Annotated in this window: 54 protein-coding genes and 1 pseudogene; 48 read left to right on the top strand and 7 right to left on the bottom strand. The window is 68.8% G+C overall.

What is annotated here, in order from left to right; genetic code table 11:
- The 22 genes from EUC46_RS12560 to rpsQ form a co-directional block, all read left to right on the top strand.
- A partial coding sequence (locus EUC46_RS12560; protein ID WP_164918805.1) for a hypothetical protein occupies positions 1–223 on the top strand: 223 nt, incomplete at its 5' end.
- A 294-nt stretch (positions 224–517) separates the two neighbouring features.
- The gene (locus EUC46_RS09815) at positions 518–1,234 is read left to right on the top strand and encodes a response regulator transcription factor (RefSeq protein WP_128773985.1); all 717 of its coding nucleotides are present in this window, start codon (positions 518–520) and stop codon (positions 1,232–1,234) included.
- Positions 1,231–3,675: a sensor histidine kinase gene (locus tag EUC46_RS09820; protein ID WP_128773986.1), complete on the top strand. Its 2,445-nt coding sequence runs from the start codon at positions 1,231–1,233 to the stop codon at positions 3,673–3,675. The genes EUC46_RS09815 and EUC46_RS09820 overlap by 4 nt, the downstream gene beginning before the upstream one ends.
- Complete coding sequence (locus tag EUC46_RS09825; protein WP_128773987.1) at positions 3,665–6,328, top strand: sensor histidine kinase; 2,664 nt, start codon at positions 3,665–3,667, stop codon at positions 6,326–6,328. The genes EUC46_RS09820 and EUC46_RS09825 overlap by 11 nt, the downstream gene beginning before the upstream one ends.
- A 256-nt stretch (positions 6,329–6,584) precedes the next feature.
- Positions 6,585–6,959, top strand: coding sequence for a 30S ribosomal protein S12 (gene rpsL, locus EUC46_RS09830; protein WP_128773988.1), 375 nt, complete (start codon positions 6,585–6,587; stop codon positions 6,957–6,959).
- Positions 6,959–7,429 carry a 30S ribosomal protein S7 gene (gene rpsG, locus EUC46_RS09835; RefSeq protein WP_128773989.1) on the top strand — a complete coding sequence of 157 codons (471 nt, stop codon included), beginning with the start codon at positions 6,959–6,961 and terminating at the stop codon, positions 7,427–7,429. Before rpsL ends, rpsG begins: the two co-directional genes overlap by 1 nt.
- Before the next feature lie 83 nt (positions 7,430–7,512).
- Entirely contained in the window at positions 7,513–9,651 is a 2,139-nt protein-coding gene (fusA, locus tag EUC46_RS09840) for an elongation factor G (protein WP_128773990.1), read from the top strand.
- Positions 9,652–9,844: 193 nt separating this feature from the next.
- Positions 9,845–11,035: an elongation factor Tu gene (gene tuf / locus EUC46_RS09845; RefSeq protein WP_128773991.1), complete on the top strand. Its 1,191-nt coding sequence runs from the start codon at positions 9,845–9,847 to the stop codon at positions 11,033–11,035.
- A gap of 537 nt (positions 11,036–11,572) precedes the next feature.
- Positions 11,573–14,542: a CshA/CshB family fibrillar adhesin-related protein gene (locus EUC46_RS09850; RefSeq protein ID WP_128773992.1), complete on the top strand. Its 2,970-nt coding sequence runs from the start codon at positions 11,573–11,575 to the stop codon at positions 14,540–14,542.
- Between the two features lie 84 nt (positions 14,543–14,626).
- Entirely contained in the window at positions 14,627–16,246 is a 1,620-nt protein-coding gene (locus EUC46_RS09855) for a SpaH/EbpB family LPXTG-anchored major pilin (RefSeq protein ID WP_128773993.1), read from the top strand.
- 188 nt (positions 16,247–16,434) lie between these two features.
- Positions 16,435–17,436 (top strand): class C sortase, encoded by a 1,002-nt coding sequence (locus EUC46_RS09860; RefSeq protein ID WP_128773994.1) that lies wholly within the window; start codon positions 16,435–16,437, stop codon positions 17,434–17,436.
- A 307-nt stretch (positions 17,437–17,743) separates the two neighbouring features.
- Positions 17,744–18,052, top strand: a complete 309-nt coding sequence (rpsJ, locus tag EUC46_RS09865) for a 30S ribosomal protein S10 (RefSeq protein WP_005987219.1) — start codon at positions 17,744–17,746, stop codon at positions 18,050–18,052.
- Positions 18,053–18,062: 10 nt separating this feature from the next.
- Positions 18,063–18,731 carry a 50S ribosomal protein L3 gene (rplC, locus tag EUC46_RS09870; RefSeq protein WP_128773995.1) on the top strand — a complete coding sequence of 223 codons (669 nt, stop codon included), beginning with the start codon at positions 18,063–18,065 and terminating at the stop codon, positions 18,729–18,731.
- A gap of 4 nt (positions 18,732–18,735) precedes the next feature.
- Entirely contained in the window at positions 18,736–19,380 is a 645-nt protein-coding gene (rplD, locus tag EUC46_RS09875) for a 50S ribosomal protein L4 (protein WP_128773996.1), read from the top strand.
- Entirely contained in the window at positions 19,377–19,682 is a 306-nt protein-coding gene (gene rplW / locus EUC46_RS09880; protein WP_128773997.1) for a 50S ribosomal protein L23, read from the top strand. Before rplD ends, rplW begins: the two co-directional genes overlap by 4 nt.
- A 21-nt stretch (positions 19,683–19,703) precedes the next feature.
- Entirely contained in the window at positions 19,704–20,540 is an 837-nt protein-coding gene (gene rplB / locus EUC46_RS09885; protein WP_128773998.1) for a 50S ribosomal protein L2, read from the top strand.
- Between the two features lie 12 nt (positions 20,541–20,552).
- Positions 20,553–20,831: a 30S ribosomal protein S19 gene (rpsS, locus tag EUC46_RS09890; protein WP_006548387.1), complete on the top strand. Its 279-nt coding sequence runs from the start codon at positions 20,553–20,555 to the stop codon at positions 20,829–20,831.
- Positions 20,832–20,861: 30 nt separating this feature from the next.
- Positions 20,862–21,239, top strand: coding sequence for a 50S ribosomal protein L22 (gene rplV / locus EUC46_RS09895; RefSeq protein WP_128773999.1), 378 nt, complete (start codon positions 20,862–20,864; stop codon positions 21,237–21,239).
- A complete protein-coding gene (gene rpsC, locus EUC46_RS09900; protein WP_128774000.1) occupies positions 21,239–22,060 on the top strand; it encodes a 30S ribosomal protein S3 in 822 nt (273 codons plus the stop codon). The genes rplV and rpsC overlap by 1 nt, the downstream gene beginning before the upstream one ends.
- 3 nt (positions 22,061–22,063) lie before the next feature.
- Positions 22,064–22,483 carry a 50S ribosomal protein L16 gene (gene rplP / locus EUC46_RS09905; RefSeq protein WP_128774001.1) on the top strand — a complete coding sequence of 140 codons (420 nt, stop codon included), beginning with the start codon at positions 22,064–22,066 and terminating at the stop codon, positions 22,481–22,483.
- On the top strand, positions 22,483–22,728 hold the full coding sequence (gene rpmC, locus EUC46_RS09910; RefSeq protein ID WP_128774002.1) for a 50S ribosomal protein L29: 246 nt from the start codon (positions 22,483–22,485) through the stop codon (positions 22,726–22,728). Before rplP ends, rpmC begins: the two co-directional genes overlap by 1 nt.
- Positions 22,725–23,018, top strand: coding sequence for a 30S ribosomal protein S17 (rpsQ, locus tag EUC46_RS09915; protein ID WP_206645961.1), 294 nt, complete (start codon positions 22,725–22,727; stop codon positions 23,016–23,018). Before rpmC ends, rpsQ begins: the two co-directional genes overlap by 4 nt.
- 130 nt (positions 23,019–23,148) lie before the next feature.
- Here the strand turns inward: rpsQ and EUC46_RS09920 are convergent, their stop codons facing one another.
- On the bottom strand, positions 23,149–23,466 hold the full coding sequence (locus tag EUC46_RS09920) for a DMT family transporter (RefSeq protein WP_128774003.1): 318 nt from the start codon (positions 23,464–23,466) through the stop codon (positions 23,149–23,151).
- A gap of 403 nt (positions 23,467–23,869) precedes the next feature.
- Between EUC46_RS09920 and rplN the strand changes: the two genes are divergently transcribed.
- The 20 genes and pseudogenes from rplN (at position 23,870) to EUC46_RS10020 (ending at position 36,555) form a co-directional block, all read left to right on the top strand.
- On the top strand, positions 23,870–24,238 hold the full coding sequence (gene rplN, locus EUC46_RS09925) for a 50S ribosomal protein L14 (protein ID WP_006548393.1): 369 nt from the start codon (positions 23,870–23,872) through the stop codon (positions 24,236–24,238).
- Position 24,239: 1 nt separating this feature from the next.
- Positions 24,240–24,650 carry a 50S ribosomal protein L24 gene (rplX, locus tag EUC46_RS09930; protein ID WP_128774004.1) on the top strand — a complete coding sequence of 137 codons (411 nt, stop codon included), beginning with the start codon at positions 24,240–24,242 and terminating at the stop codon, positions 24,648–24,650.
- Positions 24,651–24,664: 14 nt separating this feature from the next.
- The gene (gene rplE / locus EUC46_RS09935; RefSeq protein ID WP_448760150.1) at positions 24,665–25,210 is read left to right on the top strand and encodes a 50S ribosomal protein L5; all 546 of its coding nucleotides are present in this window, start codon (positions 24,665–24,667) and stop codon (positions 25,208–25,210) included.
- Between the two features lies 1 nt (position 25,211).
- Positions 25,212–25,397: a type Z 30S ribosomal protein S14 gene (locus tag EUC46_RS09940; RefSeq protein ID WP_128774006.1), complete on the top strand. Its 186-nt coding sequence runs from the start codon at positions 25,212–25,214 to the stop codon at positions 25,395–25,397.
- Positions 25,398–25,455: 58 nt separating this feature from the next.
- On the top strand, positions 25,456–25,854 hold the full coding sequence (rpsH, locus tag EUC46_RS09945; protein ID WP_128774007.1) for a 30S ribosomal protein S8: 399 nt from the start codon (positions 25,456–25,458) through the stop codon (positions 25,852–25,854).
- A gap of 22 nt (positions 25,855–25,876) precedes the next feature.
- Complete coding sequence (gene rplF, locus EUC46_RS09950) at positions 25,877–26,416, top strand: 50S ribosomal protein L6 (RefSeq protein ID WP_128774008.1); 540 nt, start codon at positions 25,877–25,879, stop codon at positions 26,414–26,416.
- Between the two features lie 2 nt (positions 26,417–26,418).
- Entirely contained in the window at positions 26,419–26,802 is a 384-nt protein-coding gene (gene rplR, locus EUC46_RS09955; RefSeq protein WP_128774009.1) for a 50S ribosomal protein L18, read from the top strand.
- A 34-nt stretch (positions 26,803–26,836) separates the two neighbouring features.
- Entirely contained in the window at positions 26,837–27,547 is a 711-nt protein-coding gene (rpsE, locus tag EUC46_RS09960) for a 30S ribosomal protein S5 (protein WP_128774010.1), read from the top strand.
- On the top strand, positions 27,547–27,741 hold the full coding sequence (rpmD, locus tag EUC46_RS09965; RefSeq protein ID WP_128774011.1) for a 50S ribosomal protein L30: 195 nt from the start codon (positions 27,547–27,549) through the stop codon (positions 27,739–27,741). The genes rpsE and rpmD overlap by 1 nt, the downstream gene beginning before the upstream one ends.
- A 1-nt stretch (position 27,742) precedes the next feature.
- Complete coding sequence (gene rplO / locus EUC46_RS09970) at positions 27,743–28,216, top strand: 50S ribosomal protein L15 (protein WP_128774012.1); 474 nt, start codon at positions 27,743–27,745, stop codon at positions 28,214–28,216.
- A 346-nt stretch (positions 28,217–28,562) separates the two neighbouring features.
- Positions 28,563–29,855: a preprotein translocase subunit SecY gene (gene secY, locus EUC46_RS09975; RefSeq protein WP_128774013.1), complete on the top strand. Its 1,293-nt coding sequence runs from the start codon at positions 28,563–28,565 to the stop codon at positions 29,853–29,855.
- Positions 29,852–30,436, top strand: a complete 585-nt coding sequence (locus EUC46_RS09980) for an adenylate kinase (protein WP_241655521.1) — start codon at positions 29,852–29,854, stop codon at positions 30,434–30,436. The genes secY and EUC46_RS09980 overlap by 4 nt, the downstream gene beginning before the upstream one ends.
- An 89-nt stretch (positions 30,437–30,525) precedes the next feature.
- Complete coding sequence (map, locus tag EUC46_RS09985; RefSeq protein WP_128774014.1) at positions 30,526–31,407, top strand: type I methionyl aminopeptidase; 882 nt, start codon at positions 30,526–30,528, stop codon at positions 31,405–31,407.
- A gap of 332 nt (positions 31,408–31,739) precedes the next feature.
- On the top strand, positions 31,740–31,961 hold the full coding sequence (gene infA, locus EUC46_RS09990; RefSeq protein ID WP_128774015.1) for a translation initiation factor IF-1: 222 nt from the start codon (positions 31,740–31,742) through the stop codon (positions 31,959–31,961).
- 34 nt (positions 31,962–31,995) lie between these two features.
- Positions 31,996–32,109 (top strand): 50S ribosomal protein L36, encoded by a 114-nt coding sequence (gene rpmJ, locus EUC46_RS09995; RefSeq protein WP_128774016.1) that lies wholly within the window; start codon positions 31,996–31,998, stop codon positions 32,107–32,109.
- 156 nt (positions 32,110–32,265) lie between these two features.
- Positions 32,266–32,640: a 30S ribosomal protein S13 gene (gene rpsM / locus EUC46_RS10000; protein ID WP_128774017.1), complete on the top strand. Its 375-nt coding sequence runs from the start codon at positions 32,266–32,268 to the stop codon at positions 32,638–32,640.
- Positions 32,641–32,708: 68 nt separating this feature from the next.
- Complete coding sequence (gene rpsK, locus EUC46_RS10005; protein WP_128774018.1) at positions 32,709–33,110, top strand: 30S ribosomal protein S11; 402 nt, start codon at positions 32,709–32,711, stop codon at positions 33,108–33,110.
- A 152-nt stretch (positions 33,111–33,262) separates the two neighbouring features.
- On the top strand, positions 33,263–34,267 hold the full coding sequence (locus EUC46_RS10010; protein ID WP_128774019.1) for a DNA-directed RNA polymerase subunit alpha: 1,005 nt from the start codon (positions 33,263–33,265) through the stop codon (positions 34,265–34,267).
- 33 nt (positions 34,268–34,300) lie between these two features.
- A pseudogene (rplQ, locus tag EUC46_RS10015) lies at positions 34,301–34,750 on the top strand (50S ribosomal protein L17); the annotation flags it as partial.
- Between the two features lie 413 nt (positions 34,751–35,163).
- A complete protein-coding gene (locus EUC46_RS10020; protein ID WP_128774021.1) occupies positions 35,164–36,555 on the top strand; it encodes an Ig-like domain-containing protein in 1,392 nt (463 codons plus the stop codon).
- A 153-nt stretch (positions 36,556–36,708) separates the two neighbouring features.
- Here the strand turns inward: EUC46_RS10020 and EUC46_RS10025 are convergent, their stop codons facing one another.
- The gene (locus tag EUC46_RS10025; RefSeq protein WP_128774022.1) at positions 36,709–37,500 is read right to left on the bottom strand and encodes an ROK family protein; all 792 of its coding nucleotides are present in this window, start codon (positions 37,498–37,500) and stop codon (positions 36,709–36,711) included.
- 14 nt (positions 37,501–37,514) lie between these two features.
- On the opposite strand from EUC46_RS10025, the gene EUC46_RS10030 reads away from it, so the two are divergent.
- The 6 genes from EUC46_RS10030 (at position 37,515) to EUC46_RS10055 (ending at position 46,098) form a co-directional block, all read left to right on the top strand.
- Positions 37,515–38,525: a tRNA pseudouridine synthase A gene (locus EUC46_RS10030; RefSeq protein WP_128774023.1), complete on the top strand. Its 1,011-nt coding sequence runs from the start codon at positions 37,515–37,517 to the stop codon at positions 38,523–38,525.
- Between the two features lie 302 nt (positions 38,526–38,827).
- Entirely contained in the window at positions 38,828–39,271 is a 444-nt protein-coding gene (gene rplM, locus EUC46_RS10035; protein WP_128774024.1) for a 50S ribosomal protein L13, read from the top strand.
- 43 nt (positions 39,272–39,314) lie between these two features.
- A complete protein-coding gene (gene rpsI, locus EUC46_RS10040) occupies positions 39,315–39,809 on the top strand; it encodes a 30S ribosomal protein S9 (protein WP_128774025.1) in 495 nt (164 codons plus the stop codon).
- Between the two features lie 163 nt (positions 39,810–39,972).
- Positions 39,973–41,334 carry a phosphoglucosamine mutase gene (gene glmM / locus EUC46_RS10045; RefSeq protein ID WP_128774026.1) on the top strand — a complete coding sequence of 454 codons (1,362 nt, stop codon included), beginning with the start codon at positions 39,973–39,975 and terminating at the stop codon, positions 41,332–41,334.
- 131 nt (positions 41,335–41,465) lie between these two features.
- Entirely contained in the window at positions 41,466–42,770 is a 1,305-nt protein-coding gene (locus EUC46_RS10050) for an ATP-grasp domain-containing protein (protein ID WP_164918806.1), read from the top strand.
- A gap of 139 nt (positions 42,771–42,909) precedes the next feature.
- Positions 42,910–46,098 carry an ATP-binding protein gene (locus EUC46_RS10055; RefSeq protein WP_128774028.1) on the top strand — a complete coding sequence of 1,063 codons (3,189 nt, stop codon included), beginning with the start codon at positions 42,910–42,912 and terminating at the stop codon, positions 46,096–46,098.
- A gap of 65 nt (positions 46,099–46,163) precedes the next feature.
- Here the strand turns inward: EUC46_RS10055 and EUC46_RS10060 are convergent, their stop codons facing one another.
- The 5 genes from EUC46_RS10060 to EUC46_RS10080 all read right to left on the bottom strand — a co-directional run bounded on the left by EUC46_RS10060 (position 46,164) and on the right by EUC46_RS10080 (position 50,360).
- Positions 46,164–47,012, bottom strand: coding sequence for an ABC transporter permease (locus EUC46_RS10060; RefSeq protein ID WP_421701690.1), 849 nt, complete (start codon positions 47,010–47,012; stop codon positions 46,164–46,166).
- Positions 47,013–47,017: 5 nt separating this feature from the next.
- Positions 47,018–48,040 carry an ATP-binding cassette domain-containing protein gene (locus tag EUC46_RS10065; protein ID WP_128774030.1) on the bottom strand — a complete coding sequence of 341 codons (1,023 nt, stop codon included), beginning with the start codon at positions 48,038–48,040 and terminating at the stop codon, positions 47,018–47,020.
- 235 nt (positions 48,041–48,275) lie between these two features.
- A complete protein-coding gene (locus EUC46_RS10070; protein ID WP_128774031.1) occupies positions 48,276–49,151 on the bottom strand; it encodes a CPBP family intramembrane glutamic endopeptidase in 876 nt (291 codons plus the stop codon).
- Positions 49,152–49,706: 555 nt separating this feature from the next.
- Positions 49,707–49,895 carry a transposase gene (locus EUC46_RS13475; protein WP_164918807.1) on the bottom strand — a complete coding sequence of 63 codons (189 nt, stop codon included), beginning with the start codon at positions 49,893–49,895 and terminating at the stop codon, positions 49,707–49,709.
- A 144-nt stretch (positions 49,896–50,039) separates the two neighbouring features.
- Positions 50,040–50,360 carry a carboxymuconolactone decarboxylase family protein gene (locus EUC46_RS10080; protein WP_128774033.1) on the bottom strand — a complete coding sequence of 107 codons (321 nt, stop codon included), beginning with the start codon at positions 50,358–50,360 and terminating at the stop codon, positions 50,040–50,042.
- Positions 50,361–50,755: the final 395 nt, after the last annotated feature.

Consider the following 50,755-nt stretch of genomic DNA (forward strand, 5'->3'; position numbering starts at 1 on the left):
GAGGAATGCAGGACTGTTTAAGCGCTATCCATCATCTCCCAGGCAGGCCACGCCGCAACCCCCGCACCCCCAGAACCCGCCATCACCCCAGGCCAGCCCCACAACAAACGACTTTGCCGAGCCCCTGATTGACTCATTGACCTCGATCTCCTCCAACCTGGACAAGATCGTCTCCGTTATGCGCGAGACCGACCAGAACCTCGCCAACCAGATCCGCGCCTGACACCGCCGACCGGCCCTGCGGCTCCTTTGTGCGCCCGTCGATCATAAAAGGAACCGCAGGGCCAGCGCGCGAGCGCGCTTGGACGCGGTATAACGGGAAGGCCCGACGCCATGGCGGGGCGGCGAGGGCTCGGGCGACATGTCGTCATGGCCGGTTGCGCCCGGCCCGGGTGAACCCGGGTGAAGAGGCCCGCTGCGGGTGAGGAAGGCTACGGGTGGGAGAGGGGCGCGGGGAGGCGGCGGGCGGGTTATGCTTCGCCCGTCGCCTCACTTCTTCCACGAAGGAGCGCTCCCAATGACCACATCCCAGACAAAACCGTCCGACCCCGGGGACGGTTGTCGTTCCCGTCACCACCGCGCCCGAGTTGCTCTTGTCGAGGACCACGCCGTCGTAGGTATTGGTGTGAACACCATGCTCGCCCCCGCCGGCGACATGAGTTTCTTGGGCACCTATCCGACAACGGCGAACCTTATTGTCGACCTCGAGGGCTTCCCCTTCCCCGACGTCGTCCTGCTGGACCTGCGCCTGCCGGACGGCTCCGACCCCGCTGACAACGTGAATGCTCTCCACAGCCGCGGGGCTGCCGTCATTGTCTACACCAGCGGGGACGACTCCTTCCTGCTGCGCCGCGCTTGCGAGGCCGGCGTGTTGGGGGTGGTGCGCAAGGACGAGGAGCCGCAGGTCCTCATTGACACCATCCGGGCGGCCACCCGCGGCGAATTGACCCCCTCCATGGACTGGGCGGCGGTATTGGACGCGGATTCCACCTTTGTTATTCGCAGCCTCAACAAGACCGAACAGGACATCCTCGCCCTCTACGCCTCGGGGGCCACCGCGGACTTCGTGGCCCGCAGGGTGGGCCTGGCGAAGAACACGGTCAATAAGTACCTCGGCGCTATCCGCAAGAAGTTCATCGCCCAGGGCGTGCCCGCCTCCAGCCGAGTGGACCTGCTGGTGCGCGCCCAGGCGGAGGGTCTGGTCCCCACCTTCAATCTGCGCGACGCGCCATGAGCACCCGGCCCGGCGCCCCCGCCTCGGCCGCCTCGCCAGGGCGGGGCGCGCCCGCAGGCCTCGCGCCGGAGGCCGGGTACCAGGCGCCCGACCCGGCCGCCGCCCTCGCCGATCCGCCACGCCCGGACCGCGGGGCCCCGCTTGCCGGCGCGAAGGATCATGAGGCCGTCTACGGGGCCGCCCTGACGGCCGGTGTTTCGCTGTTCGGCGCCCTCTTCCAGGCCGTCCTGCTGCCAGTGCTGGTCCTCCAGGTCCGCGCCGCCCCCGCCTGGTTCCAGTGGTTCGCCGGCGTCCCCTACCTTCTGGGCCCCCTCATTCCCATCTGCGGGGCCCTGCTGGCCGTGGCCGGGACCAGGAGGGGGAGCCGACAGCGAGCCCAGGCCATGTACGACGGCGCCCGGGCGGGAGTCGCTATCTTCCTGATCCTCCACCTGTGGACCAGCGCCACCCTGCTGCTGGCCCACCACCGCGACCCGGCCCAGCCCGTGCTCCTGTCCCACGGTCCCCCTCTCACCGCCTACGCCGCGGTGACCCTGGCCGCGTTCCTGGGGCTGGCCCTCAGCCGCCGGAAGGTGATTGTGCTGCTGGGCGCCTTGGCGGCCCTGGAGATGGTTGTGCGCGTGACCGCCGGCAGGGAGATCCCGGCTCATGCGGCCTTATCGGTCTCCTACAACCTCTGCCTGTGGGGCATTGACGCTTTCGCGCTGTGCTGGCTCATGGACTGCGCCCGCCAACTCGACGCCGAGGACTCTCGCAGCCGCCAGGAGGAGGGCTACGCCGCCGGCCTGACCGCCCGGCTCATGGGCCTGCGCCACACCCGGGGGATGGTTCACGACCGCGTTCTGACCGCCCTGGTCGCCGCCTTCCCGGAGCGCGGCGTGCCCAGTGACCGTGTGCGCGCCGAGGCCGTCGAGGCCCTGGACCTGCTGGAGTCCCGCTCCCTTGAGGGCGCCCCGTGCAGCGCCTCCGAGCTGGTTGAGCACCTGCGCACCTGGTGCCGACGGCATTCCCGCCCCGACCTCCGCTTCACCGTGACCAGTCGCCTGGTCGGTGCTGGAGCCGAGGAGTTGCCCGGGGACGTCTTCGTGGACCTGTCGGCGGCCGCCCTGGAGGCCCTGCGCAATGTCGCGCAGCATGCCGCCGGCGGGTCGCGCGGGCAGCGGGTGGGCTGCGATGTCGTTGTCACCAACGTGGGCGGCGTGCTGCGCGTGAGCATCGCCGACGACGGCGTGGGCTTCGATCCGGACGCCATCGGCCCGGCCCGCCTGGGTCTGCGCTCCTCAGTGATCGAGCGCATGGAGGCGCTGCCGGGAGGAGGAGTCTGGGTCCACTCCACGCCCAGGTACGGCACCACCGTCGCGCTGACCTGGAATCCCGGGGCGGTTGACTGCGAGTCCCCCGAGCCCGAGCCGCTGTCGCGCACGGCCATGGCGCTGTCGGTCGAGGGGGGCCATGCCCGCCTCGGGATCGCTCTCATGGTGGCGACGGCGTGGGCGCACGCCCTGTGGTACCTGTGGTATTGGGAGTCGCCGGCGTCCCCAATGGCGGCCCTTGCCTGTGCCGCGGTGTGCACCGTGGGGTGTGCGGCGGTGGCGCGCCCTTGCGATGGGCGGATGAGCCGCTGGCAGACCATGACAACGGTCGCCTGCTGCGCCGTCGGCCCCACCCTGTTCCTCGCCTCGTGGACTCCCGCACCGGCCTTGGCGGGGCAGGGCTGGCCCTACGGCTACGCGGCCCTGACCATTGCCCTGCTCATGTACCGCTCTCGCATCCATTCGGCCTGGACCGCGCTGGGGCTGCTGACCCTGGGGAGTGCCGCCATTGTCGCCATCCGCGACCTGCCGGTGAGGGCGGTGGCCTTGGCCATCGCCCTCCAGATCTTCAACACCGCGGCCGTGTGGGCGGTGACGCTTTTGGTGCGCTCGGTGGAGCGGCGCCGAGGGGCTCACCGGTGCTTGACCCGTCAGGCGCGCCTACGGGCAGTTGCGGGCGCCGCCCGCCTGCACGCCGAGGACAACCTCATCGCCGAGGTGGGGACTCGGGCCCGTCCCGCCCTGGCCGCCCTGGCCCGCATCCAGGGTGAACCCGGCGCCTCTGTTCTAGGGCTGGTGCGCTCCACCGAGGCTGAACTGCGCGACCTCATGAGGGTGCCCCGTATGCTGGGCCACCCCGAGTTGGCCGACGCCGTGCACCGCGCCAGGCTGCGGGGCGTCAAGGTCAGCCAGGTCGATGACGCCGCCGGGCGCGGCTGGGAACCGGGCTCGGAGCCGGCCCTGCCGGAGGGTTTTGTGGCGGCGGCCACCCGGGTCCTGGGAGAGGCCGCTGAGGGGCAGACGGTAATGCTGCGGCTGTGCCCGGCCCACTCCCCAATGGCCGCCACCGTGCAGCGACGGGGCCCTGAGGGCATGGTGGATGTGGTGGAGGTCGCCCGTGGAGGCTGAGTCCGCGCAGGAGCCGGCCGTCCCCACTCCTGACGCCCCGGCCCCCAACCCGAGTGCGGTTCCCGGAGCCGAGGACGGCGGCCCCGACGAGCCGGCCGGCCCGGATGGTTTGACGCTGGCGCGTTCCTGGGCGAGGTTCCCGCAGGCCGTTATGGTGCTCACCATTGGCGTGCTAGGGGTCGTCGCCGTGCTGCTGGAGGTCCATTCGACCTGGGGCGAGCTTCGGGCGGCACCGGTGCTCTTCGACCTCCTGGCCATTTGGCCGGTTCTTCTGGGGCCGTTGGCGGCCGTCGGTGTCGGCCTGCACGAGGCCCTGCGCCCCAGCCGGCGCAGCCCCGGGCGCTTGGCGGCGGTCGCCCTGCTGGCCTGGGCGTTCAACGTTCTCAGCAACCTGGCGGCCCTGATCCTGGCCATATGGTTGCCGGTGCACACCTATGCCGCCAATGCCGAGGGCGGGCACCTCGTGGCCACCATGAACTGCGCCGCCGTCTGCGGCCTGGTGATCGTCACGCTGGGGGTGCGGCGCGGAATGCTCCTATGCCTGCCGTTCCACCCACTGCTGGTGGCGGTGCGGGTGGTGGCCGGGGGAGAGGACCCCGTCCAGGCGTTCCTGGACATGAACTACGGCATGGCCGTCGCCGGCATTTACTTCCTGTTCCTGCCCTCCATACTCCAGGCCGCCCGCCGCACGGCGGCCTACAGTTCGCGGGCCCGGGCGGAGGCGGCACTGGCGGCCCGCTCCCAGGCCCGTCGCTCCACCCGCCTGCGAATCGGCGCCATGGTGCACGACGACGTCATCGCCCCGCTGGTGGCCGTGCGCACCCAACCGCCCCCGCCCCTCCAGGCCATGCGGGCTCAGGCGGAGACGGCCCGGCAGGCCCTGGCCCAGATGTCCGCCGGCGCCCTGGAACCCATTAGGGGCGCTCTGGCCGGGGAGCTGGAGCGCATGGCTGACATCCTGTCCACCGACACCCACCGTTTCACAGTCAGTGCCACAGCGATCCCCGCACTGCCCGCCGCGGCCCATGACGCCCTGTTCGGCGCCGCCCGCGAGGCGATGCGCAATGTGCGCCGCCACGCCACGGGCTCCCGCCCGGTGACCTGCGCCGTCAGGCTCCGAGCCCGCAATGGTGCGGTCAGTCTGGAGGTGGTCGACGACGGCGTCGGCTTCGACCTGGGCGCCGGCGTCTCCGCCGGCCTCGGTTTGCGCGGCTCGGTGCTGGGTCGCATGTCCGCCCTGCCCGGCGGGCGGGCCCTGGTGGACACCGCCCCGGGGCGGGGGACGCGGGTCTTGCTGAACTGGCGCCCCGACCGGGCCGGGGCCCCGGACGCCGCCGGCCCTCAGGGCACGGCCAACAGTCGACGAGTGGGCGGCGAGACGGGAACCCGGGACACGGACCCGGTGGAGCCCACCATGGAGACGGTCCTGTCCGGGCCGCTGGGACGGCGCGTGGTGGCCGTCGTCGTCGGCCTCGTGTGCATCCACTGCCTGCTCCAGATCGATGCTTATGACGGGGTTTGGCGCAGTATTGTGAGCCTGGCCCTGGTCCTGACTGTGCTGGCCATGGTGGTGCGCGTCGTGGGCGGGCCGGCCCGGCTCGAGATGCGCGGCCCGGGCGTTTCACCGGCGGGCCTCCTGTCGACCGGCGGCGATGTCCCGCCCGAGGGGCCCAGCGGCGCGGACGCCGGCGGGCCGGGCGCGTCGGCGTCACCGGGTCGAGCCCGGGGGTCGTGGCGCAGTCGGCTCATCCTCCCCAACGCCGTTGCCGCCCTCGCCTGCTGCGCGGCGGCTCCCTATGTCCTCCTAGCGGGCGCGCGCCCCACGCCCATCATCGGTTCCCTGGGCTGGCCCGCGAGTTACATTGCGCTGGTCGTTCCCCTACTCATGCTGCGCCACCACGATCTACTGGCCCTCGGCTGCGTCGCCGTCGGCGTGCTGGGCCTGGTCGGGGGCGCCCTGGAGGCGGGCCTCGCCCCCGACGCGGTGGCGGCCTTCGTGCCCTACCCGCTAATGATCGCGCTCAACTGCGTGCTGGGTCTGACTGCGATACGCCTGGTCTTCTGGCGGGCGCGGTGCGCTGAGGAGGAGGCCCAGTTCCGGCTCCTGGAGCGCCTGCGGGCCCAGGAGGCTGAACGGATCCGGGCTGAACTCATTGAGCGGGTCCATTCGGCCTGCGACTGGGTTCTGGCGGGCATCTGCGACATGACGGCGGTCAGTGAGCAGTTGCGCCGCGATGCGTCCCTGGCCGAGGCCGAGTTGCGCGACCTGCTGCGCGCCCCCAGGCTGCTGGAGATCGAGGCGCTGGCCGCGCAGGTGGCGCGCGCTCGCCGTCGTGGAGCCAGCGTGCTGCTCCAGGACGACGCCAGGGCCGATGCCAGCGCCCTGTCCGCCCGGGAGGTGCCCGGGAGCGTGGTCGCCGAGGCGCTGCGCATTCTGGGCCGGGCCGGGGGAGGGGAGCGGGTGGTGGTGCGGCTGTGCCCAGACCACGCCCGGAACCTGGCCACCCTCCAGCGCACCGGACCCGACGGCGTCATCGACTGGGTGGATCTGCCCCGCCCGGCCGCCGTCGTGCAGTCGGCATCCAGGAGCGTGTCGAGAACCACGCCCCGGGACGGCGGCCCAGTATGGCCGTGGGCGCTGAGGCGTGGGTAGGGTGGCTGGCGGTGCCCACTGCGGGCCACCGCTCTCCATTCCGTTCCCAGCTGCACCGGAACTTCGGTCGGTGCTGTGACGCGGGTCTGCCGCGGCGGGAACCGACGGGCCCCGGCCACGGGGCTCCGGGCGCTCAGGCTCTTGAACTGGGCGGGCCGGCCCTGACCCCGTGGTGGCGTGCGCCATTGACGAGGGGGCGGGGGTTGGCACGGGCAGCGACTCTGTCCAGACGCACTTCACAAATGGAGAATCAGTAGTGCCCACGATTCAGCAGTTGGTCCGCAAGGGCCGCTCCACGAAGCGCTCGTCATCCAAGACGCTAGCGCTCAAGGCAAGCCCGCAGCGCCGTGGCGTGTGCACCCGCGTGTACACCACCACCCCTAGGAAGCCGAACTCCGCTCTCCGTAAGGTCGCCCGTGTGCGCCTGTCGACCGGCATGGAGGTGACGGCCTACATCCCCGGTGAGGGGCACAACCTTCAGGAGCACTCCATTGTGCTCGTCCGCGGTGGCCGGGTGAAGGACCTTCCCGGTGTCCGCTACCACATCGTGCGCGGCGCCCTGGACACCCAGGGCGTCAAGGGCCGCCAGCAGGCGCGGTCGAAGTACGGTGCCAAGAAGGAGAAGAAGTAATGCCTCGTAAGGGTCCCGCACCCAAGCGCCCGCTGGCCGTCGATCCCGTCTACGGTTCGCCGGTGGTCACCCAGCTCGTCAACCGCGTTCTCCTGGACGGTAAGAAGTCCACCGCCGAGCGCATTGTTTACGGCGCCCTGGAGGGCGTGCGCTCCAAGACGGACCAGGACCCGGTCACCGTCCTCAAGCGCGCGCTCGACAACATTCGCCCCGCCCTGGAGGTCCGCTCCCGCCGCGTGGGCGGCGCCACCTACCAGGTCCCAGTCGAGGTCCGTCCGGGCCGCGCCACCACCCTGGCCCTGCGCTGGCTGGTGGACTTCTCCCGCCAGCGCCGTGAGAACACCATGACCGAGCGTCTTATGAACGAGATCCTGGACGCCTCCAACGGCCTCGGTGCGGCCGTGAAGCGCCGCGAGGACATGCACCGCATGGCCGAATCCAACAGGGCTTTCGCGCACTACCGCTGGTAGTCCCAGCGGCTTGCCGGGCGGGGGCGCCGGGCGGCCCCACCCAGCAGTCATACTTCCCACGTAACGAACGAAGGACACCACTAGTGGCACTCGACGTGCTGACTGACCTCACCAAGGTCCGCAATATCGGCATTATGGCTCACATTGATGCCGGCAAGACCACCGTGACCGAGCGCATCCTGTTCTACACGGGCATCAACTACAAGATCGGCGAGACGCACGACGGCGCCTCGACCATGGACTGGATGGAGCAGGAGCAGGAGCGGGGCATCACCATTACCTCCGCGGCCACCACCTGCTTCTGGAAGAACAACCAGATCAATATTATTGACACCCCCGGCCACGTGGATTTCACGGTCGAGGTCGAGCGCTCCCTGCGCGTGCTCGACGGCGCCGTGGCGGTCTTCGACGGCAAGGAGGGTGTGGAGCCGCAGTCCGAGACGGTGTGGCGCCAGGCCGACAAGTACAACGTCCCGCGCATCTGCTACATCAACAAGATGGACAAGCTGGGTGCGAACTTCGACTTCTCGGTCCAGACCATTCGGGACCGGCTCCACGCCACCCCGATCGTCATCAATTTCCCCATCGGCGCTGAGAGCGAGTTCTCCGGCCTGGTCGACGTCCTGGAGATGCGGGCCATCCGCTTCCCCGAGAAGGACGCCGATGGCAAGGACACCCGTGGTGCGGTCGTGGAGTACGAGGAGATCCCCGCCGACCTTCTCGCCAAGGCCGAGGAGCTGCGCGCCGCACTGGTCGAGACCGTCGCCGAGTCCGACGACGAGCTCATGGAGAAGTACTTGGAGGGCGAGGAGCTCACCGTCGCCGACCTCAAGGCCGGCATCCGCAAGCTCACCGTCGCCGGCGAGGCCTTCCCGGTCCTGGCCGGCTCTGCCTTCAAGAACAAGGGCATTCAGCCGGTGCTCGACGCCGTCCTGGACTACCTGCCCTCCCCGCTGGACGTGCCCCCCGTCGAGGGGTACGTGCCCGGCAAGGAGGGCAAGGCCGTCACCCGTGCTTCTGACGAGAAGGAGCCCTTCTCGGCTCTGGCGTTCAAGGTGGCGACGCACCCCTTCTACGGCAAGCTCGTTTACGTGCGCGTTTACTCCGGCAAGGTCTCCCAGGGCGAGATGGTCCTCAACGCCACCAAGGGCAAGAAGGAGCGCATTGGCAAGCTCTTCCAGATGCACTCCAATAAGGAGAACCCGGTGGAGCAGGCGCACGCCGGCCACATCTACGCCTTCATCGGCCTCAAGGACGTCACCACCGGTGACACCCTGTGCGCCCAGGGCGCCCCGGTGATTCTGGAGTCAATGACCTTCCCGGACCCGGTCATCCACGTGGCCATCGAGCCCAAGACCAAGGGGGACCAGGAGAAGCTGGGCATCGCCATCCAGAAGCTGTCCGAGGAGGACCCGACCTTCACGGTCCGCCTGGACGACGAGACCGGCCAGACGGTCATTGGCGGCATGGGCGAGCTCCACCTGGACGTCTTCGTGGACCGCATGCGCCGCGAGTTCAAGGTGGAGGCCAATGTCGGCAACCCGATGGTGGCCTACCGCGAGACCATCCGCAAGAAGGTCGACAAGGTCGAGTACACCCACAAGAAGCAGACCGGTGGTTCTGGCCAGTTCGCCAAGGTGCTCATGTCCTTCGAGCCGCTGGTGGCCGTTGAGGCCGCCGAGGGCGAGGAGGAGAACAAGCACTACGAGTTCGCCAACGCCGTCACCGGTGGCCGCGTGCCCCGCGAGTACATTCCCAGTGTGGACGCGGGCGTCCAGGACGCCATGCTCACCGGTGTCCTGGCCGGTTACCCCATGGTGGATGTCAAGGCCACTCTCATTGACGGCGGCTACCACGAGGTCGACTCCTCGGAGATGGCCTTTAAGATCGCCGGCTCCATGGCGTTTAAAGAAGGCGCCCGGAGGGCCTCTCCGGTTCTTCTTGAGCCGGTCATGGCGGTGGAGGTGCGCACCCCCGAGGAGTACATGGGTGATGTCATTGGCGACCTGAACTCTCGCCGCGGCACCATCCAGTCCATGGAGGACGCCGTGGGCGTCAAGGTCATTAAGGCCGCCGTCCCCCTGTCGGAGATGTTCGGCTATGTCGGTGATCTGCGTTCTAAGACGCAGGGACGCGCCGTGTACTCCATGGCTTTCGACTCCTACGCCGAGGTTCCCAGGAACGTCGCCGAGGAGATCATCGCCAAGGCCAAGGGCGCCTGAGCCCATGGCCCGCTCCCGGGGGCCGGGCCGTTTTCGCCCGGTCCCCGGAAGCACCGGCCTGTTTTCACGGCCGAACTCATTGCCCAGTTAGATTTGCAACAACCCATCAGTAGAGACTCTGAGCGAGTGCCGGGCTAGCATGTGCTAGTCGAACACCGACGAGGAGAACTACACGAGTCCCAGGAGGACACCAGTGGCCAAGGCCAAGTTCGAGCGGACCAAGCCGCACGTCAACATCGGAACGATCGGTCACGTCGACCACGGCAAGACGACGCTGACCGCTGCGATCTCCAAGGTCCTGCACGACGAGTACCCGGACCTGAACCCCTTCACCCCCTTCGACGAGATCGACAAGGCTCCCGAGGAGCGCCAGCGCGGCATTACCATCAATATCGCGCACGTCGAGTACCAGACGGAGAAGCGCCACTACGCCCACGTTGACGCCCCCGGTCACGCCGACTACATCAAGAACATGATCACCGGCGCCGCCCAGATGGATGGCGCCATCCTGGTGGTCGCCGCCACCGACGGCCCCATGGCTCAGACCCGCGAGCACGTCCTGCTCGCCCGCCAGGTCGGTGTGCCCGCCCTGCTGGTCGCCCTCAACAAGGCCGACATGGTGGATGACGAGGAGCTGCTCGACCTGGTGGAGATGGAGGTCCGTGAGCTCCTCTCCAGCCAGGAGTACGACGGCGACGAGGCCCCCGTGATCCGCGTCTCCGCCCTCAAGGCCCTGGAGGGCGACGAGGAGTGGACCGCCGCGATCAAGGAGCTCATGGACGCGGTCGACGAGTACATCCCGACCCCGGTCCGCGACATGGACAAGCCCTTCCTCATGCCCATTGAGGACGTCTTCACCATTACCGGTCGCGGCACCGTCGTCACCGGTCGTGTTGAGCGCGGCAAGCTGCCGATCAACTCCGAGGTCGAGATCCTGGGCATTCGCGAGGCCCAGAAGACCACCGTCACCGGCATTGAGATGTTCCACAAGTCGATGGACGAGGCCTGGGCCGGCGAGAACTGCGGTCTGCTTCTGCGCGGCACCCGTCGTGAGGATGTCGAGCGCGGCCAGGTCGTCTGCAAGCCCGGCTCCATCACCCCGCACACCGAGTTCGAGGGCCACGTCTACATCCTGAAGAAGGATGAGGGCGGCCGCCACAACCCCTTCTACTCGAACTACCGTCCGCAGTTCTACTTCCGCACCACGGACGTCACCGGTGTTATCACCCTGCCCGAGGGCACCGAGATGGTCATGCCCGGCGACACCACGGAGATGACCGTCGAGCTCATCCAGCCCATCGCCATGGAGGAGGGCCTGGGCTTCGCCATCCGCGAGGGCGGCCGCACCGTCGGCTCCGGCCGCGTCACCAAGGTCATTAAGTGATCCTGTGCGGCTCGGGCTCCTGAGCCCTGGCCGCATGGCGACTCGCTGAGACTCTCGGCCACAGGGCCCGGCACCTTCTAGGTGCCGGGCCCTGTGGCGCGCCTTGACGGTTCGGCACGCGCGCCCGGACGAGGCCGCCGTCCGGCCCTACCGCCGGCGGCGCCCTGACCCGCCGGCGGCGCCCTGACCCGCCGGCGGCGCCGCGGCCCGCCCGTGGCGCCACAGCCCGCCCATGGCATACCGGGCCCCGGCCGGTGCGCCAGGAGGGCGGTACACGAATAATGGTGGGCGCCTCACCTGATGGTGAGGCGCCCACCATTATTCGCGTTATCCAACCGCGATAATCCCGCCCCCGCCGTGATCATATTGAAATGGACTCGCCCCTGATTGATTGCAATCCGGTGACGAAGTGCCTTCGGGCTCTTTAATGGCAGGACCGCACCGCTAACGTGGTCCCCAGTGCGCGGCTGCCCGACAATGCGCGCCCCGAACGGGGCGGTCGCGCTTTTTTGCCCCTCATTCCCATGGAGTCCCATTATGCATATTGCGCCGCGCTCCTCCGCCAGGCGGAGGAATATCGCGGGCGTCCTGGCCTCGGTTGCTGCTGCCGCTCTCATTCTGGCCGGCACTACCGTGCCCACCATGACCCCGGCGGCCGCTGCGCCCGCCGGTCTGCCCGCGGACGCCCTGCCCGCCGTTTTCGCCGAGGGCGGCTCAAGCTCTTATCGCGATACGATCCAATGGCTCCAGTGGGCGGACTACGACACCCAGTTCGCCGGCCAGGATCGTCCCAATGTTCCCGTCCTGGACTACGGGGAGACCAAGCCGTTCATTAACTACCGCGACATGGGCGACGCCGGCTACCTCGTGACCACCTGCACCCTGTCCGACTTACAGCACCTGGGGCACCGCGCCGACATGCCCGACGACCTGGCCCAGGGGCCGCTGGTGGCCACCCGCCCCGGCACCTGGGCGGGCGACGTCCTGGACAACCTGTACAACATCGGTGGGGCGGCGGACTGGTCCGACGGCTCCGAGGTATGGCACTCGGGGCTGGTGTATCCCAGGGACTACCGCAATAACAACCAGATGGTCATTGGCCTGGCCAACGGTTACGCCTACAACGGGGACAAGACCTGGGACGGCAAGGACAAGAACGATCCGACCGCGGACCGCACCCCCACCGGCGGCTACTCCCGCATTAGTTTTGACATGTCCTGCTCCGCCGAGATGGTCAGCGCCGACGGCACCACCACCCCGGTGGCCCTCCACGGGCTTGTTTTCGCCGACGCCGAGGCCTCCAACCCCCCGGTCGACCCCCTCGACCCCCTCGACGGGGAGTGGATCCAGGCGTCCGTCCCCGATGGGGAGAACGTCACCTGGCGACTCCTGGACGGCATGCGCTCCGAGCGGTGCACCGACACCCGGGCGGGCAAAACCACGCCGGTGACCACCGTGGGCACGCTATCCAACAATAATCAGACACTGCGGCTGGACAACTCCGGCCTGGAGTGCGTCTACCAGGACGGCGGCCGCTACTCCCAGCCCAATGGCCTGGGCGGCCCGGCGGTCTCCGTCTTCATGGAGGGCACCACCAGGGCGACCATTACCATGCAGGGCTCGGGCTACTCGGCCGTGGCCCTGGGCCTGATCATCGCCACCGACTACGGGGACGCCCCCGAGACCTACGGCAGCGCCTCCGCCCTGATCCAGCCCTCCTGGGAGGGCGGCGAGATTACGCCGGCCAACAGTTCGGACCTGTTCGACTCCAGCGTCATTGAGCGCACCCGCATGAGCGTGTCCGGTCCGCGCCTGGGGACCCTCGTGGATTCCGAGGGCCACCAGTTCTACTCCACCGGCGCCGACGGCGACGACCAAAACGGTCCGGACGACCCCGTCGTCGACGACGAGGACGGGGTGAGCCTGCCCGACGGCGGCTACAACACGGCCCCGGGCGCCGTTGTCACGCAGGCGGTCACCTGCCAGGGGCAGGGGGCCATCGCCGGATGGGTCGACTGGAACCACAATGGGCAGTTCGACGACGCCGAGAAGAGCGACGAGCAGCCCTGCGCGGGCGGCAGCGCCACCTTGAGCTGGACCGTGCCCAACGACGTCGTGCGCTCCGTGGACGGCGAGACCGGCAGCCAACCGGACACCTACCTGCGCGTGCGCATTAGCAACGACGGCAAGCCCCTGCACCCCACGGGGGTCACCATGAGCGGCGAGGTCGAGGACTACAAGCTGTCCGTCCGGGTGCCTACCTTGGAACTCGTTAAAGAGGTTGACGCCCCGCACGCCACCACCGAGGTCCCCGGCCTGGACGCCGCGCAGTGGACCCTCCAGGCCAAGAACGGCTCCGCCTCGGAGGCCCCCGGCCTGATCAGTGGGAGCGGGAGCACCCCGGTCACGGTGGCTCTGCCCGCCGACTACGCCCTCTCGGAGTCCTCAGACGCCCCGGAGGCCTCCGGTTACGAGGCCGGCCAGTGGAGCTGCACGGAGACCCCCGGCACCGTTAACGCCCCCGGCGTCGACTACAGCTCGGCGGTGGCCGGCTCCACCCTGACCATAGCCAACCAGGATCGCGTCACCTGTCGCATAGTCAATACGAGCAAACCGGCCACGCTCACCTGGGACAAGGTGGACCAGGACGGCTCAACACCCTTGGGGGGCACCAGCTGGACCCTGACAGGGCCGGGCGTGGCGGCAGGGACAGTGGTGGAGGACTGCACCAGCTCGCCCTGCGCCTCCACCCCCTTGGCGGACACCGACCCGGCACCGGGAGCCTTCACCGTCACCGGACTCAACTGGGGCGTGCACACCATTACGGAGCACACCGTTCCCGCCGGCTACGAGCTCCTGGGCCAGTCCCTGTGCTTCGACCTGGCGGCTCCCGGCGCAGGCCCCAAGAATGTCGACTGGACCGCCTACCCCCAGTGCCAGGCCCCGGCCAGTGACGCACAAACCTCCTTGGAGGTCGGGCTCCAGCCGGTGACCGATGTGGTGACCCATGGGGCGGTGACGAACGTCCGCGTCCCCGGCTCGGTGGCCTGGACCAAGGTCGATGAGGGCGGCGCCCGCCTGACGGGGTCCGTATGGACCCTCACCGGCCCTGCTGACACCGGTGTAGCGGCCACCATTGAGGACTGCGTGGCGGCCTCGGCGGACCAGTGCACCGCTCCCGCGGGCAGCGAGTACTTCGACTCCGACCCGGCCGGGGGGCAGTTCAAGGTGACCGGCCTGCCCTGGAGCACTGAGGACTACACGCTGGTGGAGAGCAAGGCCCCCGCCGGCTACAGGGTGGAGACGACCCCGCACCCCTTCAGCATCCGGGCCGACGCCCTGGACTACGTCTTCGCCAATCCCTTCACCAACACCAAGGGAGGGGTCCCTGGCATCCCCCTGACCGGGGGGCGCGGCGCCCACCTCTTCCTCATCGCAGGAGGAGTCCTTCTCAGCGCGGCCCTGGCCGCCGGGCTGATCAGGAGGTACCGCTCCCGCAAGCACTGACAACCGACGACACAGTCCAGACTCATCCATCTCCGTCCCGCGCCCTCCCCTTTCCGGGCGCGTCCAACGAAAGGACCACTTCCCATGACACGAACGCATCACTCCAGGCGGGGGCGCCTTATGGCCGTCGCCGGGGCGATCGTCCTGGGCCTGATCGGCCTGGGCTCGGTGGCCAACGCCACCGAGCCTCACTTCGGCAACATTGACCCCGACGCCACGGGTTCAATCACCGTGCACAAGCACGAGACCGGTTCCCAGACCCCTGACGGAACGCCCGACGGCAAGACGGCAGTCAACGGCACCCCGGTCGCCGGCGTCACCTTCACCTTCTTCCAGCTCGTCAACCTGGACATGACCACCCAGGCCGGCTGGGAGGGGTGGGACTCATTCACCGTCCCCGCCGACGCCTGTGGTGACGGGAACTCCCCCAACTTGACGCTGCCCAATGGCGACTCCGGGGTCTTCATCCTTCGCGGGGACGAGGTCACCAAGGCCGATGGCACCGCCACCATGGACAACCTGCCGGTGTCCGTCTACCTGGTGTGCGAGACCGACTCGCCCGCCAGCGTCATTCACAAGGCCGCCCCCACCCTGGTGACCATCCCCTTCCCGAATACCAGCGCAGAGGCCGCCAACGGTGATGGCACGTGGCTCTACGACGTCCACGTCTACCCCAAGAACACCGTGGTTCAGGCACCCGACAAGGGCTTCACCCTGAACGCCTCAGGTATTAAGACCGGCGCCCAGGTGGAGTTCCCGGTCACCGTCAAGGTGCCCAGCCTGGCCTCCAGGCCCGCCGAGCAGTACTTCTCCTACTTCGTTATTTCCGACCCGCTGGAGACCGCCCTCAGTGACGGCGCCGTCAAGTCGGTCACCATCACCCCGGCCGGCGGGAGCGAGACCGAGGTGCCCGCGGAGAACTACAGCACCACATCCGGGCAGACCCCATCGGTCGTCTTCAATGAGGCCGGCCTGACCTACCTCAAGGGTCAGCCCAACGCCACTATTACGGTGACCTTCACCGCCACCGTCAACGAGGTGCCCGCCTCCGGCACCATCGCCAACACCGGCTACTTCTATGTCGACACCCGCACCGTCCCGGGCACCCCGGACACGCCGGATGAGGACAAGAAGGTCCCCACCAATGAGGTGATCTCCGGTTGGGGCGACGTCAAGGTCTCCAAGGTTGACGCCGACAACGGCACCACGGGCCTCAAGGGCGCCAAGTTCCGTGTCTACGCCTCCTCCGACCCCTTCGCCGACACCTGCACGACCGCGACCAAGACCGGTGCCCCCATTGCCGTTGACGGCGTCACCGAGTTCGAGTCGGACGCCTCGGGCATGGTGAATATTAAGGGCCTGTTCGTGGACTCCAAGATTGGTCCGACGTACAACGTGGGCGACCCCAAGCCCACCACGGCCCTGGACCACACCACGCGCTGCTATGTCCTGGAGGAGATCGCGGCTCCCGCCGGCTTCGTGCTGCCCTCCGGCGGCCAGGAGCTGACCGCCGTCAAGATCACCGCCGGCCAGACCGCCGGCACCGACGTCACCGTTAAGAACAGCAAGCAGGGAGTGCCGGAGCTGCCCCTGACCGGTGCGGCCGGCCAGGTGCTCATGATGATCGGCGGCGTCGCCCTGGTGCTGCTCGCCGGCGGCTCGGCCCTCGTGGCCCGTTCGCGCCGTCGTCGCGCCGAGAGCTGACCCCGGGGCGCCGGCCCCGCACACCGGGGGCCGGCAGCCGGCTTGACGCCACGCACGCGCACGGTGGCGGGAAGGACGCAGCCTTCCCGCCACCGTGCGCGCCACCCAGACCAGGCCGCCGCCCCTGGGCAGGACAGCCACTCCCTGCCCCGCGCGCCACCCAGACCAGGCCGCCAGGAGACACCTCAATGCCGCACCCCGTACGCCACCGCGCCACCCGCCGCTGGCGTCTTTCCGTCTTCTCCCTCATACCCGCCGTCCTCGCCCTGGCGGGAATGTCCATCTTCTCCTACCCCACCGTGGCCGCCTGGGTCTCCCAGTACAACCAGTCCCAGGTCGTATCGGACTATCAGGCCCAGATCGACCGGGCCGTGCCCGGGGCCGCCGAGCAACTGGCCGCCGCCCACGCCTACAACGACGCCCTGTCCATGGGGGCCCTGCTGGAGGCCAACACGAATGTGCCAACCGGCGCGGGCACATCCGGGGACGAGAGCCTGGACTACAACAGCATCCTGTCGGCCAACGCCGCCGGGCTCATGGCTCGGCTGCGCATCCCCGGCATTGATCTGGACCTGCCCATCTACCACGGCACCTCCGACGCCGTGCTCCTGGCGGGCCTGGGCCACCTGCAGGGAACCAGCCTGCCCGTGGGCGGCGAGGGCACCCGCTCGGTGATCACCGGCCATCGGGGCCTGGCGGAGGCCACCATGTTCACCCACCTGGACAAGGTCGCCATTGGGGACACCTTCACCATCGAGGTCTTCGGGGAGGTCCTGTCATACCGGGTTGTTGAGCGCAAGGTAGTCGAGCCCAACGAGACCGAGGCGCTGCGCGCCGAGCCCGGGCGAGACCTGGTCACCCTGGTGACTTGCACACCGTTGGGCATAAACACCCACCGCATTCTGGTCACCGGCGAGCGAATCACCCCCACCCCCACCGAGGACCTCAACGCCGCCGGAAGCACCCCCGACGTCCCCCACTTCCCCTGGTGGGCGCTGTGGTTGACCGGTGGGACACTCCTTATCGCCCTGTACCTCTGGCGCGCCGGGTACCCGCCGCGCCGCCGCTCGACGGGCTCCCTGGGCGCCTCGTCGACGCGGCGGCCCGACGGCGAGGCGGCTACCGGTGGGCGGACCACCGCCAGGGCGGGCCCCGGCAGTGGGGAGGGGAGCGGGGAATCCATTCCCTGAACCAGGGGCTGGAACGACACGCCCGAGCGCGTGGGCGGGTGGGCGGTCTCACAGAGCCGGCACCCCTGCTCGGCTTCCACCCCCGGTGGCCCCCTGCTAACGTTGTGGAGCCGCCCGGGCGCGCCTGGGCCGGCCACCTCCCGGGGTCGTCCCGGGAACCAGTCTGACGGACTCGGCCTGCCGGCCGGGCTTCCGTGTGTCCAGATCGGCACACACCTCATGAACAGGGGAGACTTGTGCGCGTCGCAGCTGCGACACGCCCGAGCGCGTGGACCGGTCACCGAAAGTACGAGAGAGGTTAGGCGCCATGGCGGGACAGAAGATCCGCATCCGGCTCAAGTCCTACGACCACGAGGTCATCGACTCGTCGGCGCGCAAGATCGTCGACGTTGTGACCCGCGCAGGCGCGACGGTCGTGGGCCCGGTGCCGTTGCCGACCGAGAAGAACGTGTTCTGCGTCATCCGGTCGCCGCACAAGTACAAGGACAGCCGCGAGCACTTCGAGATGCGCACGCACAAGCGGCTGATCGACATCATCGACCCGACGCCCAAGGCCGTCGACTCGCTCATGCGGCTCGACCTGCCGGCCGACGTCAACATCGAGATCAAGCTCTGAGGATTCCGCCATGACTACGCTTAATAAGCCGGCTGCCGCCGCGCCCACCAAGGCGCTGCTCGGCATCAAGCTCGGCATGACGCAGATCTGGGATGAGAACGGGGTCCTGCGCCCCATTACCGTGGTGCGCGTCGACACGAACGTGGTGACCCAGGTCCGCACCATGGAGACCGATGGCTACGAGGCCGTCCAGCTCGCCTTCGGCGAGATCGACGAGCGCAAGGTCACCAAGCCGCTGGCCGGGCACTTCGCCAAGGCCGGGGTCGCCCCCCGCCGCCACGTCGCCGAGGTTCGCACCTCCCTGGCCGGAGAGTTCACCCCCGGTCAGGAGTTGGCCGCCGACACCTTCGAGGTCGGTCAGCTCGTCGACGTCACCGGCACCTCCAAGGGCAAGGGCTTCGCCGGCGTCATGAAGCGCCACGGCTTCTCCGGCGTCGGCGCCTCCCACGGCGCCCACCGCAACCACCGCAAGCCCGGTTCCATTGGCGCCTGCGCCACCCCCGGCCGCATCTTCAAGGGCCTGCGCATGGCCGGCCGCATGGGCCATGCCAAGCGCACCGTCCAGAACCTCAAGGTGCGCGGAGTCGACGTCGACAAGGGCGTCCTGCTCGTCAACGGCGCCATCCCCGGCCCCAAGGGCTCGGTGGTCGTCGTCCGCACCGCTGTGAAGGGAGCCTGACCCTATGACTGAGGCACTCTCCGTCGACATTGTTGACTCCACGGGGGCCAAGACCGGCACTGCCGAGCTCCCCGCCGCCATCTTCGACGTCGACCTCAATATCCCCCTCATGCACCAGGTGGTCGTCGCCCAGCTCGCGGCGGCCCGCCAGGGCACTCACTCCACGAAGACCCGCGGCATGGTCCGCGGCGGCGGGCGCAAGCCGTACCGCCAGAAGGGCACCGGCCGCGCCCGCCAGGGCTCGATCCGCGCCCCGCAGTTCACCGGCGGCGGCGTCGTTCACGGCCCCCGGCCGCGCGACTACAGCCAGCGCACCCCCAAGAAGATGAAGGCCGCCGCCCTGCGCTCGGCCCTGTCCGACCGCGCCCGCAACGGCCGCATCCACGTCATTACCGAGTTCGTCACCACTGAGGTCCCCTCCACCAAGGCGGCCCTTGGCGCGCTGCGCACCATCACCGACCGCAAGGCCCTGGTTGTGGCCGCCCACGGCGATGAGCTCACCAACCTCAGCCTGCGCAACGCCCCCGAGGCGCATGTGATCTGGGCTGACCAGCTCAACACCTACGACGTCCTCAACAGCGACGACGTCGTCTTCACCGCCGCCGCCCTCGACGCGTTCCTGGGGCAGGGCAAGGAGGAGTCCAAGTGAGCCTCGAGAAGTCCAAGAATCCCCGCGACATCATTATTGCGCCGGTGGTCTCCGAGAAGTCCTACGCCTGCATGGACCGCGGCCAGTACACATTCCTGGTGGCCCCCGGCTCCAACAAGACTGAGATCAAGCAGGCCATTGAGGCCATCTTCGACGTCAAGGTCGACTCGGTCAACACCCAGAACCGCAAGGGCAAGACTCGCCGCACCCGCACCGGGATCGGCAAGTCCAAGGACACCAAGCGCGCGATCGTCACGCTGCGCGAGGGCGCCATCGACATCTTCGGCGACGCTCCCGAGTGACACGGAAGGTAAAGGATCGACATGGGAATCCGTAAGTACAAGCCCACGACTCCGGGTCGTCGCGGCTCCTCCGTGGCCGACTTCGTGGAGATTACGCGCAGCAAGCCCGAGAAGTCCCTCGTGCGCCCCCTGCACAAGACCGGCGGCCGCAACGCCTCGGGCCGCATTACCACCCGCCATAAGGGCGGCGGGCACAAGCGCGCCTACCGCATTATCGACTTCCGCCGGGCGGACAAGGACGGCGTGCCGGCCAAGGTCGCTCACATTGAGTACGACCCCAACCGCACCGCGCGCATTGCCCTGCTGCACTACGCCGACGGCGAGAAGCGCTACATTATTGCGCCCAACAGGCTCAAGCAGGGCGACAAGGTCGAGGCCGGCGCGGGCGCGGACATCCGGCCCGGCAACAACCTGCCGCTGCGCAATATCCCCACCGGCACCGTGGTCCACGCCGTGGAGCTGCGCCCCGGCGGCGGCGCCAAGATCGCCCGGTCGGCCGGAACCTCCGTCCAGCTGGTCGCCAAGGAGGGCAAGTACGCGCAGCTGCGCATGCCCTCCGGTGAGATCCGCAATGTGGAGGCCGCCTGCCGCGCCACTGTGGGGGAGGTCGGCAATGCCGAGCAGTCCAACATCAACTGGGGCAAGGCCGGCCGCATGCGCTGGAAGGGCGTGCGCCCGACCGTCCGCGGCGTGGTGATGAACCCGGTGGACCACCCGCACGGCGGTGGTGAGGGCCGCACCTCCGGTGGCCGCCACCCCGTCTCCCCGTGGGGCAAGCCCGAGGGCCGTACCCGTCGTCCCAAGAAGTCCAGCGACCGCCTGATCGTGCGTCGTCGTCGGACCGGCAAGAAGCGCTGATAGGAGCCTGATATGCCGCGCAGCCTGAAGAAAGGACCCTTCGTCGACGACCACCTCATGAAGAAGGTGGACGCTCAGAACGAAAAGGGCACGAAGAACGTCATTAAGACCTGGTCCCGTCGTTCGGTCATCACCCCGGACTTCCTCGGACACACTTTCGCCGTCCACGACGGTCGTAAGCATGTCCCGGTCTTCGTCACCGAGTCCATGGTGGGCCACAAGCTCGGCGAGTTCGCTCCGACCCGTACTTTCCGCGGGCACGTCAAGGACGATCGCAAGTCGCGTCGCTGACGGACTCCGGAAGCAGAGAGGCAGAGAACCATGGAAGCCAAGGCGCAGGCCAAGTACGTGCGCTGCACGCCAAGGAAGGCTCGCCGTGTCGTGGACGTCGTTCGCGGCAAGCGCGCCGTCGAGGCCGTCAATACGCTCCGTTTCGCCCCGCAGGCCGCTGCGGTGCCGGTGCGCAAGGTCATTGAGTCCGCTATTGCCAATGCCCGGGTCAAGGCCGAGCGCGACGGCGAGCACTTCGACGAAACCGAGCTGTTCATTACCGAGGTGTACGCCGATGAGGGCCCGACCCTCAAGCGGTTCCGCCCCCGCGCCCAGGGGCGCGCCGGCCGGATCCTCAAGCGGACCAGCCACATCACCGTTTACGTCGGCGACAAGTCCGACACCGCCACAAAGGAAGGAGCCCGGTAATGGGGCAGAAGGTCAACCCGACCGGGTTCCGCCTGGGCATCACCACGGACCACCGTTCACGCTGGTTCGCCGACTCCACCAAGCCCGGACAGCGCTACCGCGACTTCGTGGAGGAGGATGTCAAGATCCGCCGCCTCATGGGGGACGGCATGGAGCGCGCCGGCATCTCCAAGGTGGACATTGAGCGCACCCGCGATCGCGTGCGCGTCGACCTCCACACCGCCCGCCCCGGCATTGTCATCGGCCGCCGCGGCGCCGAGGCCGAGCGCCTGCGCGGCTCACTGGAGAAGCTGACCGGCAAGCAGGTCCAGCTCAACATCCTCGAAGTCAAGAACCCCGACCTGGATGCCCAGTTGGTCGCTCAGGGCATTGCCGAGCAGCTCGCCTCCCGCGTCTCCTTCCGCCGCGCCATGCGCAAGGGCATGCAGTCCGCTATGCGCGCCGGCGCCAAGGGCATCCGGGTGCAGTGCTCCGGGCGCCTGGGCGGCGCCGAGATGAGCCGCAGCGAGTTCTACCGCGAGGGCCGAGTGCCGCTGCACACCCTGCGGGCCAACATTGACTACGGCTTCTACGAGGCCAAGACCACCTTCGGCCGCCTCGGCGTCAAGGTGTGGATTTACAAGGGCGATCTGACCGAGCGCGAGTTCGCCCGTCAGCAGGCCGAGGCCAGCCCGCGGGGCCGGGGCGGTCGCGGCGACCGCCGCGGTGGCCGCCGCGGGGACCGCGGCGGGGACCGCGGCGCGCGTCAGAACACCGAGCAGCAGGCCGAGCAGGCGCCGGCCGCTAAGAAGGCTGCCACAGACCAGGGAACGGAGGCCTGAGCCGTGCTCATCCCTCGCCGGACCAAGTTCCGCAAGCAGCACCGCCCGCACCGCACGGGCCTGTCCAAGGGCGGCAATAAGATCGCCTTCGGTGACTACGGCATCCAGGCCCTCGAGCCCGCCTACGTCACCAACCGTCAGATCGAGGCGGCCCGTATTGCCATGACCCGCCACGTCAAGCGCGGCGGCAAGGTGTGGATCAATATCTTCCCGGACCGCCCCCTGACCAAGAAGCCCGCCGAGACCCGCATGGGCTCGGGTAAGGGAGCCCCCGAGTGGTGGATCGCCAACGTCAAGCCCGGACGCATCCTGTTCGAGCTGGCCGGTGTCCCCGAGCCGCTCGCCCGCGAGGCCATGCGCCGGGCGCAGCACAAGCTTCCAATGAAGACCCGTTTCGTGACTCGTGAGGGTGGTGACGTCTGATGGCTATCGGATCGAAGGGCCTGACTCCGGCCGACCTCGACGGCATGGACAACGAGCGCCTGGCCGAGGAGCTCTCCAAGGCCAAGGCGGAGCTGTTCAACCTCCGGTTCGCCTCGGCGACCGGGCAGCTGGAGGACCATGGCCGCCTCAAGGCCGTGCGTCGGGATATTGCCCGCATCTACACCATTGTGCGCGAGCGCGAGCTCGGCATCCGTACCGCTCCGAGCGTGGAGGAGTCCAAGTGAGCGAGCAGACCATCACCGAGAACGTGGCCGAGGGCGCTGAGCGCAACCACCGCAAGGTGCGCCGCGGCTACGTCGTGTCCGACAAGATGGACAAGACCGTCGTCGTCCTGGTTGAGGAGCGCTACAAGCATTCCCTGTACGGCAAGGTCCTCCGTCGCTCCAAGAAGGTCAAGGTCCACGACGAGCACAATGAGGCCCATGTCGGCGACCTCGTCCAGATTATGGAGACCCGTCCACTGAGCGCCACCAAGCACTGGCGCCTGGTGGAGATCATTGAGAAGGCCAAATGACCCGCCTCTGAGAACAACCGGTACAGCCGGTCCGGCCCCATTCCAGGGCCGCGGCCTGCTGGGCCCGGCCGCGCACGACGCCGCAGTCTCCCCACCGGGGCGCTGCGGCGTCGTCGTGCTCCCGCGGGGCTCAGGATCCGGTCAGCCTGAGCCCGACGACGCAGGCGACGATCCCCGTCAGGAGAAGGACCCGGGGCAGGCAGACCGGCTCCGCCCCCGTGACCATGGCCCAGGCGGCGGTCGCGGCAGCACCGGTCCCCACCCAGACGGCGTAACCGGTGCCGACGGGGACCGAGCGCAGCGCCTGGGCCAGGCCGCCCATGGAGACTATAAGGCCGCTAACGAAGACGAGGCTCGGGATCAGGCGGCTCAGGCCCTCTGAACGGGACAGGGCGGTGGCCCAGACGGCCTCGAAGAGACCAGAGACAATAAGAAGGATCCAGGCCATGACAGCCCCTTTCCCGGGGCCGTCCCCATGTGTTTCTTTGCGAACCGGGTCGTCCCGGCCAACCCATGTTCTCACAGTCCGGTTCTCACAGTCCGGCCGTTGGTTGAGGCAGTCGGTTGGGAGCCCGGGCATTGGCGGCCCGAGCATTCGGTGAGCAAAGGCACAAGATGGCGGGGCTTTCCCCGGTACCGCTGCTCTGGACCCCTGCACTAGGGTTAGGGAGTTGCGCGCGCCCTCGGTGGGCCCGCCAGAGACCTCGCACCGCTGTGCCTGTGTCTGGCGGGAACGAAACCCCAGGACTCCACTCGCCCCGGGCGGGCAGAGCAGTGCGCAAGAACAACAAGAACGTTCGGCTAGGCTCGGGCTCCGCTCGAGAACCGGCTCGACGACAGGAGAACACTCAATGATCCAGCAGGAGTCGCGACTGAAGGTCGCCGACAACACCGGTGCCAAGGAGATCCTGTGCATCCGTGTGCTCGGCGGCTCGGGCCGGCGCTATGCGGGTATCGGTGACACGATTGTTGCCACCGTCAAGGACGCCATCCCCGGCGGAAACGTCAAGAAGGGCGATGTCGTCAAGGCGGTGGTCGTGCGCACCCGCAAGGAGCGTCGTCGTCCCGATGGCTCATACATTCGCTTCGATGAGAACGCCGCCGTCATCCTCAAGAACGACGGGGACCCGCGCGGCACGCGCATTTTCGGCCCCGTCGGCCGTGAGCTTCGGGAGAAGAAGTTCATGCGCATTGTCTCTCTTGCCCCAGAGGTGATCTGACATGGCACGCATTAAGAAGGGCGACTTGGTCGAGGTCGTGCGCGGACGCACCTCGGACGCCAAGAAGCTGGCCGAGCGCAACGCCCGCCGCGCCGCCGAGGGCCTCGAGCCCCTCCGGCCCGGCGACAAGGGCAAGCGGGGCCGCGTCATCCGCGTCTTCCCCGCTGAGGACAAGGTCCTCGTCGAGGGGATTAACCTCAAGACCCGCCACGTGCGTCAGAACGCGCAGGGCCAGTCCGGCGGCATTGAGACCGTCGAGGCCCCCATTGCCCTGTGCAAGGTGGCCCTGGTCGACCCCGAGACCAAGGAGCGCACCCGCGTGGGCTTCCGTGTCGAGGAGGGCGTGCGCCCCAATGGCCGCAAGCGCACCGTCCGCGTGCGCTACGCCAAGAAGTCCGGGAAGGAGCTGTGAGCGTGGCTGACAAGATCACCCCTCGCCTGAAGACCAGGTACAACGAGGAGGTGCGCCCCGCCCTCCAGACCGAGTTCAAGCACCGCAATGTCATGGAGGTGCCGCGCGTCACCAAGGTCGTCGTCAATATGGGTGTGGGCGAGGCCGCCCACGATTCCAAAATGATTGAGGGCGCCATTCGCGACCTCGCCGCCATTACCGGGCAGAGGCCCCAGGTCACCAAGGCGCGCAAGTCCATCGCCCAGTTCAAGCTGCGCGAGGGCATGCCGATCGGCGCCTACGCCACATTGCGGGGCGACCGCATGTGGGAGTTCCTCGACCGGCTCGTCTCAATGGCACTGCCCCGCATCCGCGACTTCCGCGGGCTGAGCCCCAAGCAGTTCGACGGCAATGGCAACTACACCTTCGGCCTGACCGAGCAGGCCGTGTTCCACGAGATCGACCAGGACAAGATCGACCGTGTTCGCGGCATGGACATCACCGTGGTGACCACGGCCAAGACCGACGAGGAGGCCCGCGCTCTGCTCAAGCAGCTCGGCTTCCCCTTCAAGGAGAAGTGACATGGCCAAGACCGCTCTGATCCAGAAGGCCAACCGGAAGCCGAAGTTCGGTGTCCGCGCCTACACGCGCTGCCAGCGCTGCGGGCGCCCGCACTCGGTGTACCGCAAGTTCGGCCTGTGCCGTATCTGCCTGCGGGAGATGGCCCTCAAGGGCGAGCTCCCCGGCGTGAGCAAGTCCAGCTGGTAATAACTTACGTCGCAGGTCCGGTAAGGAAACCACGACGAGGAAGGGCCAAGGCCCACTCATGACAATGACAGACCCGATCGCAGACATGCTCACCCGTCTGCGCAATGCAAACAAGGCTTACCACGACACCGTCTCCATGCCGTCGAGCAAGCTCAAGGTCAATATCGCCGAGATGCTTAAATCCGAGGGCTACATCGCCGGCTACGAGGTCGCCGATGCACCGGTCGGCAAGACGCTCACCCTGTCCCTGAAGTACGGCGCCAACCGCCAGCGCGCCATCCAGGGACTCAAGCGCGTCTCCAAGCCCGGACTGCGTGTGTACGCCAAGTCCACCAACCTGCCCAAGGTCCTCGGCGGCCTGGGGGTGGCCATTCTGTCCACCTCCTCCGGCCTGCTGACCGACCGCCAGGCCGAGTCCAGGGGCGTGGGCGGCGAAGTCCTCGCCTACGTCTGGTGAGGCGAGGAACGGAAGGAATACCATGTCTCGTATTGGACGGCTTCCCGTTCCGGTCCCCGCTGGAGTGGACGTGACCATTGACGGCAACGACGTGACGATCAAGGGCCCCAAGGGCACCCTGTCGCGCACGATCTCCGAGCCGTTGAGCGTGACCCGCCAGGAGGACGGGTCCATCCTGGTGACGCGCCCCGACGATGAGCGCCGTTCGCGCTCATTGCACGGGCTGTCGCGCTCCCTCATCAACAATATGGTCGTGGGCGTCACCCAGGGCTATGAGAAGAAGCTTGAGATCGTCGGCACCGGTTACCGCGTCGCCGCCAAGGGCCAGGCCATCGAACTGTCCCTCGGCTTCTCGCACACCGTCGTCGTCGAGCCCCCCGAGGGAATCACCTTCACGGTCGACGGCAACCTGAAGATCACCGTCTCAGGCATCTCCAAGGAGCAGGTCGGCGAGGTGGCCGCGAATATCCGCAAGATCCGCCCGCCGGAGCCCTACAAGGGCAAGGGCGTGCGCTACGCCGGCGAGAACGTGCGCCGCAAGGTCGGAAAGGCTGGTAAGTGACCATGGCTTACTCGATCAAGAGGGGCAAGGGCGCCGCCAAGAAGGTGACCGCCCGCAAGATCCGTCACCAGCGCGTGCGCAAGCGCGTCAACGGCACCCCCGAGCGCCCCCGCCTGGTGGTCACCCGGTCCAACCGCCACATGGTGGCCCAGGTCATTGACGACACCATTGGCCACACGCTGTGCTCCGCCTCCACCCTGGAGGAGGCCGCTAAGGGCGTGGAGGGCCACAAGGTCGGCGCCGCGCGCAAGGTCGGCGAGCTCGTGGCCGAGCGCGCCAAGGCCCTGGGCATTGAGACGGTTGTCTTCGACCGTGGCGGAAACAAGTACCACGGCCGTGTCGCGGCCGTCGCCGAGGGCGCCCGCGAGGGCGGCCTGGTGCTCTGAGCACTACGACGACGAGAAAGCAGAGGAACATCTGATGGCTGCACCGCAGCGAGACAGGTCCGCGTCGTCCGACGGCTCGGCCCAGCGCGAGAACGACGAGCGCCGGGGCGAGGGCCGCGGTCGCCGCGACCGCAACAATGACCGCCGCGACCGCTCCGGTCGTGGCAATGACGACAAGTACATTGAGCGCGTCGTCTCTATTAACCGTGTGTCCAAGGTCGTTAAGGGCGGCCGCCGCTTCACCTTCACCGCCCTGGTGGTCGTCGGTGACGGCGAGGGCACTGTGGGCGTCGGCTACGGCAAGGCGAAGGAGGTCCCCTCCGCCATCGCCAAGGCCGTGGAGATTGCGAAGAAGAACTTCTTCCACGTCCCCATGATCCGCCGCACCATTCCGCACCTGGTCCAGGGCGAGGACTCCGCCGGGATTGTCCTGCTGCGCCCGGCCTCCCCCGGTACCGGTGTTATTGCCGGCGGCCCGGTGCGCGCCGTCCTGGACTGCGCCGGCGTCCACGACATTCTCTCCAAGTCGCTGGGCTCCTCCAACGCGATCAATATCGTGCACGCCACGGTGGACGCGCTCAAGAAGCTCGAGCAGCCCGAGGCCGTCGCCGCCCGCCGTGGCCTGCCCCTGGAGGACGTGGCCCCGCAGTCCATGCTGCGGGCCCGTGCCGAGGGCGAGGCGGACAGGCGCGCCGCTGCTGAGAAGAAGGAGGCCGAGAAGGCCGCTGAAGGAGTGGGTGCGTAATGGCTGAGGCCGCGACCAAGCAGCTCAAGGTGACCCAGGTCCGTTCGGGCATTGGCGGCACTCGTCGTCAGCGCGAGACTCTGCGCTCCCTGGGCCTGCGCAAGATCCGCCAGTCCGTCGTCCGCGAGGACAATGCGTCCGTGCGCGGCATGATCGCCACGGTGGCGCACCTCGTCACCGTTGAGGAGGCCTGAGATGGCTGACACGAAGAACACGAAGGAGGAGGCGCAGATCATTAAGCTGCACCACCTCCGCCCCGCCCCCGGGGCCAAGAAGGCCAAGACCCGTGTGGGTCGCGGTGAGGGCTCCAAGGGCAAGACCGCCGGCCGCGGCACCAAGGGCACCAAGGCCCGCCACCAGGTCCGCCCCGGCTTCGAGGGCGGCCAGATGCCGCTGCACATGCGCCTGCCCAAGCTCCGGGGCTTCCGCAACCCGAACCGCGTGGAGTACCAGCCGGTGAACGTCGGCCGCATCGCCGAGCTGTTCCCCCAGGGCGGCACGGTGACGGTTGAGGACCTCGTCGCCAAGGGCGCCGTTCGCAAGAACGAGCTGGTCAAGGTCCTGGGCGCCGGCGACATCACTGTGGCGCTGACCATTACCGCCGACGCCTGGTCCGGCTCCGCCAAGGAGAAGATCGAGGCCGCCGGCGGCACCATTACCGCTCGCTGAGCAGTCCCTCCCGCCCACGGGAGGCGGACGGCCCCCGGCCGGGAGGCGCAAGCCCCGGCCGGGGGCCGCATGCTGCGCGCCGCCGGGCGGCCCTCCCGCTCACCGCGCGGGTTCGTGTCCGGGGCCGCCTCACCGGCGGGCGGGGCCGTGACAGGGGCCGGTAGTGCGGCGGCGGGCCCAGGCTGGGCCAGGAGCCGCCACGGGCGTGACGCATGCCCCTGCATCAACGGCGTTGGCGGGGGAGCGGTCCTGGACAGGCACGGTAGTGTTGCCCCGGCGCCGCCTATGCGCCCGGATGTGCCGTCGCCCCGACGGTGCCCGTTCACTTCCGACCACAGGAGATGGAGTGCTCAGCGCGTTCATGCAGGCGTTCAGGACGCCTGATCTCAGGTCCAAGCTCCTCTTCACCCTGGGCATTATGGCCCTATTCCGGCTCGGTTCGGTCCTGCCGACCCCCGGGGTGAATCTCGCTAACGTCCAGATCTGCATTGGCCAGGCCGACGGCGAGAACTTGCTGAGCCTCATCAACATCTTCTCCGGTGGCGCCCTGCTCCAGCTCAGCGTCTTCGCCCTGGGGATCATGCCCTACATCACGGCCTCCATTATCATTCAGCTCCTGCGAGTGGTGATCCCCCGCTTCGAGGAGCTGCACAAGGAGGGCCAGGCGGGCACCGCCAAGCTCACCGAGTACACCCGGTACCTGACCATTGGCCTGGGCGTGCTCCAGTCCGCCACGATTGTGGCCACCGCCGCCAACGGTCAGCTCTTCGGCAGCTGCTCGGTGCCGGTCATCCCCAATGACAGCCCCCTGAACCTGGCCCTCATGATCGTGACCATGACCGCCGGCACGGGCCTGATCATGTGGCTCGGCGAGCTCATTACCGAGCGCGGCATTGGCAACGGCATGTCCCTGCTCATTTTCACCTCCATCATTGCCCGCTTCCCCCAGTCAATGATCTCGGTGGCGGGGGGCAACAACGGCCTGGTGAAGTTCGCCGTCATTATCGGTGTGGTCCTGGTGGCGACGGCGGCCGTGATCTTCGTGGAGCAGGCCACCCGTCGCATCCCCGTCCAGTACGCCAAGCGCATGATCGGGCGCCGCCAGTACGGGGGCTCAACTACCTACATCCCCATTAAGATCAACACCGCCGGCGTCATCCCCGTCATTTTCGCCTCATCCCTGCTGGCCATGCCGCTGTTCATCGCCCAGTTCGGCAATCCGCAAAGCTCCTGGGTCACCTGGATTATGACCCACCTGCAGCAGACCGACACCGTCTACCTGGTGGGTTACGGCGTGCTCATCGTCTGCTTCACGTTCTTCTACACGGCGATCACCTTCGATCCTGAGGAGATCGCGGACAATATGAAGAAGTACGGCGGCTTCATCCCCGGCTTCCGCGCCGGCGAGCCCACGGTGCGCTACCTGTCCCACGTCATTAACCGGGTGACGACGGCGGGCTCGGTCTACCTACTGATCCTGGCCATGGCCCCCACCCTGGTGGTCATAGCCATGGGCCTGTCACAGCAACTGCCCTTCGGCGGCACCACAATCCTTATCATGGTGGGAGTTGGCCTCCAGACGGTCAAGGAGATCAACTCCCAGCTCCAGCAGCGCCACTACGAAGGGTTCCTCTCATGAGCACGCGCATGGTCCTCCTCGGCCCACCCGGGGCCGGCAAGGGCACACAAGCCGCCCGCATTAGCGAACGGTTGTCCATCCCCGCCATCTCCACCGGCGACATCTTCCGCTCCAACGTCGCCGGGGGCACTCCGCTGGGCGCCCAGGCCAAGGCGTACATGGACAAGGGCGAGTACGTCCCGGACTCCATCACCAACGCCATGGTTGCCGGCCGCCTCGCCCAGGAGGACTGCGCCACCGGCTTCCTGCTGGACGGCTACCCGCGCACCGAGGCACAGGTCGGCGAGCTCGACACGATGCTCGCCCAGTCCGGCAAAGCCCTCGACGTCGTTGTGGAGATCACCGCCGACGTCGATGCGGTGGTGGCCCGGCTGCTCAAGCGCGCTGACGAGCAGGGCCGCACCGACGACACCGAGCCGGTGATCCGCCGCCGTCTCGAGGTTTACACCGAGCAGACCGAGCCCCTGGCCGCCATCTATGAGGCCCGCGGGCTCCTGGTGCGCGTGGACGGCGTCGGCGGGGTCGAGGAGGTCACTGAGAGGATCATGACCGCCCTGGCCTCCCGCAGTGCGAACGCTTGACCTCAATGACGACGGCGGGCCGCCCCACGCGGGACGGTCCGCCGTCGCACACTGGCCGCTCAGCCCATCCCTGTCACTGAGGAGGACCCGTGCTGTCCCGTGAACGCATTGAAATCAAGACCCCTGACCAGGTACGCCTCCTGCGTCGCGCCGGGCTGGTCGTCGCTGATATTCACGCCGCCCTGCGCGAGGCGGTGCGCCCGGGCGTAACCACCGCTGAGCTCGACGCCGTCTCCGCCGCCGTCATTGAGCGCGCCGGGGCCCATTCCAACTTCCAGGGGTATCAGGGCTACCCGGCCACCGTGTGCGTGTCGGTCAATGAAGAGGTTGTCCACGGCATCCCCGGGGCGCGGGTCCTCCGGGCCGGCGACCTGGTCACCTTCGACTGCGGCGCCTTCATTACCGACGACCAGGGCGCCCAGTGGCACGGCGACGCCGCCTTCACCATGCCCGTGGGGGGCGAGTACTCCAGTCGGGTCGACCGAATCCTCGACGCCACCACCCACGAGGCCCTGTGGGCCGCCATTGCCGCCCTCGCCCGGGCCGTCTCCGGCGAAGCCACCGGGCGTGCGCGCAGGCTCAATGCCGTCGGCGACGCCGTGGAGGACGTCGTTGATGCCGTCGCCGCCCGTGAGGGCATCGAATTGGGCATCCTCCAGGAGTACGTGGGGCACGGCATTGGCACCGCCATGCACATGGCGCCCGATGTGCTGAACTATTCGGTCCGCCGCAAGGGCCCCCGCCTGCGCCCGGGGATGGTTTTGGCCGTCGAGCCCATGCTCACCGCGGGCGGCCCGCAGGTGCGCGAGCTGGAGGACGGCTGGACGGTGGTGACCTGCGACGGCTCCCACGCCGCCCAGTGGGAGCACACAGTGGCGCTCGTCCCCGGCGGGGTATGGGTGCTCACCGCCCCCGACGGCGGTGTTGAGGGCCTGGCCGCACACGGCCTGGAGCCCTGCCCCCTGGACTGAGCCGGGCCGCCGGCCGCATTGCGGCGGGCCTCGTCCCCGTGATCCCCGGCCCTGAGGAGCGGGCCGGGCGCCCCGGGGCGGGCCCGCGCGGGAGCGGGTCATGACCCGGGCGCCGAGGGGCGGACCGGCCGCATGTGGCTGGAAACACCGCTATAGGGCGGCGTGAGACATGGTGGGGCGGGCGCACCCTGTCGTAGAGTTGGCAGCCGGACGTGTGTCCGCCCCCTCCACGCTCTTATGACGCTTTGCGCGGCGCGGGCCGGGTGGCGGGCGCGGCCTCCTGACGGCGCCGTCGTCGGGACACTCGAGCGAGAAAGCACCGGTGGAGGGACATGGCAAAGAAGGACGGAGTCATCGAGGTCGAGGGATCGGTCGTCGAGGCCCTTCCGAACGCGATGTTCCGGGTGGAGTTGACCAACGGGCACGTCGTGCTCGCGCACATTAGCGGCAAGATGCGGCAGCACTACATCCGCATCCTTCCCGAGGACCGCGTGGTCGTGGAGTTGAGTCCTTACGACCTGAGCCGCGGCCGCATCGTCTACCGGTACAAGTGACAGGCCGGCCCCCCGGGGCCGGTGGAGGACAATCATGAAGGTCAAGCCGAGCGTCAAGAAGATCTGTGACAGCTGCAAGGTGATCCGTCGCCACGGCCGCGTCATGGTCATCTGCCAGAACCCGCGGCACAAGCAGCGCCAGGGCTGAACCCCTGAACCGGCCACATGCCAGTGGCCACCGACCAGCACTCGTCCCAGCGCGCCCTGAAGGCCGCAACCCCCGGTTCTCGGAGGCCGGGGCCGCCCCCGCAGCGGGCGGAGGAGACGGGTGACGACCTCCGGGAGCACACAGGAGAACCACACCGTGGCACGCATTTCCGGTGTCGACCTGCCCCGCGACAAGCGGGTCGAGGTCGCACTCACCTATATCTTCGGGATTGGCCGCACCCGCGCGGGCGAAACCCTCAAGGCGACGGGCGTCAACCCCGACACCCGCGTCAAGGACCTCACCGAGGAGGAGCTGGTCAAGCTCCGCACCCACATTGATTCCAGCTACCAGGTCGAGGGCGACCTTCGTCGCGAGGTCCAGGCGGACATCCGCCGCAAGATCGAGATCGGCTGCTACCAGGGCCTGCGCCACCGCCGCCACCTCCCGGTTCACGGCCAGCGCACCAAGACCAATGCGCGCACCCGCAAGGGCCCCAAGCGCACCGTGGCCGGTAAGAAGAAGGCCAAGTAAGCAGTAGCCCACGACGCCGGACCGCATGGTTCGCCGTGGAAGACGACCTCATCTGAGAAGAAGGAAGAATGCCCCCCAAGACCCGCTCCGCCGTGCGCAAGCCGCGCCGCAAGGACCGCAAGAACGTTACGCACGGTCACGCCTACATTAAGTCCACCTTCAACAACACCATTGTGTCCCTGACGGACCCCGCCGGTGCGGTGATCGCCTGGGCCTCCTCGGGCCAGGTCGGTTTTAAGGGCTCGCGCAAGTCCACGCCCTACGCCGCCCAGCTCGCCGCCGAGGCGGCCGCCCGTCGCGCCCAGGAGCACGGCATGAAGAAGGTCGACGTCTTCGTCAAGGGCCCTGGAAGTGGTCGCGAGACTGCGATCCGCTCCCTCCAGGCCGCCGGGCTGGAGGTCGGTTCCATTACCGACGTCACCCCCCAGGCCCACAACGGCTGCCGTCCCCCCAAGCGCCGCCGCGTTTGAGACCATCGGGGACGACGGCGGGCCGTGGGCCCGTCGTCGTCCCCATCTGCGCCCCGCCCCCGTGGTGGGGCCAGGGGAGCCCGGGGACAGGACCGGGCCCTCCGCTTAAGGACCGGCGTCATATAGCGGGCGCCGAGACGAAAGGAAACCACGTGCTCATTGCACAGCGACCCACGCTCACCGAGGAGGTTGTCGAGGAGGACCGCCGCGCGCGGTTCGTCATCGAGCCCCTGGAGCCCGGCTTCGGATACACCCTAGGCAACTCCCTGCGTCGCACGCTGCTGTCATCCATCCCGGGAGCGGCCGTCACATCCGTGCGCATTGACGGGGTCCCCCACGAGTTCCGCACCATTGCCGGGGTCAAGGAGGATGTCGCCCAGATCATCCTCAATATTAAGGAGATCGTCCTCTCCAGCGAGAACGACGAGCCGGTCGTCATGTACCTGCGCAAGTCCGGCCCGGGCGCCGTCACCGCCGGTGACATTACCCCGCCCGCCGGCGTGGAGATCCACAACCCCGAGCTGGTCATCGCCACCCTCAACGAGAAGGGGAAGCTGGAGATCGAGCTGACCGTCGAACGCGGCCGCGGCTACGTGTCGGCCACCCAGAACAAGGACCCTAACGCTGAGATCTCGCGCATCCCGGTGGACTCGATCTACTCGCCGGTCAAGAAGGTCTCCTACGCCGTTGAGGCCACCCGTGTGGAGCAGCGCACGGACTTCGACCGGCTCATTGTCGATGTCGAGACCAAGGCCTCCATGACACCGCGCGACGCCCTGGCGTCGGCCGGCAAGACCCTTGTCGAGCTCTTCGGCCTGGCTCGTGAGCTCAATGTCGAGGCCGAGGGTATTGAGGTCGGCCCCTCGCCCATGGATCAGGCGCTCCAGCAGGACCTGGCGCTCATGATCGACGAGCTCGACCTGCAGGCCCGCTCCTCCAACGCCCTCAAGCGGGAGGGCATTCACACGGTTGGTGAGCTGGTCGCCCGCAGTGAGGCGGACCTGCTCGACATCCGCAACTTCGGTGCCAAGTCGATCTCCGAGATTAAGGAGAAGCTGGCCGAGCTGGGCCTGGGCCTCAAGGGCTCCCCGGTCGACTACGCCTCCGACGACAACGGCTTCACCAACCCCACATTCAGCGACGAGCAGCAGGCCTGAGGCCCCGCTCGGCATTTCATCTAGGAGACAACAATGCCTCGCCCCACCAAGGGCCGCCGCCTGGGCGGCTCCGCCCAGCACGAGCGCCACATGCTGGCCAACTTGGCCACGCAGCTCATCGTCCACGAGTCCATCACCACCACGGAGGCTCGGGCCCGCCGGCTGCGCCCCTACGTCGAGAAGCTCATTACCAAGGGCAAGCGCGGCGACCTGCACGCCCGCCGCACGGTCATGAGGAAGGTGACGGACAAGTACGCCGTCTACCGGCTCTTCGAGGAGCTGGCCCCCCAGTTCGAGGGGCGCAACGGCGGCTACACCCGCATTATTAAGACCCTGCCGCGCAAGGGCGACAACGCCCCGATGGCGGTGATCTCCCTGGTGCTGGAGCCGGTCGCCAAGAAGGAGGTCGTGGCCGACGCCGTCGCTACCGCCAAGAGGGCCGCACAGGAGGCCATTGAGGCCTCCGCCGACTCCGCTGACGAGGTCTGAGCGAGGCAGTCAGCGCACTCCAAGTTGGGCCACAGGTCCTAGATCATCCTGTCCGGGGTGAGCGCGGGGAGGGCCGGTCACCGGGAGGTGACCGGCCCTCCCGTTTTTACGGGTGGGGGAGCCGGCGGGCGGGAGAGCCCGAGCGCACCGGCCGACACCGCGCTGGAACCATGGATTTTTGCGCATTCTGCCAACCCTTGGAGGCGTCGGCGGGCCGTGAGCAGGAGCCTGGGGCGATGGCCAGAGGTGACGGGACCGAAAGAGGAAACGTGATTTTGCACGTCTCGGCTACGGACACAAGCCGGTATCTTGTGATATAAGTCATGTCAGTGGTGACGGGCTGGCAACGTCGAAGGTAGTCGCCTAGTCTCCCTGTAGCCGAGTTGTTATAGTCCTGAGGAGACACCATGAGGCTTATTAAGGCGGCTGCGGCGATGTTCGCTGCAGCGGCACTCGTCATCGCCCCTGCGGCACAAGCCGACGATGCCGAGATCCCTAATCCCGAGTCGCCTATCAAGGTCAGCAACATCAAGGTGACCAACAAGCAGGCTCACGCTTGGCAGCTTGTGGACCTCACCGCTGATTGGTCGGTGGACAACCCCCAGAGCGGCCAGACCATGACCATCACGCTCGGTGACGGGCTGCGGTGGGGCGCACGGACCGGCTTCGACCTCAAGCTGAAGGACACGGACATTGCCGTGGGTTCCTGCACAGCTGTAGCGGGTGGAACGACCCTGACCTGCACTCTCAACGACGAAGCCGCCAAGTGGGACACCCTCACCGGCACCCTGGAGGCCGCCAGCCAGATCAGCGACCAGCTCATCGGCCAGACCGGCTCTGAGATCACGGTGAACGGAACAACCGTCGCCGTCGTCTTCGGGGACACGAACGGCGATGGCACCTGCGACGTGGACTGCGGCGGCTTGCTCCCGGAGCAGGCGAGCAAGTCCATCTTCAAGAGCGGCTGGCTGAGCAGTAGGGGCGAGGACGGCACCTACAACTGGACCTGGAACGTCAACGTCTCCGGCTCCACGCAGTACACCGTCGTCGACCCCGGGGCGACCTTCAGCTCGGTCTACTGCACCAACTCCGACTGGTCCAACGGCTGGAGGGTGGACCCCACGGTGACGGATGACACCGTGGCCTGGACGGTCGACTCCACGGACACGGTCTGCCGCGCCCGTTTCTCCACCACGAGCACGACGGCCAGCGCGACGAATGCCGCGACCGTTAACGGCCAGGAGTACAGCCACACCGCTTGGATGAACGCCTGGGGCAAGGGCGACGCTGACGGCTCCATGAACCCGACCCCCACCCCCACGGAAACCCCGACGGTTCCCCCGTGCCCGCCGGCCCCCACGGACACCCCGACCGATGTCCCCACGGACACGCCGACTGATGTGCCTACGGACACCCCGGCCCCCACGTGCCCGCCGGCCCCGGCCCCCACGGACACGCCGACTCCCACGGTTCCCCCGTGCCCGCCAGCCCCCACGGACACCCCGACTGATGTCCCCACGGACACGCCCACGGATGTCCCCACGGACACCCCGGCTCCTACGTGCCCGCCGGCCCCCACGGACAACCCGACCGATGTCCCCACGGACACCCCGACTGATGTGCCTACGGACGCCCCCTCGGACACCCCGGCCCCGACGGCCACCACCACCGCCTCGACGACCTCTGGCCTGGCCAGGACGGGTGCTAACACCCTGCCCCTGGCGATCGGTGCCGGCGTCCTGGTTCTGGGTGGCGGAGCCGTCCTGCTCCTGCGCCGTCGTCGCCAGAACGGAGCCTGAGCGCCCCAGCCGAGCGTCACAGACTCCTTAACTAACGGTTTCGGGTCGCGCCCCTCCCGGGGGCGCGACCCGAAACCGTCTATGCATTCGCAGCGGGGGCGCCAGTGCGGTTTCTGCACCACGGTGCAGAAGGCGCTTTTAAGGTGCGGGTGCTCAGCGCCTGGCCATGGACCAGCAGCGGGCGCCTCCGGTCATTCCCGCCTCGTTGGGGACCACCATGACGTCCTCACCCATCTTGGCCAACTGGGCCTGGGTGATCCGGCGTGAGTTGCCGCCCCCCAGGTAGAGGCGGTCCCACAGATACATGGGCCGCAGCGCCTCGACCACGCGGCGCACCCGCCGCGACCAGTGGGCGTCCCCCAGGCGCAGACGCTCGTGTTCGCCAATGTAGTCGTCATAGGTCAACCCCCACCGCACCGGACCCTGGGAGACCTCGACGTGCGGGGCCAGGACGCCATTGTCGAACACGGCATTGCCCAGACCGGTCCCCAAGGTCACGATCATCTCCAGGCCGTGCCCGGTGACCACGCCTGCGCCGGCGACCTCGGCGTCATTGAGCACCAAGGAGGGGATACCCAGGCGCGTAGAGATCGCATGGCCCATGTCGAAGCGCGCCCAGGCCTCGACCAGCTCGGGCAGGACCCGCGAACGCGGCCCATCCTTGGTGATGTAGTGCGGGGTGGCCACCACCACGCCATGACGGATCATGCCGGGCATGCCCACGGTGACGCGATCGGCGGCCGGTAGCTGCTCGGCCAGTCCCACAATGGTGTCCACCAGGGTTTGTGGCGGCAGCGGGTAGGGGGTGGGGGTGCGTACGGCGCGCGAAATAATCGTGCCCTCGGCGTTCAGCACCGAGGCCTTAATACCGCCGCCGCCGCAGTCGACTGACAAGGTGGAGGGAGTGCTCACAGGCACGACGCTACTATTCCCCCGCCCCACCATGGTCGAATGAGCCCATGAGCACCTCAGAGCAGCCGGATGGACAGGTGCGCGTGCGCCTGGATCTGGCCTACGACGGCGGAGCCTTCAATGGCTGGGCCGCCCAGCCGGGGCTGCGCACTGTGGAGGGGGTTCTATCGGCGGCGCTGGCCACGGTCCTGCGCACCCCGGTGCGTTTGACCGTGGCCGGGCGCACTGACTCCGGCGTCCACGCCGCCGCCCAGGTCGCCCACGTCGACGTCCCCGGTCAGTGCTGGGCGGCACTGCCCGGGCGCGCCGCCCGCCCGCCCGCCGAGGCCCTGCTCACCCGCCTGGCCGGGGTGCTGGCCCGCGAGGCGCACCGGGCCAGGGCCTCCGGACTGCCGGTGAGCGCCCCGCGTGGCGCCAGCGACCTCGTCGTCACCGCCGCTACCCCGGTTAGCGCCGACTTCGATGCCCGCTTCTCCGCCCTGGAGCGCTGCTATATCTACCGCATCGCCGACGGCGGCCCCAGCAGTGCCCGCGACCCGCGTCGCCGGGGCCACGTCCTGTGGCTGGCGCAGGCCCTGGACGTGGAGGCCATGGTGCGCTCGACGGCCGGAATGCTGGGCGAGCACGACTTCTTGTCCTACTGCAAGCCGCGAGTAGGCGCCACCACGGTGCGCACGCTCACCAGACTGCACTGGGAGCGCTTGCCGGCCCGGAGCCCGGGGCCGGACGCGGGGCTGGTGCGGCTGACCGTTGTCGCCGACGCCTTCTGCCACTCCATGGTGCGCGCCCTGGTGGGGGCCGGCCTGGCTGTGGGGCGGGGGAGGGCCGCCCCCACGTGGCCCGCCGAGCTCCTGGCGCGTCGCAGCCGGGACCAGGCGGCGCCGGTCGCCCCCGCCCATGGGCTCACCCTGGAGTCCGTCTCCTACCCGCCCGAGGCCGAGTATGCCGCCCAGGCAGAGCGGGCCCGGGTGGTGCGCACGGCCGCCCCGACCCGCGGCGCGGGCGGCGCCGACAGGAACCGCGACGGGGCCGGCGGAACCGGCTGCGGTTGCTCCTAGGGAGGCCCGGCGTGGTGGGATTCACAGTGCTCGCGGGCGCGCGGCCGCGACGGCCGCGAGCTCGGCCCGGCGTGGTGGGATTCACGGTGCAGGGCTCACCGGTTCCTTTGACCCTGCTTCTGGGCGGCCGGTAAGGTGAGAAACTGTCGTGCAGCACGTGAAAGCGCGTCCGCGGTGCCATCCCACTCGCCCCGGATCGCCTGTGCTCCGACCACTCACCTGACCATGGTGGTCCCGCCGGGCTGCGACGTTCTAACGCACTTCGGCGTGCCCACCCGCCAAGAGAAACGAAGGCAACGCCCGTGCGCACGTATACACCGAAGCCCGGCGACGTCGAGAAGAACTGGTACGTCATTGATGCCACCGACGTCGTTCTCGGTCGCCTCGCGGCTCAGGCCGCGAGCCTGCTCCGTGGGAAGCACAAGCCCCAGTTCACCCCCAACGAGGACTGCGGCGACTACGTCATCATTATTAACGCTGACAAGGTCGTCCTGACCCATGGCAAGGCCGATAAGAAGTTCGCCTACCGCCACTCCGGCTACCCCGGTGGCCTCACCGCCACCCCCTACCGCGAGCTCCTGGCCACCCGCCCCGAACGCGTCGTCGAGAAGGCTGTCAAGGGCATGGTGCCCCACACCAAGCTCGGCCGCGCCCAGCTCAAGAAGCTCAAGGTCTACGCAGGCGGCGAGCACCCGCACGCCTCGCAGAGCCCGCAGGCTTTCGAGATCACCCAGGTCGCCCAGTAAGCGCCCTAGCGCTCGGCACCCCGCGACAAGCAAAGGACATATCGTGGCTGAGACCACTGTCGACATTGACGCGCTGGATGAGGACAACGCCCCCTCCAGCTACACCACTGAGACCGAGCGCGCCGGCGAGGGCCGCGGCCAGTCCATTACCGCCCCGGGCGCAGGCCTCGGTCGCCGCAAGGAGGCCGTCGCCCGCGTCCGCCTTGTGCCCGGCACCGGGAAGTGGACGCTCAACGGCCGCACCCTGGAGGACTACTTCCCCAACAAGCTGCACCAGCAGCTCGTGCGCGCCCCCTTCACCGTCCTGGACCTGGAAGGACGTTTCGATGTTGTCGCCCGCATTAACGGCGGCGGCATCTCCGGCCAGGCCGGCGCCCTGCGCCTGGGCATTGCCCGCGCCCTCAACGAGATCGACCGTGAGGCCAACCGGCCCACCCTCAAGAAGGCCGGCTTCCTCACTCGTGACGCCCGCGTTGTCGAGCGCAAGAAGGCCGGCCTGCACAAGGCCCGCCGCGCTCCGCAGTACTCCAAGCGCTGAGCGTCGCACTGCACGCCGACGCCCCGCCTACCCGCCCCGGCCAGTCCGGGCGGGTAGGCGGGGCGTCGGCGTGGGCGGGCCCGCGCACCGGTCGGCGCCCGGCGCGCGCCGCCACCCGGGCGTGCAATGATGGGGGGCGTTTCTGACACCAGGAGGACAACACATGGCTCGACTTTTCGGTACCGACGGTGTTCGGGGCCTTGCCAACGACCTGCTCACCCCCACCCTCGCCGTCCAGCTCGGTGAGGCCGCCGCCCGCGTCCTGACCAAGGACGGCCCGGCCTCCGGCCACTCGCGCTCCGGCCGCCCCAGGGCGATTGTGGGCCGCGACACTCGTGCCTCCGGCGAGTTCCTCGACCACGCCATTAGCGCCGGACTGGCCTCCTCCGGGGTGGATGTCACCCGGGTGGGCGTCCTACCCACCCCGGCGATCGCCCACCTGACCGCCACCCAGGACATTGACCTGGGCGTCATGATCTCCGCCTCCCACAATCCCTTCCCGGACAATGGCATTAAGTTCTTCGCCCGCGGCGGCTACAAGCTTGAGGACTCCGTGGAGGATGAGATTGAGGCGCTGCTCGGCAAGGTCACCGACCTGCCCACCGGCGCCGCCGTGGGCCGTGTCATTAAGGGCGAAACTGTTGCCGACCAGAACTACATCAACCACCTGGTGGACTCCGTGGCCACGGACCTGTCGGGTCTGCGCATTGTGGTGGACGCCTCTAATGGCGCCGCCTCCGTCGTGGGCCCGGCGGCGCTGCGCGCCTGCGGCGCAGAGGTGATCGCCATTAACGCCTCACCCGATGGTCTCAATATCAACGCCAGCTGCGGCTCCACCCACCCCGAGCAGCTCCAGAACTATGTCAGGGCCGTGGGCGCGGACATGGGCGTGGCCTACGACGGCGACGCTGATCGCTGCATGGCCGTGGACGCCGAGGGCAACCTCGTCGACGGGGACCAGATTATGGGCATGCTCGCCGTGGGCATGAAGGAGGACGGCACGCTGGGCTCCAACACCCTTGTCGTCACTGTGATGAGCAACCTCGGCCTGCTGCTGGCCATGCGCTCCCACGGCATCCGCATAATCCAAACCGGTGTGGGCGACCGCTACGTCCTGGAGAAGATGCTCGCCGGCGGCTACACCCTGGGCGGGGAGCAGTCCGGCCACGTCATTGACACCATCCACGCCACCACCGGTGACGGCGTGCTCACCTCGCTGCGCGTGGCCGCCCGCCTGAAGCGCACCGGTAAGTCCCTGGCCGAACTCGCCTCCATTGTCCAGCGCCTCCCCCAGATCCTGATCAACGTCAAGGGCGTGGACAAGGACGCGGCCAGCACCAACACCGTTGTCCAGAAGGCCGTCGCCGGTGCCGAGGAGCGGCTTGGAGAGACGGGGCGGGTGCTGCTGCGCCCCTCGGGCACCGAACCGCTGGTGCGCGTCATGGTCGAGGCCGCCACCCAGGAGGAGGCCGACGGCGTGGCTCACGAGTTGGCCGACGTCGTCAAGGAGCAGCTCAGTCTGTGAGGCGAGGACGGTTCCCCTCCGGGGCCGGGTGAGGACGGCCCCTCTTCCCGGGCCGCTCGCCGGGCGCGAGGGGGCGGAGGATGTCCCCCGCCGTTGCGCGCACACCGGTTCTGGAAGAGGGGAGTGATTGGATGTCCTTGTCTGGTGACACATCCGCCTGGGCGGTGCTCGTCGGTGTTACCGCCTCCGGGTCGCACGCCTCAGCGCACTGGTTTCAAGGTTTCCTGGCGTCTTGCCGCGAGCGGAACCTGCGCATTTGCGGCGTGGATTTCCACGAGTCCTTGCAGCAGGGGGTCACGCCCATTCCGGTCGAATGCTTGGTCACGGTGCCCGGTCCCTATACGAGCGAGTTGGGCGCGGAGCAGATTGCCGCGGTGGTGGAGGAGATCCGAGCGCGCTGTGGGGGTCAGGTGGTCCTGTCCACGGCGCTGCGGGAGAACTACCAGCTGCTCAACAGTCAGCTCGCCCAGGCGCTCGGGACGATGGCCAACGACATCGCCTGCATCAGGCTCATCCAGGACAAGCCGGCCTGCCGCCGGGCTCTGCGTCAGGCCGGCGTGCCTCAGCCGCAGAGCCTGCGGATCCTCGGTGCCGCGGCCGATGGGGCGCCGTTGTTCGGTGATGCGGCCGGCACGGGAGTCCCGGCACCCCGCCCCGCCCGGGGCGGCTGGATCGTGAAGCCGGCGACCGGAATGGGCAGCGTAGGCGTCCACCGCATCGCGTCGCTGGACGAATTGCCCGATCTCGGTCCCGAGGTCATGGCAGGGGGCTACTGTCTGGAGGAGTTCGTGACGGGGGCGGAGTTCTCCGTTGAGGGCCTCACCGTTGACGGGCGGGTCCGCGTCTACACCACGACCGCCAAGATGATCAACGAGCGTTACGTCGAGACCGGCCACCTCCAGCCGGCCGGGCCGGACAGGATCCCGGCGTCATGCCACCTGGAGGAGCAGCTCCAGACCTGCATTGACGCGCTGGGGATCCGGTGCGGGCACCTGCACGCCGAGTTCTGGGTGACGCCTGAGGACAAGGTCGTGTGGGGCGAGTTCCATGTCCGGCAGGGTGGGGACTTCATCGCGCCCGACCTCGTATCCGCGGTGCGCCCGGGGCTGGACTTCTACGGCGAACTGGTCGACTCCCTGCGCGGCCAGGCGCTGGGGCCGATCCCGCAGATGAGTCGCCACGCGGGCGCACGCTTCCTCGAGACCGCCGCCGGTACCGTCGTTGGCACCAGCCTGGACGGGCGGATCCCGGCCGGGACTTTCATCTACTGGGAATGCCGCCCTGGCGAGACGGTCCACGCCGTCAATGGGCTGCGCGCGCGTGCGGCCGCAGCCCTGGCGTGCGGCGATGACGAACCCGCGGTCGAGGCCATGCTGGCCGGCGCGATCGACGCCTGCGATGTGCGCGTTGACGTTGACCAGACCGGGCGCGAGTGACGAGCTGATCAGCGGCGCTCCTCGCCCACGGCTGGGCCGCAGCATTCTGCGGAATATAGCCGTCTACTCGGTGACGAACGCCGCAATGGGCTCACGGCTCCTGGCGGCTAGCCAGGTGCGATGAAGGAGGATAGGGCCCGTGACGCCCACCCACCGCCTGGCCCTCCTTGCGACGCCGCCGACCTGGCGCGGCAAGCCGGTGACCGGGCGAACCTGCGACCTGCTGGCGGTGCTGGCCGGCGGCCCGGATCCGCGGGTGAGCGACAGCGCCCTCATTGAGGCCCTGTGGCCCCAGGACGCCCCCGCCCGCCCCCTGCGGGCCCTGCACGTCGTCGTCTCCCGGGCGCGGGCCGCGGTGGGGCAGGGCGTCGTCGAACGCGCCGACGACGGGTACCGGCTGGCGCTGCCGGTGGCGGATGTCGATGCCCACGACCTCGCGCAGCGGGCGGAACGGGGGCGCGCCTGCGCCGCGGCGGGCCAGTGGGACCAGGTCCTGAACCTCACCGACGACCTGCCCGACGTGGCCGTCCCGGACGGGGCCGACAATGCGGCGGAGGCAGGGGCCCGCCCCCTCGCCCGGCTGCGGGAGCGCGCCGCCGCCCACGCCCGGGCGCTCCGCCGTGATCGCGCCCTGGCGCTGGAGGCCAGTGGTGACGCTGAGCGGGCCATCCCCCTCCTGCACGAGGCCGCCCGGCGCGACGCCGGGGACGAAGTCGTTCTGGCCGCCCTCATGCGCGCCGAGTCCTCGGTGCGCTCGCCCGCCGCCGCCCTGCGGATCTATGAGGAGCACCGCCGTCGGCTGCGCCCGCAGGGGGCCGTGCCGGGACCGGCCATGCGCGCCGCCCACGAGGCCGTCCTCGCCGCCGAGAACCCCGTGCGCCGCGGCCTGCAGCCCGCACCCGCGCACTTCCTGGGACGCCAGGCGGATGTCGCCGAGGTGCTCAAGGCCCTGAGCACCCACCGCCTAGTGACCCTCACCGGACCGGGAGGGGTGGGCAAGACAACCCTCGCCCAGGTGGTGGCGGCCCGCAGCCGCCGCCCCGCCGTCTACGTCATCGCCCTCGCCGAGATCGCGCCCGGCGCCGACGTGGTCAGGGCCGTGCTCGACGCCCTCGGGGGTCCCGCACCGGGAGACGGCGACCCGTACCGGTCCCTGAGCGGCGCCCTGGCCCAGCCGGGAACCATCCTGGTTCTGGATAACTGCGAGCACCTGGTCGATCCGGTCGCCGACCTCATCGGGCGGCTGTTGGCCACCTGCCCGGATTTGCGCATCCTGGCGACCTCGCGCCGGGCCCTCGACCTCGCCGCGGAGCATGTTCACCGCCTGGAGCCCCTCGACGCCGCCTCAGCGGATCGGCTCTTCCGCGCCCGCGCCCTGGCGGCCCGCCCCGGCCAGGTCATCGACGATAGGGAGCTTAAGGACCTTCTCCGCCGGCTCGACGGCATCCCCCTGGCGATCGAGCTGGCCGCCGCCCGCACCCGCACCCTGTCAGTCGGGCAGATCGCCGAGCGGCTGCCCGGCCGGCCCGGGCTGCTCACCGGTTCCCGCGACGCGCCGGCCCGCCAACGCACCCTGAGCGCGGTCATCGAATGGTCCTGGAACCTGCTCGACGCCGGCGAGCGCCGCGCCATGGCGCGTCTGGCGCTGCTGGCCGACGGCTTCACCCTGCACGCGGCGGAGGCGCTCATCGGTGCTGACGCCGCCGACCTCCTCGACGCCCTGGTGGCCCACTGCCTGCTCGTGGTGCGCGACCGCGGCCTGCCCCGCTTCCACATGCTGGTGACCGTCCGCGACTTCGCCCTGGCCGCGATGGCCGACTCCGGCGACGAGGCGGCCGCTCGGGCCGACCTGCGCGCCTGGGTGGTGGACCTGTGCTCCCAGATCCGATTCCCCATCGACGCCGGTGACTTCGGCGACGCCGACCGCCCTGAGGCGGGCCGGGAGGACCGCGCCTTCCAGCGGATCGTCGACAACGAGGTGGTCATTGTCCAGGAGCTCGACCGGCTCCTGGGGCAGGCCGAGGACCGGGGCGACGATCACCTCCCGGGGGACCTGCGCGACGCGATCTGCCTCATCGGCGCCGCCCTCATGCGACTGTGGAGCCTCACCTGGAGCTATGAGCGCATCGTGGACTATTGCTCACGCCTCATCCCACCCGCCGTGCAGCCGGCCCAGGGCCCGGGCGGCAATGAGGCGGGGCTGAGCGTCCTGGCCCTGTGCGTCACCCTATTCGGGCTCCTGGGCAACATGCCCGCCCGGATCCGCTCGCTCCTGCCCCCCTCCTTCGACGGCGAGGGGCGCTGGTCGGCCGTCAGGCGCTTCCTGCGCGCCGGCGAGGCGCAGTGGCCCGAGCTGGCCGGGGATCCTGACCCCTGGGTCGCCTGGGCGGCCACCCGCTGCCTGGCCGCCAAGCAGGAGGACGACGGGGACCCCCACGCCTCCCTGAGGACCCTTCAGACCCTCCTGGGTCGGCTCCACAGCACCGACCTGGCCGGGATCCACCTGCTCGAGCTGCATCTCCACCGGCTCCAGGTGCTCATGTCCCTGGGCCGATACGGCCAGGTCGTCGAGGCCTGCACGCGGGCGCAGGTCATCCTGGAGCGGATCCTGCCGAGCTGGGGCGGCTTCTTTCGCACGACGCTGCGACTGGAGGGCGCCTACTGCGCGGTCTACCTCGATCCGCGCCCGGAGACTGCCGACGCGCTGCTGGAGAGCCTGGATCCCGTCGACCTGCCAGGAGTCATGCGCTTCATCGCCCGCTCCGTGCGCGGAGAACTGGAGCTCACGCGCGGGCGCGTGCGCAACGCCGCCCTCATCCAGCGCGCGAGCCTGCGCTACGCCGGGAACTGGCGCTCCATCCTGGGGGCGGGATCCCAGTGGGAGCTCTATGTCCTGTCGATGTGCCTGGTCACGGACATCGAGCTCAGTGCGCACGACGCCACCGAGCTCGATGCCCCGGCGATCCGCCACCGGGCCGCTCATCTCCTGCGCGACATGCTGTCCGACCCCGCACCGCGCCAGCGCGACATCCCCACGATCATGGCCTTCGCGGCGGCCGTCGGCCTGTCCGCCATGGCCGCCGCGCCGGCGGACTCGGCGCGGCGGGGCGCAGGCGCCGAGCTGGTCGCCACGGCACTGGCGGTGGGGACCAACCAGACGTGCCGCCTGCTCTCCCACGACTACCTGCGCTCCCGCGCCGAAGGGCTCGACGCCCGGGCGCTGGCCGGGGCCGAGGAGCGAGCCCGGCAGCTGGGCCGCGCCGAGCTGGTGGCCCGCGCGGCCGGTCTCGCCCGACGCCTGGCGGGGGAGACCGGCTGGGGCCGCTGACGGGAGGGCCGCCTCGGGGCCCCGGTCGCATGGGCGGGCGGCGGCGCGCCGCCGAGGTGATGCACTCAGGCGTTGCGCCGCTGGTAGCGGGCGATCGTCAGCGGCGCCATGGCGGCCAGGACCACCAGTGAACCGATGATCGCCATGTACACGTCCCGGGTCGAGCCCGTGGCACCGTCGAGCAGGTAGCGGCTGGAGTCAATGATGTGCGAGACCGGGTTGTGGCGCACGAAGACCTGCAGCCACGAGGGCAGGGTACTCACCGGCACCATGGCCGAGGACAGGAAGGTCAGGGGGAACAGGACGATGACCGCGAAGGAGGTGACCGCCTGGGCTGAGGAGAAGACGGTGCCCAGGAACAGGAACACCCAGCACATCGCCCAGGCGCAGCCCATGGTCAGCACGGTGGCGCCGATCGCCCCCGACCAGCCGTTGCCCGGCCGGTAACCCATGACGACACCGGTCAGGAGGGTCAGGCAGACGCACACCAGGTAGCGCAGCAGGTCGGTGACAACCGGTCCCAGGACGGGGGCGATGCGCGACATGGGCACGGTGCGGAAGCGGTCGAAGACCCCCTTGTCCATGTCCTCGCGCAGGTCCACCCCCGCGCTCTGGCTGGTGGTCAGGGCGTTGACGACCATGAGCCCGGGCACGAGGGTGGGCAGGTATCTTTCAACGTCCCCGGCGATGGCGCCGCCTAAGAGCTGGGCGAACATGACGGTGAAGAGCACCGGCTGGATGAGGACGTCGTAGAACTCCCCGGGGTTGCGCGCCATTGTGATGAGGGAGCGCCAGGCCATGGAGGCGGTGTTGGGGATGAGGCGCGATTCGCTGAAGCGCGTGCCGGCGGGTGCTGAGCCGGATGCTCGGCCGGCTGCCGGGTCGGATACTGAGGCGGGTGCGCTGCTGGTGATGGCGGTCATGACGACTCCTGAGACTGGGGGGTATCGCTTGCGGTGGTGGGCTGGCCGGTGAGGGTGAGGAAGACCGAGTCCAGGCTGGGTTTGTCCACCGAGACGGCCCTGGGGGTCAGGTCCGAGCGCCGCAGGGCCAGGAGCACGTCGGTGGCCTGCGCGACATCGTCCAGGGGCGTGCGCACCTGCGCGCCGCGGTGCAGGACCGCCGGGATCCGCCCGGTAATGCGCTCGACGACGGCGGCGGTCGCCGCGCCGTCGTCGGGGGTGACCGGGCTCAAGGTCAGGGAGCGGTGGCCCACGCGGTCCTTGAGCTCATCGGGCGTGCCCTGGGCGACCAGGCGCCCGTTGTCGATAATGCCCACGAGGTGGGCGAGGCGGTCGGCCTCGGCGAGGTACTGGGTGGTCAGCACAATAGTGGAGCCGGAGTCCACGAGGGAGCGGATAATGCCCCACATCTGCTCGCGCGTGCGCGGATCCAGCCCCGTGGTGGGCTCATCGAGGAAGACCAATGGGGGAGTGGCAATGAGGGAGACCGCCAGGTCCAGGCGGCGGCGCATCCCACCGGAATAGGCGGAGACCCGCTTGCCCCCGGCATGGCTCAGCCCGAAGGCCTCCAGCAGCTCCTCGGCCCGCTCGCGCGAGCGCCGTCGGCCCAGCCCCAGGAGGCGGCCGAAGAGCCGCAGATTCTCGGTGCCGGTGAGCATCTCATCGACGCTGGCGTACTGGCCGGTCACCCCGATCATGGAGCGCACGGCGTGGCGCTCGCGGACCACGTCGTGGCCCATGATCCTCGCGCATCCGCCGGTGGGCGCCAGCAGGGTGGTGAGCATGCGCAGGGTGGTGGTCTTCCCGGCCCCGTTGGGCCCCAGGAGCCCGTAGACGATTCCGGTGGGGATCTCCAGGTCCAGGTGGTCGACCGCGGTGAAGGAGCCGAAGGAGCGGGTCAGGCCCCGGGTCTCGATGGCGGGGGCGTCCCGGTGCGGGACCGAGGGCTCAGGCGGTCGTGCTCGTGTTGCTGCGTCCATGCCCCGAGGCTGGACCCCCGCGCTTTCAGATCGGCTTCATCCCGGTGCCATCCGGTTTCACTCCCGCCCGCCGGAGGTGCGGACTGCCTCAATCCCGCCCGCCAGTAGCCCGGCGGCTACGAGAATCCCAGCAGCGCCTCGGAGGGCGTGCGGGCGAAGGAGGAGCACTCCCCGTCCGCGCGCCCGCCCTCCACGATCGCCGCGCCCATGCCCCCTCCGCCTCGGCGCGCATGTGTTAGCGGACGGAATCGGCCGTGCGGGCTCCACGACATCCGGGCTCGTCGACCCCGGCGTAGCCGAGTCGTCCGCGTGTCGCAATGATGGCGATGACGGCCAGACCAGCGAGTCCGAGAGCGCCGGGCCAGTTGGAGGCGGTCGTGTGCCCGGTCAGAACGCCCACCGCGAGCAACGCCCAGTTCACGCCGTTGTGACCGAAGATCACCACCGGTACAGAACCCCGCGACCCGTTGAAGAGCCAGGACAGGACGAACGACACGCTGATGACCACAATGAGATAGGCCAGATACTGGCCAGGATCCTGCCGCGCAGTGTCCCACTCATCGGTGAGGAACAACGGTGCATGCCAGAAGCAGTGAGCCACTCCGAGCACGAGCGCCGCCATCATTGGATGCAGTCGGCGTTGAAGCCGTGGAAGAGCGAAACCGCGCCAGCCCGGCTCCTCCTGAATCGGGCCGCCGAGGAGATAGACGAGGTAGGTGCTTATCAGCATCCCGAGCATCGCGGCTCCGCCCTCCTCGACGGCGAAGGTCGTGCCCGGCTTCAGCACATAGCCGGCGCCCACCGCCAGGGGGACGGCGGCGACGGCCAGGGCCCACCAGAGCGGACGCGCCCGCCATTGCATAAGGCGACGCCAGAACCGGCGTGCACCGTCGCGGCCCTCCGTCAGGCGGGTCATCAGCAGCGCCGCCGTAAATGGTCCGGCGAACAGCCCGAGCTGATTGACCACCACAATCGCGGGCAACGGCAATTCAGTCGGCAGCAGTCCGATCCCATTGCGGGAGAGCCACCATGGGCTCCACGCAATCCAGGAGCCGAGGTAGGCAAGAACGAAGAACCCCGCCACGGGGCGTCGCGCGAGCAGCTCGGTCATTACTGCCTGCTCCTCAGCCCGGCGCGCTGCGGCCGAGCTTTGCGGTAACGCCGTACGCCCACAGCCTGGTTAGAAGGGTTCCCACTCCGATCGCGATGACGGCGAGCGCGACGCCGCTGATGGTCCAGCACCCCCATGGCCTCTCTTCTCCCTGCGGTGAGGATGGTATCCCCTCACCCTGCGGTGAGGATGGTACCAAGCACCGTCCCCCTTCTCGATCGCACCGGCGCCCTTGAGCCGTTCCGCCAGAACAGGGCCAAGGCCCCAAGCGCCCGCCGCGCGCTGTGCGTTGATGCTGCGACTTGCACATTCTTTCCGCGACCTTGAATTTATGAACCGCGGAATCATGCGGTTCTGGCGGGTTGTGTCAGGGGTCTGGGAGGGGATGAATGTGCAACGGAGCGCTCCGATGCACATTCTTTCCTTGTCTGGGCGCTCTTTTCGCGGTGAATCGTTGGAATGGCGCCGGCCTCTCGGCTGCGGCGAGGGAAAGAATGTGCAATGACCGGCCTGGTGCCCGCCTCCTAGGGCCGGGGGTGTGGACGATGGCTCGCCTCAGCGGGCGACGTAGACCGAGTCAGCCGGGTGTGCCCGGATTGGGCGGCTTATCTCGGTGTTGACCCGTTCGATGGGGCTGTTCCACCAGATCTTCTTCCAGTGTTCGATGAGGAAGACCGCGAAGGCGGTCGGGGCCGGTTCGGCCTCGCGGAGCATGACCGCGAAGGCGGGCAAGGAAGTGTCCATCGACGTGGTGACCTGGGACGTGACGTGGCCGTGTTGGCGTACGGGTAGATGGCGTCGAGGTATACCCGCACGTTGCCAGCACATCGCTCCGCTGGGGCCTTCGTCATCACGAGCGACGGCAGTTGCTTTATCCGGCCCGCGTCCTCAGTGGGCATCGAGGACCTGCTTCAAGGTGGTCGCCGCGCTTATTCCGGCCGGCCAGCCGGCGTAGAACGCAAGGTGTGTGGCGACCTCGGCGAGCTCGTCGCGGGTCACGCCGTTGTCCAGCGCAAGATTCAGATGGGAACGGAGTTGATCGATGCGGCCCAGCGCGGTGAGGGCCGCTACGGTGATGAGGCTGCGATCCCGCGGTGACAGGCCGGGGCGCGCCCACACGTCGCCGAACAGCACCTCGTCGGTCAGCTCCGCCAGCTTCGGCGCGATGTCACCCACCAACTGCTGAGCGCGGCTCTTCTCCTGTGTCATGGCCTACCTCCTCAAGCTCATGGGAACGCGGCGAGGTCCCTGGCAACGACGGTAGGCCTGCAAGAACGATCGAGGGAGGAACTGCTATTACACTCACCGACGCCCATCCCTTGCGGATGCGCGTCACGAGATGTCGCTGGAGGACGGTTCCATCAGCGGGATCGTATGCCTCCAGAAGGTGCGCCGGTTCTCGGGGCTTACGCAGTGGGCTCAGGAATGGGGCTCATTTGTTTGGGGTAAACAGCGGTCTAGTCGAACGACTGACTATGAAGGTTATTCACAGGGGTTTGCGGGATTTCGTCGGAGGAGGCCGAAAAGGACGGTGGGTAACCGGGGGTGCGGAATGGAGTGGTTCCCGCCGCCTGGCGGGCTCCCCAGGTGGGTGACGTAAGAGA

This window comes from Actinomyces oricola (assembly GCF_004104015.1).
Taxonomy (GTDB): domain Bacteria; phylum Actinomycetota; class Actinomycetes; order Actinomycetales; family Actinomycetaceae; genus Actinomyces; species Actinomyces oricola.

Excerpts from the sequence above, each read along its gene's own strand:
- rpsG (WP_128773989.1), top strand. The coding sequence starts at position 6,959 with ATGCCTCGTAAGGGTCCCGCACCCAAGCGCCCGCTGGCCGTCGATCCC.
- EUC46_RS09920 (WP_128774003.1), bottom strand. The coding sequence starts at position 23,466 with ATGGCCTGGATCCTTCTTATTGTCTCTGGTCTCTTCGAGGCCGTCTGG.
- rpsJ (WP_005987219.1), top strand. The coding sequence starts at position 17,744 with ATGGCGGGACAGAAGATCCGCATCCGGCTCAAGTCCTACGACCACGAG.
- infA (WP_128774015.1), top strand. The coding sequence starts at position 31,740 with ATGGCAAAGAAGGACGGAGTCATCGAGGTCGAGGGATCGGTCGTCGAG.
- EUC46_RS09850 (WP_128773992.1), top strand. The coding sequence starts at position 11,573 with ATGCATATTGCGCCGCGCTCCTCCGCCAGGCGGAGGAATATCGCGGGC.
- rpsS (WP_006548387.1), top strand. The coding sequence starts at position 20,553 with ATGCCGCGCAGCCTGAAGAAAGGACCCTTCGTCGACGACCACCTCATG.
- rplB (WP_128773998.1), top strand. The coding sequence starts at position 19,704 with ATGGGAATCCGTAAGTACAAGCCCACGACTCCGGGTCGTCGCGGCTCC.
- EUC46_RS09980 (WP_241655521.1), top strand. The coding sequence starts at position 29,852 with ATGAGCACGCGCATGGTCCTCCTCGGCCCACCCGGGGCCGGCAAGGGC.
- rpsK (WP_128774018.1), top strand. The coding sequence starts at position 32,709 with ATGCCCCCCAAGACCCGCTCCGCCGTGCGCAAGCCGCGCCGCAAGGAC.
- rplN (WP_006548393.1), top strand. The coding sequence starts at position 23,870 with ATGATCCAGCAGGAGTCGCGACTGAAGGTCGCCGACAACACCGGTGCC.
- rplD (WP_128773996.1), top strand. The coding sequence starts at position 18,736 with ATGACTGAGGCACTCTCCGTCGACATTGTTGACTCCACGGGGGCCAAG.
- EUC46_RS13475 (WP_164918807.1), bottom strand. The coding sequence starts at position 49,895 with ATGGACACTTCCTTGCCCGCCTTCGCGGTCATGCTCCGCGAGGCCGAA.
- rplV (WP_128773999.1), top strand. The coding sequence starts at position 20,862 with ATGGAAGCCAAGGCGCAGGCCAAGTACGTGCGCTGCACGCCAAGGAAG.
- rpsH (WP_128774007.1), top strand. The coding sequence starts at position 25,456 with ATGACAATGACAGACCCGATCGCAGACATGCTCACCCGTCTGCGCAAT.
- EUC46_RS10070 (WP_128774031.1), bottom strand. The coding sequence starts at position 49,151 with ATGACCGAGCTGCTCGCGCGACGCCCCGTGGCGGGGTTCTTCGTTCTT.
- rplO (WP_128774012.1), top strand. The coding sequence starts at position 27,743 with ATGGCTGACACGAAGAACACGAAGGAGGAGGCGCAGATCATTAAGCTG.
- rpmD (WP_128774011.1), top strand. The coding sequence starts at position 27,547 with ATGGCTGAGGCCGCGACCAAGCAGCTCAAGGTGACCCAGGTCCGTTCG.
- EUC46_RS10080 (WP_128774033.1), bottom strand. The coding sequence starts at position 50,360 with ATGACACAGGAGAAGAGCCGCGCTCAGCAGTTGGTGGGTGACATCGCG.
- EUC46_RS10030 (WP_128774023.1), top strand. The coding sequence starts at position 37,515 with ATGAGCACCTCAGAGCAGCCGGATGGACAGGTGCGCGTGCGCCTGGAT.
- EUC46_RS09815 (WP_128773985.1), top strand. The coding sequence starts at position 518 with ATGACCACATCCCAGACAAAACCGTCCGACCCCGGGGACGGTTGTCGT.
- EUC46_RS10065 (WP_128774030.1), bottom strand. The coding sequence starts at position 48,040 with ATGGACGCAGCAACACGAGCACGACCGCCTGAGCCCTCGGTCCCGCAC.
- EUC46_RS10025 (WP_128774022.1), bottom strand. The coding sequence starts at position 37,500 with ATGGTGGGGCGGGGGAATAGTAGCGTCGTGCCTGTGAGCACTCCCTCC.
- rplX (WP_128774004.1), top strand. The coding sequence starts at position 24,240 with ATGGCACGCATTAAGAAGGGCGACTTGGTCGAGGTCGTGCGCGGACGC.
- EUC46_RS10020 (WP_128774021.1), top strand. The coding sequence starts at position 35,164 with ATGAGGCTTATTAAGGCGGCTGCGGCGATGTTCGCTGCAGCGGCACTC.
- EUC46_RS10050 (WP_164918806.1), top strand. The coding sequence starts at position 41,466 with ATGTCCTTGTCTGGTGACACATCCGCCTGGGCGGTGCTCGTCGGTGTT.
- rpsE (WP_128774010.1), top strand. The coding sequence starts at position 26,837 with ATGGCTGCACCGCAGCGAGACAGGTCCGCGTCGTCCGACGGCTCGGCC.
- rpmC (WP_128774002.1), top strand. The coding sequence starts at position 22,483 with ATGGCTATCGGATCGAAGGGCCTGACTCCGGCCGACCTCGACGGCATG.
- EUC46_RS09940 (WP_128774006.1), top strand. The coding sequence starts at position 25,212 with ATGGCCAAGACCGCTCTGATCCAGAAGGCCAACCGGAAGCCGAAGTTC.
- rplR (WP_128774009.1), top strand. The coding sequence starts at position 26,419 with ATGGCTTACTCGATCAAGAGGGGCAAGGGCGCCGCCAAGAAGGTGACC.
- rplC (WP_128773995.1), top strand. The coding sequence starts at position 18,063 with ATGACTACGCTTAATAAGCCGGCTGCCGCCGCGCCCACCAAGGCGCTG.
- rplF (WP_128774008.1), top strand. The coding sequence starts at position 25,877 with ATGTCTCGTATTGGACGGCTTCCCGTTCCGGTCCCCGCTGGAGTGGAC.
- EUC46_RS09855 (WP_128773993.1), top strand. The coding sequence starts at position 14,627 with ATGACACGAACGCATCACTCCAGGCGGGGGCGCCTTATGGCCGTCGCC.
- rpsC (WP_128774000.1), top strand. The coding sequence starts at position 21,239 with ATGGGGCAGAAGGTCAACCCGACCGGGTTCCGCCTGGGCATCACCACG.
- rpmJ (WP_128774016.1), top strand. The coding sequence starts at position 31,996 with ATGAAGGTCAAGCCGAGCGTCAAGAAGATCTGTGACAGCTGCAAGGTG.
- EUC46_RS09820 (WP_128773986.1), top strand. The coding sequence starts at position 1,231 with ATGAGCACCCGGCCCGGCGCCCCCGCCTCGGCCGCCTCGCCAGGGCGG.
- glmM (WP_128774026.1), top strand. The coding sequence starts at position 39,973 with ATGGCTCGACTTTTCGGTACCGACGGTGTTCGGGGCCTTGCCAACGAC.
- EUC46_RS09860 (WP_128773994.1), top strand. The coding sequence starts at position 16,435 with ATGCCGCACCCCGTACGCCACCGCGCCACCCGCCGCTGGCGTCTTTCC.